This is a genomic window from Borborobacter arsenicus, assembly GCF_003934165.1.
GTDB lineage: Bacteria > Pseudomonadota > Alphaproteobacteria > Rhizobiales > Rhizobiaceae > Pseudaminobacter > Pseudaminobacter arsenicus.
Map to the genome: position 1 here is coordinate 1 of NZ_ML133510.1, position 56,533 is coordinate 56,533.

General features: G+C 63.4%; 52 protein-coding genes and 1 pseudogene. 34 read left to right on the forward strand and 19 right to left on the reverse strand.

Annotated features, from left to right (window positions below; genetic code table 11):
• Positions 1 to 504: 504 nt before the first annotated feature.
• Positions 505 to 2,016: a helicase HerA domain-containing protein gene (locus EET67_RS03635; protein WP_128624866.1), complete on the reverse strand. Its 1,512-nt coding sequence runs from the start codon at positions 2,014 to 2,016 to the stop codon at positions 505 to 507.
• 526 nt (positions 2,017 to 2,542) lie between these two features.
• Between EET67_RS03635 and EET67_RS03640 the strand changes: the two genes are divergently transcribed.
• Positions 2,543 to 3,235, forward strand: a complete 693-nt coding sequence (locus EET67_RS03640; RefSeq protein WP_128624867.1) for a DUF1013 domain-containing protein — start codon at positions 2,543 to 2,545, stop codon at positions 3,233 to 3,235.
• A gap of 145 nt (positions 3,236 to 3,380) precedes the next feature.
• Here EET67_RS03640 and EET67_RS03645 read toward each other — a convergent pair whose 3' ends face one another.
• The gene (locus EET67_RS03645; protein WP_128624868.1) at positions 3,381 to 3,521 is read right to left on the reverse strand and encodes a DUF1127 domain-containing protein; all 141 of its coding nucleotides are present in this window, start codon (positions 3,519 to 3,521) and stop codon (positions 3,381 to 3,383) included.
• Positions 3,522 to 3,902: 381 nt separating this feature from the next.
• Entirely contained in the window at positions 3,903 to 4,883 is a 981-nt protein-coding gene (locus EET67_RS03650) for an NAD(P)H-quinone oxidoreductase (protein ID WP_425359502.1), read from the reverse strand.
• A 139-nt stretch (positions 4,884 to 5,022) separates the two neighbouring features.
• Between EET67_RS03650 and EET67_RS03655 the strand changes: the two genes are divergently transcribed.
• The 3 genes and pseudogenes from EET67_RS03655 (at position 5,023) to EET67_RS03665 (ending at position 7,003) form a co-directional block, all read left to right on the forward strand.
• The gene (locus EET67_RS03655; RefSeq protein ID WP_128624870.1) at positions 5,023 to 5,214 is read left to right on the forward strand and encodes a DUF1192 domain-containing protein; all 192 of its coding nucleotides are present in this window, start codon (positions 5,023 to 5,025) and stop codon (positions 5,212 to 5,214) included.
• Between the two features lie 144 nt (positions 5,215 to 5,358).
• Positions 5,359 to 6,645: pseudogene (locus EET67_RS03660) on the forward strand (MFS transporter); the annotation flags it as partial.
• Positions 6,646 to 6,739: 94 nt separating this feature from the next.
• Positions 6,740 to 7,003: an ArsR/SmtB family transcription factor gene (locus EET67_RS03665; RefSeq protein WP_128624872.1), complete on the forward strand. Its 264-nt coding sequence runs from the start codon at positions 6,740 to 6,742 to the stop codon at positions 7,001 to 7,003.
• Positions 7,004 to 7,213: 210 nt separating this feature from the next.
• On the opposite strand, the gene EET67_RS03670 is transcribed toward EET67_RS03665, so the two are convergent.
• Positions 7,214 to 7,393, reverse strand: coding sequence for a YdcH family protein (locus EET67_RS03670; protein WP_128624873.1), 180 nt, complete (start codon positions 7,391 to 7,393; stop codon positions 7,214 to 7,216).
• A gap of 240 nt (positions 7,394 to 7,633) precedes the next feature.
• Here EET67_RS03670 and EET67_RS03675 point away from each other — a divergent pair, with 240 nt between their 5' ends.
• From EET67_RS03675 to EET67_RS03695, 5 genes are all read left to right on the forward strand, one after another.
• Complete coding sequence (locus EET67_RS03675) at positions 7,634 to 7,837, forward strand: YdcH family protein (protein ID WP_128624874.1); 204 nt, start codon at positions 7,634 to 7,636, stop codon at positions 7,835 to 7,837.
• Positions 7,838 to 7,968: 131 nt separating this feature from the next.
• Entirely contained in the window at positions 7,969 to 8,466 is a 498-nt protein-coding gene (gene purE / locus EET67_RS03680) for a 5-(carboxyamino)imidazole ribonucleotide mutase (RefSeq protein WP_128624875.1), read from the forward strand.
• Complete coding sequence (locus tag EET67_RS03685) at positions 8,463 to 9,542, forward strand: 5-(carboxyamino)imidazole ribonucleotide synthase (RefSeq protein WP_128624876.1); 1,080 nt, start codon at positions 8,463 to 8,465, stop codon at positions 9,540 to 9,542. The genes purE and EET67_RS03685 overlap by 4 nt, the downstream gene beginning before the upstream one ends.
• Positions 9,543 to 9,679: 137 nt before the next feature.
• On the forward strand, positions 9,680 to 9,805 hold the full coding sequence (ykgO, locus tag EET67_RS03690) for a type B 50S ribosomal protein L36 (protein ID WP_128624877.1): 126 nt from the start codon (positions 9,680 to 9,682) through the stop codon (positions 9,803 to 9,805).
• Between the two features lie 60 nt (positions 9,806 to 9,865).
• Positions 9,866 to 10,459 (forward strand): tetratricopeptide repeat protein, encoded by a 594-nt coding sequence (locus tag EET67_RS03695; protein WP_128624878.1) that lies wholly within the window; start codon positions 9,866 to 9,868, stop codon positions 10,457 to 10,459.
• Positions 10,460 to 10,718: 259 nt separating this feature from the next.
• Here the strand turns inward: EET67_RS03695 and pyk are convergent, their stop codons facing one another.
• On the reverse strand, positions 10,719 to 12,152 hold the full coding sequence (gene pyk, locus EET67_RS03700) for a pyruvate kinase (RefSeq protein WP_128624879.1): 1,434 nt from the start codon (positions 12,150 to 12,152) through the stop codon (positions 10,719 to 10,721).
• Positions 12,149 to 12,667, reverse strand: coding sequence for a DUF1036 domain-containing protein (locus EET67_RS03705; RefSeq protein ID WP_245450707.1), 519 nt, complete (start codon positions 12,665 to 12,667; stop codon positions 12,149 to 12,151). The genes pyk and EET67_RS03705 overlap by 4 nt, the downstream gene beginning before the upstream one ends.
• Positions 12,668 to 12,873: 206 nt before the next feature.
• Between EET67_RS03705 and EET67_RS03710 the strand changes: the two genes are divergently transcribed.
• The 3 genes from EET67_RS03710 (at position 12,874) to EET67_RS03720 (ending at position 14,862) form a co-directional block, all read left to right on the forward strand.
• Positions 12,874 to 13,680: an N-formylglutamate amidohydrolase gene (locus tag EET67_RS03710; protein WP_128624880.1), complete on the forward strand. Its 807-nt coding sequence runs from the start codon at positions 12,874 to 12,876 to the stop codon at positions 13,678 to 13,680.
• Between the two features lie 33 nt (positions 13,681 to 13,713).
• Positions 13,714 to 14,022 carry a DUF1244 domain-containing protein gene (locus EET67_RS03715; RefSeq protein WP_128624881.1) on the forward strand — a complete coding sequence of 103 codons (309 nt, stop codon included), beginning with the start codon at positions 13,714 to 13,716 and terminating at the stop codon, positions 14,020 to 14,022.
• Positions 14,023 to 14,157: 135 nt separating this feature from the next.
• Complete coding sequence (locus EET67_RS03720) at positions 14,158 to 14,862, forward strand: Crp/Fnr family transcriptional regulator (protein ID WP_128624882.1); 705 nt, start codon at positions 14,158 to 14,160, stop codon at positions 14,860 to 14,862.
• Between the two features lie 155 nt (positions 14,863 to 15,017).
• On the opposite strand, the gene EET67_RS03725 is transcribed toward EET67_RS03720, so the two are convergent.
• Positions 15,018 to 15,239: a DUF1858 domain-containing protein gene (locus tag EET67_RS03725; protein ID WP_128624883.1), complete on the reverse strand. Its 222-nt coding sequence runs from the start codon at positions 15,237 to 15,239 to the stop codon at positions 15,018 to 15,020.
• 254 nt (positions 15,240 to 15,493) lie between these two features.
• On the reverse strand, positions 15,494 to 17,863 hold the full coding sequence (locus EET67_RS03730; RefSeq protein ID WP_128624884.1) for a trimethylamine N-oxide demethylase: 2,370 nt from the start codon (positions 17,861 to 17,863) through the stop codon (positions 15,494 to 15,496).
• A 226-nt stretch (positions 17,864 to 18,089) separates the two neighbouring features.
• Between EET67_RS03730 and EET67_RS03735 the strand changes: the two genes are divergently transcribed.
• Positions 18,090 to 18,818 (forward strand): FadR/GntR family transcriptional regulator, encoded by a 729-nt coding sequence (locus EET67_RS03735; protein ID WP_128624885.1) that lies wholly within the window; start codon positions 18,090 to 18,092, stop codon positions 18,816 to 18,818.
• On the opposite strand, the gene EET67_RS03740 is transcribed toward EET67_RS03735, so the two are convergent.
• The gene (locus EET67_RS03740) at positions 18,798 to 20,114 is read right to left on the reverse strand and encodes an ABC transporter substrate-binding protein (protein WP_128624886.1); all 1,317 of its coding nucleotides are present in this window, start codon (positions 20,112 to 20,114) and stop codon (positions 18,798 to 18,800) included. The genes EET67_RS03735 and EET67_RS03740 overlap by 21 nt on opposite strands.
• Before the next feature lie 154 nt (positions 20,115 to 20,268).
• On the opposite strand from EET67_RS03740, the gene EET67_RS03745 reads away from it, so the two are divergent.
• From EET67_RS03745 to EET67_RS03775, 7 genes are all read left to right on the forward strand, one after another.
• A complete protein-coding gene (locus EET67_RS03745; protein ID WP_128624887.1) occupies positions 20,269 to 21,636 on the forward strand; it encodes an NAD(P)-binding domain-containing protein in 1,368 nt (455 codons plus the stop codon).
• Positions 21,637 to 21,765: 129 nt separating this feature from the next.
• The gene (locus tag EET67_RS03750) at positions 21,766 to 22,485 is read left to right on the forward strand and encodes an ABC transporter ATP-binding protein (RefSeq protein ID WP_342634648.1); all 720 of its coding nucleotides are present in this window, start codon (positions 21,766 to 21,768) and stop codon (positions 22,483 to 22,485) included.
• A complete protein-coding gene (locus tag EET67_RS03755) occupies positions 22,475 to 23,182 on the forward strand; it encodes an ABC transporter ATP-binding protein (protein WP_128624889.1) in 708 nt (235 codons plus the stop codon). Before EET67_RS03750 ends, EET67_RS03755 begins: the two co-directional genes overlap by 11 nt.
• Positions 23,175 to 23,804 (forward strand): hypothetical protein, encoded by a 630-nt coding sequence (locus EET67_RS03760; RefSeq protein WP_128624890.1) that lies wholly within the window; start codon positions 23,175 to 23,177, stop codon positions 23,802 to 23,804. The genes EET67_RS03755 and EET67_RS03760 overlap by 8 nt, the downstream gene beginning before the upstream one ends.
• A gap of 159 nt (positions 23,805 to 23,963) precedes the next feature.
• Complete coding sequence (locus tag EET67_RS03765; protein ID WP_128624891.1) at positions 23,964 to 25,262, forward strand: ABC transporter substrate-binding protein; 1,299 nt, start codon at positions 23,964 to 23,966, stop codon at positions 25,260 to 25,262.
• Positions 25,263 to 25,317: 55 nt separating this feature from the next.
• Positions 25,318 to 26,184 (forward strand): branched-chain amino acid ABC transporter permease, encoded by an 867-nt coding sequence (locus EET67_RS03770; protein WP_128624892.1) that lies wholly within the window; start codon positions 25,318 to 25,320, stop codon positions 26,182 to 26,184.
• On the forward strand, positions 26,177 to 27,199 hold the full coding sequence (locus EET67_RS03775) for a branched-chain amino acid ABC transporter permease (RefSeq protein ID WP_210211091.1): 1,023 nt from the start codon (positions 26,177 to 26,179) through the stop codon (positions 27,197 to 27,199). Before EET67_RS03770 ends, EET67_RS03775 begins: the two co-directional genes overlap by 8 nt.
• A 6-nt stretch (positions 27,200 to 27,205) precedes the next feature.
• Here the strand turns inward: EET67_RS03775 and EET67_RS03780 are convergent, their stop codons facing one another.
• On the reverse strand, positions 27,206 to 27,940 hold the full coding sequence (locus EET67_RS03780; protein WP_128624894.1) for a FadR/GntR family transcriptional regulator: 735 nt from the start codon (positions 27,938 to 27,940) through the stop codon (positions 27,206 to 27,208).
• Positions 27,941 to 28,080: 140 nt separating this feature from the next.
• On the opposite strand from EET67_RS03780, the gene EET67_RS03785 reads away from it, so the two are divergent.
• The 7 genes from EET67_RS03785 (at position 28,081) to EET67_RS03820 (ending at position 34,821) form a co-directional block, all read left to right on the forward strand.
• A complete protein-coding gene (locus EET67_RS03785) occupies positions 28,081 to 29,076 on the forward strand; it encodes an ABC transporter substrate-binding protein (protein ID WP_128624895.1) in 996 nt (331 codons plus the stop codon).
• Between the two features lie 12 nt (positions 29,077 to 29,088).
• The gene (locus EET67_RS03790) at positions 29,089 to 29,913 is read left to right on the forward strand and encodes an ABC transporter permease (RefSeq protein ID WP_128624896.1); all 825 of its coding nucleotides are present in this window, start codon (positions 29,089 to 29,091) and stop codon (positions 29,911 to 29,913) included.
• Positions 29,914 to 29,948: 35 nt separating this feature from the next.
• Positions 29,949 to 30,719 (forward strand): ABC transporter ATP-binding protein, encoded by a 771-nt coding sequence (locus EET67_RS03795; protein WP_245450711.1) that lies wholly within the window; start codon positions 29,949 to 29,951, stop codon positions 30,717 to 30,719.
• A 137-nt stretch (positions 30,720 to 30,856) separates the two neighbouring features.
• Entirely contained in the window at positions 30,857 to 31,609 is a 753-nt protein-coding gene (locus EET67_RS03805; RefSeq protein ID WP_128624898.1) for an ABC transporter permease, read from the forward strand.
• The gene (locus EET67_RS03810; RefSeq protein ID WP_128624899.1) at positions 31,609 to 32,313 is read left to right on the forward strand and encodes a fumarylacetoacetate hydrolase family protein; all 705 of its coding nucleotides are present in this window, start codon (positions 31,609 to 31,611) and stop codon (positions 32,311 to 32,313) included. Before EET67_RS03805 ends, EET67_RS03810 begins: the two co-directional genes overlap by 1 nt.
• Entirely contained in the window at positions 32,273 to 33,823 is a 1,551-nt protein-coding gene (locus EET67_RS03815) for an acyl--CoA ligase (protein WP_128624900.1), read from the forward strand. The genes EET67_RS03810 and EET67_RS03815 overlap by 41 nt, the downstream gene beginning before the upstream one ends.
• Complete coding sequence (locus EET67_RS03820; RefSeq protein ID WP_128624901.1) at positions 33,823 to 34,821, forward strand: 2-dehydropantoate 2-reductase; 999 nt, start codon at positions 33,823 to 33,825, stop codon at positions 34,819 to 34,821. Before EET67_RS03815 ends, EET67_RS03820 begins: the two co-directional genes overlap by 1 nt.
• A gap of 268 nt (positions 34,822 to 35,089) precedes the next feature.
• Here the strand turns inward: EET67_RS03820 and EET67_RS03825 are convergent, their stop codons facing one another.
• Complete coding sequence (locus tag EET67_RS03825; protein ID WP_128624902.1) at positions 35,090 to 36,448, reverse strand: TadE/TadG family type IV pilus assembly protein; 1,359 nt, start codon at positions 36,446 to 36,448, stop codon at positions 35,090 to 35,092.
• A gap of 269 nt (positions 36,449 to 36,717) precedes the next feature.
• Positions 36,718 to 37,065 carry a thermonuclease family protein gene (locus tag EET67_RS03830; RefSeq protein ID WP_245450715.1) on the reverse strand — a complete coding sequence of 116 codons (348 nt, stop codon included), beginning with the start codon at positions 37,063 to 37,065 and terminating at the stop codon, positions 36,718 to 36,720.
• On the opposite strand from EET67_RS03830, the gene EET67_RS25970 reads away from it, so the two are divergent.
• On the forward strand, positions 37,043 to 37,207 hold the full coding sequence (locus tag EET67_RS25970; protein WP_245450717.1) for a hypothetical protein: 165 nt from the start codon (positions 37,043 to 37,045) through the stop codon (positions 37,205 to 37,207). The two genes, EET67_RS03830 and EET67_RS25970, sit on opposite strands and share 23 nt — an antisense overlap.
• 61 nt (positions 37,208 to 37,268) lie before the next feature.
• Here EET67_RS25970 and EET67_RS03835 read toward each other — a convergent pair whose 3' ends face one another.
• Positions 37,269 to 37,487 (reverse strand): DUF1674 domain-containing protein, encoded by a 219-nt coding sequence (locus EET67_RS03835; RefSeq protein WP_210211092.1) that lies wholly within the window; start codon positions 37,485 to 37,487, stop codon positions 37,269 to 37,271.
• Positions 37,488 to 37,596: 109 nt separating this feature from the next.
• On the opposite strand from EET67_RS03835, the gene htpX reads away from it, so the two are divergent.
• From htpX to purH, 4 genes are all read left to right on the forward strand, one after another.
• Positions 37,597 to 38,613, forward strand: a complete 1,017-nt coding sequence (gene htpX, locus EET67_RS03840; RefSeq protein ID WP_128624903.1) for a zinc metalloprotease HtpX — start codon at positions 37,597 to 37,599, stop codon at positions 38,611 to 38,613.
• The gene (locus EET67_RS03845; protein ID WP_128624904.1) at positions 38,604 to 40,004 is read left to right on the forward strand and encodes an RsmB/NOP family class I SAM-dependent RNA methyltransferase; all 1,401 of its coding nucleotides are present in this window, start codon (positions 38,604 to 38,606) and stop codon (positions 40,002 to 40,004) included. Before htpX ends, EET67_RS03845 begins: the two co-directional genes overlap by 10 nt.
• Positions 40,005 to 40,120: 116 nt before the next feature.
• A complete protein-coding gene (locus tag EET67_RS03850) occupies positions 40,121 to 41,839 on the forward strand; it encodes a heparinase II/III family protein (protein ID WP_170313212.1) in 1,719 nt (572 codons plus the stop codon).
• Positions 41,840 to 41,946: 107 nt separating this feature from the next.
• A complete protein-coding gene (gene purH / locus EET67_RS03855; protein ID WP_128624906.1) occupies positions 41,947 to 43,563 on the forward strand; it encodes a bifunctional phosphoribosylaminoimidazolecarboxamide formyltransferase/IMP cyclohydrolase in 1,617 nt (538 codons plus the stop codon).
• Positions 43,564 to 43,599: 36 nt separating this feature from the next.
• Here the strand turns inward: purH and EET67_RS03860 are convergent, their stop codons facing one another.
• Together EET67_RS03860 and EET67_RS03865 are read right to left on the reverse strand one after the other, a co-directional pair.
• Positions 43,600 to 44,925, reverse strand: coding sequence for an MFS transporter (locus EET67_RS03860; protein ID WP_128625091.1), 1,326 nt, complete (start codon positions 44,923 to 44,925; stop codon positions 43,600 to 43,602).
• A 95-nt stretch (positions 44,926 to 45,020) separates the two neighbouring features.
• Positions 45,021 to 49,811 carry an NAD-glutamate dehydrogenase gene (locus EET67_RS03865; protein ID WP_128624907.1) on the reverse strand — a complete coding sequence of 1,597 codons (4,791 nt, stop codon included), beginning with the start codon at positions 49,809 to 49,811 and terminating at the stop codon, positions 45,021 to 45,023.
• Positions 49,812 to 49,927: 116 nt separating this feature from the next.
• Here EET67_RS03865 and EET67_RS03870 point away from each other — a divergent pair, with 116 nt between their 5' ends.
• Entirely contained in the window at positions 49,928 to 50,494 is a 567-nt protein-coding gene (locus EET67_RS03870; protein WP_128624908.1) for a peroxidase-related enzyme, read from the forward strand.
• Positions 50,495 to 50,543: 49 nt separating this feature from the next.
• On the opposite strand, the gene EET67_RS03875 is transcribed toward EET67_RS03870, so the two are convergent.
• Positions 50,544 to 50,912 carry a DUF488 domain-containing protein gene (locus EET67_RS03875; protein ID WP_128624909.1) on the reverse strand — a complete coding sequence of 123 codons (369 nt, stop codon included), beginning with the start codon at positions 50,910 to 50,912 and terminating at the stop codon, positions 50,544 to 50,546.
• 100 nt (positions 50,913 to 51,012) lie between these two features.
• Here EET67_RS03875 and EET67_RS03880 point away from each other — a divergent pair, with 100 nt between their 5' ends.
• A complete protein-coding gene (locus EET67_RS03880) occupies positions 51,013 to 51,861 on the forward strand; it encodes a LysR family transcriptional regulator (RefSeq protein WP_128624910.1) in 849 nt (282 codons plus the stop codon).
• A 22-nt stretch (positions 51,862 to 51,883) separates the two neighbouring features.
• Here the strand turns inward: EET67_RS03880 and EET67_RS03885 are convergent, their stop codons facing one another.
• The 3 genes from EET67_RS03885 to EET67_RS03895 form a co-directional block, all read right to left on the reverse strand.
• Positions 51,884 to 53,617: an NADPH-dependent assimilatory sulfite reductase hemoprotein subunit gene (locus EET67_RS03885; protein ID WP_128625092.1), complete on the reverse strand. Its 1,734-nt coding sequence runs from the start codon at positions 53,615 to 53,617 to the stop codon at positions 51,884 to 51,886.
• Positions 53,618 to 53,639: 22 nt separating this feature from the next.
• Positions 53,640 to 55,481, reverse strand: coding sequence for an assimilatory sulfite reductase (NADPH) flavoprotein subunit (locus tag EET67_RS03890; RefSeq protein ID WP_342634644.1), 1,842 nt, complete (start codon positions 55,479 to 55,481; stop codon positions 53,640 to 53,642).
• A gap of 64 nt (positions 55,482 to 55,545) precedes the next feature.
• A complete protein-coding gene (locus EET67_RS03895) occupies positions 55,546 to 56,409 on the reverse strand; it encodes a sulfurtransferase (RefSeq protein WP_128624911.1) in 864 nt (287 codons plus the stop codon).
• Positions 56,410 to 56,533 lie beyond the last annotated feature (124 nt).

Here is a 56,533-nt window from a genome sequence, read left to right on the forward strand (position 1 = left end):
CAAGATTGCGCTTCAACAGCCGCAATCCTTCAAAACAGAAGCCTCAACCGCAAACCGACCTGCCAAATGCCGCGTCAGCGGCTTCGTTCAATCCCGTTTATGGGTACGTGACCTAGAGCGTTTCATCCTTTGACAGCCAGGGGGGTAGGACATAGGTCCTATCGGAGATTCGGTCCAAAACAGGCAGGGTTGCTGGAGACGCGGCACTGCGCCTCGAAACGATCGCCTTCCGAAAGCTGCACGACCCCCGCGAAGGTTCCGGCAAACAAGGCGGACATCAGGCACACGACTGCCAAGCGAGCAACCACTGTCATCAACTCCGATCCGGCCCATCGCCGCCACGACGTTCACGGCCTCAAGTCACCCCGATTTACTAAAGCTTTAATCGGATTACGAAAAGTTTAACGGTCGGCATCGGACCGAAACGTGGGAACCGGTTTTCGGATGATTCCGATGCCGGACTGAAGGAATGGTCCGCCCGCATCGCATCAGCACAGACGCGGCCTACTCCGCCGCATCGGACTGGTCGGCGGCGATGTCCGGAAGGTTGGGGTCGCCGGGCGCCGTCTCGCTGCCAAGGTCGGGGAAGGCGACGACGCGGTTGCCGTGAAAATCGGTGCGCACGACGCAAAGCCCCTGTTCTTCGAAATAGGTCAGCAGGCGGCGGGCGCGCCGCGCCGAGTGGCTGCCATAGGCCCGCGCCAGGGCGGCATCGGAAGGGCAGGCGGCGCCGGTGACTGCCGCCTGGGCAACCAGTAGGAACACGCCCTGGAGATCGTCGGGCAGGCTCGCGGAAAGATCCAGCGCCTGCTGCCAGGTCTCGCTTGCCGCGACTGCACCGTCGACGCCGGCGCGAGCCACGGCGAGCTTGCGGCGGAACACCGTCAGCGGCACCGGCTCGCCCGGCACGCGGCGAATACGGCAACGCACCAGAAAGTCCTGGTAGAGGATGGCATCGGAGCGAAAGGAAGCATCCGCATCCTCAAGGATTTCGCCAAGTACACGCTCGATGCCCGCCTCGCGCTCGGCCTCGTCGATGATTGCAAAGATCGGCTCGGCCGGCGCCTCGGCGGTGGGTCTGGGCTGCGAAAGCTGCGCCAATATCTCGGCGGTCGGGGTTGGCGGAGGCGGCGTTGGCGCACGGCGCACCGGCGCGCGCCTTTCTTCCGGGCCGGGGGTGAAGATCAGGTCGCGCGCATCTTCCGGCGCCTCCGGCAGCGGCGTCAGCTTGGGGCTGGTCGAGCGCGGTGCGGTCTCGACCGGCCCGATGGCGACCGGCAGCGGCCGTCGCGCCAGTGCGGGGCCAAGCGCCACGAAATGGCCGCGCGCCAGATCGCGGAACATTTCGGCCTGGCGCCGCTCCATGCCGAGCAGGTCGGCCGCGCGCGCCATGTCGATATCGAGGAAGGTGCGGCCCATCAGGAAGTTGGAGGCCTCGGCGGCGACATTCTTGGCAAGCTTGGCCAGGCGCTGGGTGGCGATGACCCCGGCAAGGCCGCGCTTGCGCCCGCGGCACATCAGATTGGTCATGGCGCCGAGCGAAATCTTGCGCGCCTCGTCGGCAACCTCGCCGCCGACGGCGGGCGCGAAAAGCTGCGCCTCGTCCACCACCACCAGCACCGGATACCAATGGTCGCGCTCGGCATCGAACATGCCGCCAAGGAAGGCCGCCGCGGCTCGCATCTGCTGCTCGACATCGAGCCCTTCAAGATTCAGCACGACCGATACGCGGTGCTGGCGGATGCGGGCGGCAATGCGGGTAAGCTCGGCTTCCGTGCGGGCCGCATCCACCACCACATGGCCGAACTTGTCGGCCAGCGTGACGAAGTCGCCCTCGGGGTCGATGACGCATTGCTGCACCCAGGGCGCACTCTGCTCCAGGAGCCGGCGCAGCAGATGCGACTTTCCTGAGCCGGAATTGCCCTGAACGAGAAGGCGCGTCGCCAAAAGCTCCTCCAGGTCGAGCATCGCCGCCGTGCCATTGGTCGCAGCCCCGATATCGATGCCGACCTTCATGGAACGGGCCTCGACACATGGCGGGGTATTGTGATCGAGCGGAGGATTGACCTGGGAAGATGGATCATTCGTGGTTCAAGCATAAATGGGCTGCGGCACGCTGCGCCCGGCGCGACTCGCCAGCGACCTGCCCAACGGTCTTAGACCATGATGCCGAAAAGTGTGAAACGGTTTTCGGACGGCGTCATGGTCGATCTAATTGATTTTGCCGCATGTGTGCGACACCAGTGATTCCACTTGGCTGCAACATGCTCTAGCGGCTTTCGGCGCAGGAGCAAATCCGACAGCCGGGAGGCGGGCAGATTCCAGTGGACAGGCCTTGTCTGTCGGTTGCCCAGCATCCCTGCTGAAACCTTTGGATCACGTCATGAGGGCTTCGCCGCGGCGCGGTGAGGAAAGGCAATTTCTCGAAGTTTTCTTGCCGGGCGCTGCAAATAACGTTATATACGCCACGATTTCCCATTCTGGTGGCTCTAAAACCACCGCCCGCGTAAAGGGACGCGGGCGAACGAGAGGACTTTATTCCATGGCCAACACGCTTCTCATGCCCAAGGCGACTGCCGTCTGGCTGGTCGATAACACCGCCCTTTCCTTCGACCAGATCGCGCAGTTCTGCGGGCTTCATCCGCTCGAGGTCAAGGCGATCGCCGATGGCGAATCGGCTCAGGGCATCAAGGGCATGGACCCGATCATCACCGGCCAGCTCAGCCGCGAGGAAATCGCGCGCGGCGAGAGGGACACCAATCACCGGCTGAAACTGTCCGAGCCGAAGGTGCGGGTGCCCGAATCCAAGCGCAAGGGTCCACGCTATACGCCTTTGTCGAAGCGGCAGGACCGCCCCAACGCAATTCTGTGGCTGGTGCGCAGCCATCCCGAATTGAAGGACGCGCAGATTTCGCGCCTGGTCGGCACCACCAAGGCCACCATCGAGCAGATCCGCAACCGCACCCATTGGAACTCGGCCAATCTGGTGCCGATGGACCCGGTGACGCTTGGCTTGTGCTCGCAGATCGACCTCGACATCGAGGTGCAGCGCGCCTCGGCCGGCAGACCGGCAGCCGTGCCCGCCGGCGACACGCTGCTGCCTGCTTCCATGACCGAGCGCCTGTCGCCCGACGAGAAGCCGGAGCGCGAGGAGGACGAAGAGCTGGACGCCAATGCGGTGTTCGCCAAGCTGTCCTCGCTGAAGGGCAGGAACACCGACGAGGATGAGGAATAGAGCCGCTCACGGCTCCCGGCGGGCTTGCGTAAGCTCGCGCGACCTTGCGCATCCCTGAAAAAGACAAACCCGCCAGACGAGGTCTGACGGGTTCGGAACCGGAGACGGGCATTTCCGTCTCGTGCGGCTCTGGCTTTACAAGGACTTAAAGCGCGCCGCGAGCGACCCTGGCGATGTCGGCGCGGTTGATGCCGAGATCGTTCAGTTCACGGTTGCTGAGGCGGTTGAGTTCGCGCACCGTCTCGCTGTAACGGCGCCAGTTGCGGAAAGCTTGGATCGGGTTCATTTCGGTTACTCCCTCATTCGTGTTCGGTGAGCTTCAGATAGGCTGCCTCCGACACGGTTTGAACCGACGCTTTTGCATAGCTTCAGTGCAATTGTTGCAATGCACAATTTTCTGCCTGGTAACCTCTCGGTAACTCTGTGCGTGGATAGTGGGGCTTTCCGTTCCGGTGACCGAGCAGCCGATCCGCTCAGGGCATTATCCCCAAGGCCGGCGACGGTTTTCTCAGGAAGATCAGGCATCGACAAGGAATAGTGCTGGATGATGCTTCAACGAGACAGTCATCTTGCGGTGTCTCGGTGTCCGCGTGACAACACCCCGGCAGCATGATTGTGCGATGCACAATATTTGTATCAGATGGTCGGCGGGGTCAATCCGCAGCTGCTAGCCGACGTCGAGCACGATCTTGCCGATATGCTCGCCCTCTTCCATGCGCTCATGGGCGCGCCAGGCTTCCTTGAGGGGGAAGATCATGTCCATGACCGGTGCGATGCGCCGCGCCGCCAGCAGCGGCCAGACCTTCGCTTCCAGCCCGGCGGCGATCTGCGCCTTCACCTCGACCGGCCGTGGCCGCAGCGTCGAGCCGGTATGGGTCAGCCGCTTGACCATCAGCTTGGAAAAATCCGCGCTCGCCACCGCGCCACCCTGCGTGGCGATCTGGACGATGCGGCCCTCGATGGCGGCGGCCGTGTAGTTGCGGCCGACATAATCGCCGCCGACCATGTCGAGAATGACATTGGCCCCGCGCCCGTCGGTCGCTTCCTTGACCACGGCCACGAAATCCTCGCTGCGATAGTTGATGGCGCGGTCGGCGCCGAGCTTCAGGCAGGCCGCGCATTTTTCCGCGCTGCCGGCGGTGGCGATCACATAGGCGCCGAAAGCCGAGGCAAGCTGGATCGCAGTCGTGCCGATACCCGACGAGCCGCCATGTACCAGAAGTGTTTCGCCGCCCTTCAGGCTGCCGCGCTCGAACACATTGTGCCAGACAGTGAAGAAGGTCTCGGGCAGGGCCGCTGCCTCGCTGAAGGTGAAGCCGGCCGGCAGCGGCAGCGCGTTGGTTTCATGCACCCTGGCATATTCGGCATAGCCGCCGCCCGGCGTCAGCGCACAGACCCGGTCGCCGATCGCCCAGCGCTGCACGCCTTCGCCCAGTGCTGCCACTTCGCCGGCCACTTCCAGCCCCGGCAGGTCGGAAGCGCCCGGCGGCGGCGGATAGGCGCCCTTGCGCTGCAGCACATCCGGCCGGTTGACGCCGGCGGCGTGCACGCGGATCAGGATTTCGCCCGTCTCGGGCTTGGGCAGGTCGCGGCGCTCGGGCTTCAGCACCAGCGGGCCGCCGGGCGTGGAAATCGCCACCGCCGTCATCTTCTCGGGAAGTCGATCTCCATCCGCCATTGTGGTTCCTTTCTCTGTGCAGGCCCGACCGCGCCCGGCATTTGCATCATCGCCGCCATTCTATGTAGTCTGCCCGGCGACGCAAACCGGCAAGCAGGGAGATGCTGCCATGGCGATCTTCGACGACGAACCGAAAAAGCCGATGCCGGCGCATGTAATAGGCCAGGACCTTTCGCTGCTTTCGCAAAGCGAGCTTTCCGAGCGAATCACGCTTCTTCGGGCCGAGATAACCCGGCTGGAGGCCGAATTGAAGGCAAAGGACGCAACCAAATCGGCTGCCGAAGCGATGTTCCGGCGCTGATCGGCGCAGCGCTGTCGCCATTGTGCCGTTGAAAAGCCGGAAAGCCGATATTTTCAATTCCCAGCGCTGGAATTCACGAATCGATTCTGTTCGCAAAAGCGCCAGAATGAAAGTCCGGAGCGGCATGTCCGCTCCCATCAATCGCCGGATGGATGCATGCTCGCTGCCTACAGACCGATCCTCTCCCTTCTGCGCGGCACCGCCTTCCTGCTGGCGGCCTCCGGCCTGCACGGCCTTCTCCTGCCCCTGCGCGGCCAGGCGGAAGGCTTCTCCACCGCCGCACTCGGCCTGATGGGCACGGCCTGGGCGGGCGGTTTCGTCGCCGGCTGTTTCTTTGCCCCGCGCCTGGTGCGCCGCGCCGGCCATGTGCGCGCCTTCGGCACATTCGCGGCACTCGGCGCCATCATCGCGCTGCTCACCGGCCTGATGATCGGCGAACTGATCTGGATTCTGTTGCGGGCCTTCACCGGCTTCATCATGGCCGGCGCCTTCATGGTCATCGAAAGCTGGCTCAACGAAAAAGCCACCAACGAAAACCGCGGCACCGTGTTCGGCCTCTATATGATGGTCACCTATGCCTCGATCATGACCGGGCAGATGATCGTGGCCTTCGGCGACATCAATTCGGCATCGCTGTTCATGGTCACTGCTATATTCTTCTGCCTGTCGCTCATCCCCACTGCTGTCTCGACCGCTTCCCATCCGCAGCCATTGCAGGACGTCTCGCTCGACCTGAAGGGGCTTTACGCCAATTCGCCCGTCGCCTGCGTCGGCTGCCTGCTGATCGGCGTCGCCAACGGCGCCTGGGGCACGCTGGGCGCGGTCTATGGCGCGCGCATCGGCATTTCCACCGCCGAGATCGCGCTGATGATGAGCCTGGTCGTCATTGCCGGCGCGGCCATGCAGATGCCGGCCGGCCGTATCTCCGACAAGACCGACCGCCGCTTCGTGCTCGCCGCCGCCTCCGGCATATCGGCCCTGGTCGGCGTGAACATCTTCTTCGCCTCCCCGCGCATCGGCGCGCTGGTCATCGCCATGACCGCCTGCTACGGCGCGCTTGCCTATACGCTCTATTCGCTCGCCGTCGCCCACGCCAACGACCACGCCCGCCCCGAGGATTTCGTCAAGGTTTCGGGCGGGCTGCTGATGCTCTATGGCTTCGGCACCATGATCGGGCCGGTCATCGGTGCGGGGCTGATGGGCTCGATGCGTCCCGAAAGTCTGTTCCTGGCGACCGCGCTCGCCCATCTCTCGCTTGCCGGCTACACGCTCCTGCGCATCCGGCGGCGCGCCCCGGTGCCGGTCGAGGAGCGCGAGGCCTTCAAGACCCTGCCATCCGAACGTGGCGTCACGCCAGAAGCGGTGCGGCTCGACCCGCGCACCCCCGCCGAGCAGGAGCCGCGAGCGGCTGACGAAGCACCGGATGGTTGAGATCGGCGCAGAACAGCCGCACAACTGAGGCGGTATCCAAACGGGGAGATAAAGCGACGCCTGTTTCCAGAACGATGCGTGGGGCCAAGGGGCGATGATCGTTCCGGATGCCTTCACGGCCATTGCCGATCCGAACCGGCGCCATCTGCTGGAGGAACTTCGCCGCGGCCCCAGGACCGTGAGCGAACTTGCTGCGGGATTGCCGATCTCGCGCCCGGCGGTTTCCCAGCATTTGAAGGTCCTGTTGGATACGGGCCTGGTCAGCGCCCGCGCCCAGGGCACAAGGCGCGTCTATGCCATCGACAATGACGGCTTCTTTAAGCTCAATCTATGGCTGGATCAGTTCTGGAGCGGCTAGCAAGGAGTGAGTAACCAGCCCTCAGAGGGGGCTCTTCCTACTCTTCAGCCCATGGCGGCCTGGTCAAATCATACGCTACAGCAACCCTGCCGGTGACGCGATGTTGCCATCCCGGCCGTGAAATTGCAGGCCACCAATCCCACTTCCGGCGACAGGGCCTGCCGCCGGTCGGAAATGTCGGAAGGGTTTAGCGTTACCGTATAAGTTTTGTCAGTGTGTCGTTGGCGACGCCTTCAATTTTTCGATTTCGTCCTTGATTGCCAGCTTGCGCCGCTTGAGATCGACGATTTCAAGGTCATCGATCGACGGATGGCTCAAGGCGATATCGATCTGACGCTCGATGTCGCCGTGCTTCCGCTGCAGCTCTTCAAGATGGTTGGCAAGAGACATGATTGGCGCTCCTGTTTTTTTCAGGGTTCCTCGATCGCACCATCACGGGCGGTTCCACCGCAGGGCCCGCACTATGACGGTACGATGACACTCTGCCACCAGATCATTTGCATGTCGAATAAGTCTTGGTAGCATTTCCTGACAGTCTGAAATGTGCTATGGGCTTGCCGTCGGAGGAAATTGCGCTTCCGGCCCCGCCGGTGGGCGCCCATGCGCCGGAAATTTCTGCAGACGGTAGACATGTCAGACCAGGAACAGAGCGAGATTCGTCTAGAGTTTGCAAAACTGAAACAGGAACACGCCGATTTCGACGCTGCCATTGCGGCGATGATCGCGACTTCCTGCGACCCGCTCCAGATCCAGCGCATGAAGAAGAAGAAGCTGATGCTGAAGGATCGGCTGGCCAAGCTCGAAGACCGGATGATTCCGGATATCATCGCCTGAATGGCCGCGCTGCCAGCAACGATCGACATTCCCTCTCTTTCAGGCCGCGCCCTTGCGGCCAAAGCCCGGTTCGGATAATCGGCAACGGATCATCACTCACCCTGTCCGCCGAACCATCCGGAGGCGAATACTTGGCCAAGCAAAGCGCCGACGTCGCAATAATAATGGGCAGCCAGTCCGACTGGGCAACCATGCATCACGCCGCGGATACGCTTAAAGCGCTCGGCATCCGGCATGAAAGCCGCATCGTCTCAGCCCATCGCACGCCGCAGCGCCTCTATGATTTCGCCACCGGGGCCAAGGCCGAGGGCTTCAAGGTCATCATCGCCGGGGCTGGCGGCGCGGCCCATCTTCCCGGCATGACGGCGGCGCTGACCCCGCTGCCGGTCTTCGGCGTGCCGGTGGAATCCAAGGCACTGTCGGGCAAGGATTCACTGCTGTCGATCGTGCAGATGCCGGCCGGCATCCCGGTAGGTACGCTCGCCATCGGCAAGGCAGGTGCGGTCAACGCGGCCTTGCTCGCTGCCGCCGTGCTGGCGCTGGGCGACGACGCGCTTGCCGCCCGCCTCGACGCCTGGCGTGCCGAACAGACCGCCGCAGTCGCTGAACAGCCGACGGACACGCCATGACAGCACCACTGCCCATCGGCTCGACCATCGGTATCATCGGCGGCGGCCAGCTTGGGCGCATGCTGGCGATTGCCGCCGCGCGCCTTGGCTACCGCACCATGATCCTGGAACCACAGGCCGATTGCCCCGCCGCCCAGCTCGCCAATCGCCAGATCGTCGCCGCCTATGACGACCCTGCCGCGCTTCATGAGCTTGCCGAGGCAAGCGACGTCGTCACCTATGAATTCGAGAATGTGCCGGTGTCGGCCGCCGGGATGCTTGCCACGACCGTTCCGGTCTATCCGCCGGCGCGTGCGCTGGAAGTCTCGCAGGACCGGCTGACCGAAAAGACCTTCCTCAACGGGATCGGCATCGCCACCGCAGGCTTTCGCGCCATCGACGGCGACGCCGACATCGCCAGCGCCCTGCAGGACCTGGGCGGTGCCGGCATATTGAAGACCCGCCGCATGGGCTATGACGGCAAGGGCCAGCGCGTGTTGCGCGGCGCTGCCGAAATCGCCGATGCTTCCTTTTCAGCCATGGGCAACGTCCCGCTGATCCTGGAAGGTTTCGTCTCCTTCGACCGCGAGATTTCCATCATTGCCGCGCGTGGCCGCGACGGCGCGCTGAGCGCCTATGATCCTGCCGAAAACATCCACCGCGACGGCATATTGCACACATCCACCGTGCCTGCCGCCATTTCCCGCCAGACCGCCGACGCCGCCAGGGACACAGCCTTCGCCATTTTGCAGGCGCTGGATTATGTCGGCGTTATCGGCGTGGAGTTCTTCGTCCTTGCCGATGGCGGGCTCCTGGTCAATGAAATCGCCCCGCGCGTCCACAATTCCGGCCACTGGACCGAGGCCGCCTGCACCGTCTCGCAATTCGAGCAGCATATCCGCGCCGTGGCCGGCTTGCCGCTCGGCCGCGCCGCCCGCCATTCGGACTGTGTCATGGAAAACCTGATCGGCGACGATGTGCTGCGCGCCGGCGCCCTGCTTGCCGAGCCGGAACTGATGCTCCACCTCTATGGCAAGGCCGAGGCGCGACCCGGCCGCAAGATGGGTCATTTCACGCGCCTGACGGGCGAAAGCTGAATCACTGCCACAACATGGCCAGGTGCGGTTGACAGGGCGTGGCCACCTCGTTTATGAGCCAGACACAAATTCTGACGCGCTTTCGGGCGCGTCTTTCAGTTCGGCCCTGCGACGGGCCCAGTCGACGGATCGAACAGATGAAGATCAAGAACTCGCTCAAGGCTCTTAAGGCCCGCCACCGTGACAACCAGCTGGTCCGCCGCAAGGGCCGAGTCTACCTGATCAACAAGTCGGCGCCGCGCTTCAAGGCACGCCAGGGCTGATCCCGGCCATCACACGAATTTCAATTTGACGTTCCGCGGACGGAGGATAGATTCTTCCGTATGCGGAGCGTTTGTGCATATCTCATCGGTCTGGCCATCGCAGCGGTGCCTGCCGTGCCGGCGCTGGCGCAAACGGCCCCTGACGCCAAGCAGGCAACCGCTCCGGCCAAGGCCGAAAGCCGGCTGGACTCCCTGTTCGGCAAATTGAAGCGCGAGCGCAATGAAAGGGCGGCCGAGCGCCTCGCCTCGCAAATCCAGGGCGAGTGGAACAAATCCGGCAGCGCTTCCATCGACCTGATGATGCAATGGTCGCAGAATGCCATGGAAGCGCAGAAATTTGATGTCGCGCTCGATTTCCTCGACCAGGTGATCACTCTGGCTCCGACCTATGCCGAGGGCTGGAACCGCCGCGCGACGGTGCATTTCATGATGCACAGCTTCCGCAAGTCGATGGCCGACATCGACCAGACGCTGCGGCTGGAGCCGCGCCATTTCGGGGCGCTGGCCGGCATGGCGCAGATCATGACGGCAAAGGGCAACAAGGAGCTTGCGCTGGAGGCCTGGCAGCGCGTGCTCACCATCTACCCGATGATGCGCAACGCGCAGGACCAGGTCGGCACGCTTTCGGAAGAACTCGCCGGCGAGGCGATCTGACCGTCTTCGCCCTCACGGCATACATCACCCGTGAAATGCTGTGCTGCGCAGCAAGTCGCATATACGGGATGCCTTCCCATTACCTTCGGCCTCACGGAATGGGTCCCGGCTCGCGGTCGCATTCGCTCCCTTGGCCGGGATGACGGCGCGCACCTCTGTGCGTCATCCCACCGTGGGCGCACAAACTCTCCGCGTCATCCCCGCGACTTCCAGGTTTGGATGGCAGTGGAAACGGCCGGCTGTCAGGTCGGCGAGTGCCCTACGCCCCACTGCCTTCGGCGCCGACATAGGCGATGCGCAGCATGTTGGTTGCCCCGGGGGTACGCAGAGGCACGCCGGCGGTGATGATCACCCGGTCGCCGGGCTTGGCGAAGCTTTCGGCAAAGGCGATGCGGCAGGCGCGGTTGACCATGTCGTCGAGATCGGACGCATCGGCGGTGACCACGCAATGCGTGCCCCATACCAGCGACAGCCGCCGCGCCGTCTGCACCACCGGCGACAGCGCGATGATCGGCACTTGCGGCCGCTCGCGCGCCGCGCGCAGGCCCGTCGTGCCCGAAGCGGTATAGGTGATGATCGCCGACAGTTTCAGCGTCTCGGCAATCTGGCGCGAGGCAAGCGAGATCGCGTCGGCGCCGGTTGCCTCCGGTTCGGAACGCTGGGCGTTGATGATGCCGGGATAGGTCGGGTCCTGCTCGACGCGCTCGGCGATGCGGTTCATCGTCGCCACCGCCTCGACCGGATATTCGCCGGCAGCCGATTCGGCCGAGAGCATGATGGCGTCCGCGCCTTCGAACACGGCTGTCGCCACGTCCGAAACTTCCGCGCGGGTGGGCACCGGTGCCGAAATCATCGATTCCAGCATCTGTGTCGCCACCACCACCGGCTTGCCCGCCTTGCGTGCCGCGCGCGTGATCTGCTTCTGGATGCCGGGCACCGCCTCAAGCGGCATTTCCACTCCGAGATCGCCGCGCGCCACCATCAGCGCGTCCGACAATTCGATGATCTCGGCCAGCCGCGTCACCGCCTGCGGCTTTTCGATCTTCGACAGCAGATAGGCGCGTCCGCGTGCGATCTTGCGCGCCTCGGCCAGGTCTTCCGGGCGCTGGATGAAGGACAGCGCGATCCAGTCGACACCGGCTGCCAGCACCGCGTCGAGATCGGCCCGGTCCTTTTCAGTCATCGCGCCGACCGGCAGTTCGGTGTCGGGCAGGCTGACCCCCTTGCGATCCGATATCCTGTTGCCCGCGACCACTATGCAGGTGATCGCCTTGCCGTCTGTTGCGGTCGCCTTCAGTTCCAGCCTGCCGTCATCGATCAGCAGGCGATGACCGGGTTGCACCGAGGCAAGGATTTCAGGATGGGGCATGTGAACGCGGCTGGCATCGCCCGGCGCCGGATTGTCATCGAGCGTGAAGCTCTGCCCGACTTCCAGCATCACCTTGCCTTCGGCAAACCTGCCGACCCGCAGCTTCGGCCCCTGCAGGTCCGCCAATATGCCGATCGGCCTTCCGACCTCCTTTTCCACGGCGCGGATGCGGTGGACGAGCTGGCGCATCAGCGCCGGGTCGGCATGGCTCATATTGATGCGGAAGACGTCGGCTCCGGCCTCGAAGAGCCTTTTGATCATCGCTTCGGAGGAGGAAGCGGGGCCAAGAGTTGCGAGGATCTTTACCTTGCGGCTGCGTCTCATTGAGAATTCGTTCCCGTGACGGCAGCGGTGCCGTCTGTTGCGGGCTCGTCGGTCAGTTGGACCATCCAGCTTGCCTGTTCGCCCGTGTCATATTCCTGAAAACCTGCGCGCTGGAACCCGCGGGCGACACAATCGGTCACGCCGGCGATCTTGAACTCTTTTTCGGCCACGCACATGTTGATCGGCCCATCCCAGCGCCCGCCGCGCTCGGCATCCTCGGCATAGAGATAATAGAAGCGCGACGACAGCGGACCCTCGATCAGCGTCTTGCAGGTCGAGCCTTCGATATGCCACCAGCCTTCGGTGATCCAGCCCGCCTTGGCCCGGTAGCCGATGCCGACGCCGACCAAGTTCTGCGTTGCATTGCAAACGCGGAAATCGGCACGCGCATCGCTCGTGCCCATGAGGCAAGCAAGCGGAAGAGCGAGGAAAAGCAGCCACGCGGCTTGTGCGGAGCGAGTGCGCGCTGCGCCGGCCGGGCCCATCCTCGAATCCCTCTGTTGTGGCTTTTTCATTGTTCGACGTCCCTTTTCGGCAAAGTCTCGCTGCATGTCAACGCGCCCCGGACCCTCAATCCAATCGATTTAGATGCATCATAGCGCCGCATGTCGACCGAAGTTCGATGTTGGAGAAAACAGTGACCAAACAACGGCATTGCACTTGGCGCCCCTTCATGGAATGACGGGCGACCTCGCCACGGCAAACGGGATGTTTGCACTCCATGATCCGATCAGCAGTTTTTGCCCCCTTCGAGCTTATCGACGGCGACCGCAAACGCGGCATCGTTTTGCTGGCAGATCATGCCAAGCGTGATTTGCCCGATGAATACGGCGATCTGGGCCTGCCCGCCAGTGAATTCCAGCGCCATATCGCCTATGACATCGGCGTCGAGCAGGTGACGCGCAAGCTTGCCGCCCTCACCGGCGCGCCGGCCGTGCTCGCCAATTTCTCGCGCCTGCTGATCGACCCCAATCGCGGTGAGGACGACCCCACACTGATTCGCCAGCTTTATGACGGCACGATCGTTCCCGGCAATTATCCGATGACGCCGCAGGAGCGCGAAAAGCGGCTCGACCGCTTCTACCGTCCCTATCAGGATGCGGTGGGGGCGCTGGTTGCCTCGGTGGCGCGGCTAAGCGGCCGCGCGCCCTTCCTGTTTTCCGTCCACTCCTTCACGCCGAACATGCAAGGCCACGCAAGGCCGTGGCATGTGGGCCTGCTCTGGGACCGCGACGACCGCGCCGCCCGCCCGATCATCGAGCTTCTGTCACGTGACGAAACACTCGTGGTCGGCGACAACGAGCCCTATGACGGCGCGCTGCGCGGCGACACAATGTTCAGCCACGGGACTGCCAACGGCTATGCCCATGCGCTGGTCGAGATTCGCCAGGACCTGATTGCCGACGACGCCACCGCCGATGCGTGGGCCGAGCGGCTCGCCGGAATCGTTGACGCCGTCAACGCCCGGTCCGATATACATGAGGTCAGACATTTCGGCTCGCGCAGCGGGCCGGTCCAGGCCGGATAGAATTCCCCCAATCCCGATCCGCAAGGAGGTTCCATGACCGAACTCAGCGAAAACCAGAAACGCGATTTCGAGGCCGCGGCTTTCCGCCGGCTGGTGGCGCATCTGCGCGAGCGCAGCGACGTCCAGAATATCGACCTGATGAATCTCGCCGGCTTCTGCCGCAACTGCCTGTCCAACTGGTATCGCGACGCGGCCGGCGAGGCCGGTCTCGACCTCAGCAAGGACGAATCGCGCGAGATCATCTACGGCATGCCCTATGCCGAATGGCAGGCGCTGCATCAGACCGAAGCCTCAGATGCAAAGAAAGCTGAGTTCGAGGCACGCCGTCCGCGCGATCACTGACCCCCATTTCAAAGGCGCGCAACGGCCCGGCCGGCAGCGACTTGCCGAGCCTTGCCCGCCTATGACATTGTGCGCCCATCCCGGGTTCAGGATCGGTCATTCCAGTGGCTGGATCTTCTCAAAAAGGGTCTGAATTTGAGCCGCCTCGACCGCTCGTTGATTGCCGATCTGCCCCCGTTCGAGGGCATGGCCCCTGCCGATCTCGATCGCATCCTGCAACATGCGCGCTCACTGCTTGTAGCCAGGGAAGAGGCCATCTTCGAACAGGAGCAGGAAGCACATTCCTTCTTCCTGCTGCTCGACGGCCATGTCCGCGTGGTCAAGACGACGCCGCAGGGCCAGCAGGTCATCGTGCGCTATATCAGCCCCGGCGAATTGATGGGCATCGCCCATGCGCTCGGCCGCAAGACCTATCCGGCCTCCGCCATTGCGGCCGCCGATTGCGTCGTGCTTGCCTGGCCGGGCGCGCTGTGGCCGGATTTCGCCGCCAATTTCCCTAGCTTCGGCGCCAACACCTACAAGACCGTCGGCACGCGGCTTCAGGATGCGCATGCGCAGGTCATCGAGATGGCCACCGAGCAGGTAGAGCAGCGTGTCGCCCGCGCCCTGCTCAGGCTAGTCAAGCAGACCGGCAAGAAGACCGAGGACGGCCTGCTTATCGATTTCCCGATCTCGCGCCAGGACATTGCCGAGATGACCGGCACGACGCTGCATACGGTCAGCCGGCTGCTTACCGCCTGGGAGGAGCGGGGGCTGGTCCGCAGCGGTCGCCAGAAGGTTGCGGTTGTCGAGCCGCACAAGCTTTTCCTGCTCGCGGAAGGGCGCTTGCCCAAAGCATGATCCTGAAAAGTTGCAGGCTTTTCGGACAAGATCATGCTTCATCAAAGTCATGATCCTGAAAAGTTGCAGACTTTTCAGACAAGATCATGCTTCATCAAAGTCATGATCCTGAAAAGTTGCAGGCTTTTCGGACAAGATCATGCTCTGGGAGGTCATTATCCCGAATGCTGAACCTGCTTTATTCCTACCGCGCGCAGATCCCGAAGGAGCCCGGCTTCCGGGATGTCATGTTCGCGCGCCGCATCGGCGACGGTGTGAAAAGCGGCGATCGGGCAACCCACGCACAGCATGCCATGGCCAAGGATGACGCCGATGGTGGCCGGCCATTCGCGCATGACCTGGTCCATGCTCATGTTCTTGTCGACTGTGCTGGCCATCCTCGCCGCTCCCGCGTGGAAAGCCGCCACGATAGGCAAATTGCCGCAGCCCCGTCTTTGTGCTGCGGCAAACAGGCGCAAATCCAAGCGCCGTCACGCGCAAACACCATCAACTACAGAGGAGGACGTTAATCCTTCGAGCTCATGAGGCGCCCGAGGGCGACGCCTATGATGCGGCGACGGCTGCTCCATCTGGTTGTTTTTGCGCAGCCAAGTGGTTCCACTTGGCTGCAAAATGCTCGACCCGATTTCGCCTACGACCTCGGCTTGGTCTTTTGGGGATCGTAATGAGCGAAGGGGACGACGGTTGCGGGCAGGCGCTTCTGGTGGCCGTCGAGCTTGCCGATCTCGACCTGGGTGCCGATTGCCGCATGGGCGACGTCGAGGCGCGCGAGCGCGATTGACTTGCCCAGCAGCGGCGAGCGCATGGCCGAGGTGATCTCGCCGATCTGGGCGCGCCCGACATGGACGCAATCGCCATGGCCGACCTCGACATTGGCGTCGATGTCGAGCCCGACCAGCTTGCGGGTCGGGTGGTCCTTGCGCCTTATCAGCGCCTCGCGGCCGATGAAGTCGTCGGTCTTGGTCTTGAGCGGCACGGTAAAGCCGATGCCGGCCTCGAACGGGTCTGTCTGGTCGGAGAAGTCGTAGCCGGCAAAAACCAGCCCCGCCTCGATGCGCACCATGTCGAGTGCCTGCAAGCCCATGGGAGTCAGCCCATGCGGCTGACCTGCTTCCCACACCGCGTCGAACACGGTCTCGGCATGGCGCGGATGGCAGAAGATCTCATAGCCGAGTTCGCCGGTATAGCCGGTGCGCGAGACCACGATCGGCACGCCCTGGTCGTTGCCGATGCGGGCAACGGTGAGGCGGAACCAGTCGAGCTCCTCGAAGGTTGGCTGGTGCGGCGCGGTCCAGACGATCTCTTTCAGGATATCGCGGCTCTTCGGCCCCTGCACGGCGATGTTGTGCATCTGGTCGGTGGAGGCGCGTACCAGCACCTTCAGCCCCAGCTTCTCAGCCGTTTCGCGCAGCCAGATGCCCGAATAGTCGTCGCCGCCGATCCAGCGGAAATTGTCCTTGCCGAGCCGCAGAAGCGTGCCGTCGTCGATCATGCCGCCATGCTCGTAGCACATGGCAGTGTAGACGACCTGGCCGACCGCCAGCTTCTTGACGTCGCGGGTCAGCGTATATTGCAGCAGCGCCTCGGCATCGGGGCCGGTGACCTCGAATTTCCTGAGCGGCGACAGGTCCATCACCACCGCCTTCTCGCGGCAGGCCCAGTATTCCTCCAGCGGTCCGGCCTTGGAGAAGCAGTTGGCCAGCCAGTAGCCGCGATATTCGACGAAGTTGCGGGTGTGCTTGGCAAAGCTCGAATGGAAAGCGGTTTCTCGGGTCATCTTGGGCTCGGCATCCGGAGTGGCGCGCGTGGCAATGGCGCGGGAGAATTTGTTGGCACTCGCATAGGTGCGCACGTGAATGTCGGTCGGGTTCCAGCCATTGGCCGGGCTGGTGTCGTCGGGGCAGGCCGACGAGACGCAGACGATGTCAGTCAGCGCGCGCAGCATCACATAGTCGCCCGGTCGCGACCATGGCTCGTCCGAAAACATCACGCCGTGGGAATCGATGCCTGTATTGAAGAAGAAGTTGATCGCCATCCAGCCGCCGCGCGGTGCAACTCCCCGATCAGCCAATGCGCCGTTGAAATTCTCGGTGCAGTTGACATGGCCGGGATAGCCGATGTCGTCGTAATATTTGGCATAGCAGGCGAGCGCGAAGGCGTCGTGGCGCCCGCAGGTGTCCTGTACCACCTCAACCAGTGGCTCCATGTCCTGGTCGTAATATTTGGCATGCAGGCCGGGCATCGGATAGGCATGGCCCATCAGCGAGCGGGTGGCTGTAACGTCGAGCGGGTGGTCCTTGCCCTGGTCGAGCTTGCGCGCCGAAAAGCACTGGAAGTCGGTGCACTGGCGGCCATCGACGTCGATGATCTGGATGAAGTCGCCCTTCTTGACGAAATAGGACTGGGCGGTAGCCGACTTGACGCGCAGGTCCAGCACCGGGTCGGCGAGCGGCTCGGGCAGGTCCGCACCCTTGCCGCGCGGCCGGATGCGCGCACGCTGCACCAGCACCAGCACCGGCGTTGCGGTGTCGTGGCCGTCGACGGCCATCGGCCCGCCGGGAGCGGCCACGATCAGGCTGCCGTCGCGGGTGACGGTGAAGGTCTCCTGGGTGCCGGCCGGGGTGGTGGCGCCAAACAGGCGCACCGCCTGGGGCTCGGAAAGATCGATCTTGCGCCGGGCAAGGCCGGCGCGGAAGGCCGCCAGGCTCTCATTGTCCTGCAACAAAAGCGCCTTCAGGCCGGCGGCGTTGGAATTGGCGCTGGCGCCCACTATGCCGGCATCGGTCTTGCCGGAAGCGTCTGCGGCGATAAGCTCGCAGGCCTGGCCGCCCTCCAGGTCGCGCAGCGTGACCTGGTCGCCCGCCTCGACGCCGATGAAGATAGCGCCCGCGCCGGCGACCTCGTAGCGCTCCAGCCCCTCCGGCAGGGTCAGCCCCGGCCGCAGCACCACGCTCGCCCGCGGCGGGCCCGCAGAAACCGTGGGATAGATCGACTGCGACATCATTCGCCTCCGAGTGTTTCCTGCATGTAAAATTTTTTCAACGGGAAGAATACGCAGCCTGCCCCCTTTTGGCAAGACGGGAGCAGGATTGCGGTACTTAAGCAGGAGCGTCAATTCCGAAAGCGTGGGATGGGGCGATATGTGGCGATTGTTATGAAGATTGTGCTGCGGTAGAACTCGTCTGGCGCCTGTTTCCACAGGACGGGACTGATAGCAGAGTTATGAAATGAAGGCTGAAATCGACCAGATAACATCGCAAATCATCACCACCCACTCGGTGGGGGCGACGGTGCAGATTGTTCTGGATCGGCTGTTTGCGAAAATAAAATCAGAGGAATATCCGCCGGATACACGCCTCCCGTCGGAACGAGCCCTGGCTTCGGAGATGGGGGTGGCCCGAAATACCGTGCGTGAGGCGCTGGATGTATTGGAAACCCGCAACGTCATCAAAAGGCGGCCCGGCAGCGGCAGTTTCGTGACCTATCGCTCGGAAGATGCGCTCGGGCGGGGCGACAACTCGGTTGCGTTGGAAACCAGCCCGTTGGACCACCTTGTGGTGCGCGGCATACTTGAACCTGAGATGGTGCGCCTCGCCGTCATCAACATGACCCCGCGTGAAGTGCGGGAGCTGGAACAACTCATGTCGAAGATCGAGGGCGTGCATACCGATGTCGCCGCCTTCGTGAAATGCGAAGAGGAAATTTATCGCAAGATTGCGGAAGGCACGCGCAACCCCCTGCTGGCATCCTGTTACGAACTGGCGATCGAGGCCTGCAGATTGAGCTTTCGCACCGCGCTGCTTCGCCGGCACCTGACCCCGAAGCGTATCCTTGAATATCAACAGCGTTACAACACGCTGTTCAATGCGATCGCCTCTCGTGATGTCGAGCGGGCCGTCGAGTTCATCAAGCTGCACCTGATCGAGGAGCAGAAATTACTTCTGCAGGAAGATTGATTCCGGCGTCCGCGTTTTCAGGGCGGCTCTATTGCCGCTCGAGCGCAGGCGTTGCTCCCAAAGCTGCCCCAAATTCGACATTTCCTGTTTGAGAAGGTCCCCATGGCGCTGCAGCCAGCGGGGGATCGAGCCGAAAGCAGCAATTTTCGCCTTGCCGTTCTTCAGCGTTACCACCGGCCAGTCTCCGACCAGCGCGTTGTCGATCCCGAACATGCTTTCGCCCCACCAATGGGCCGGACCGAAGGCGTGGGTGACATGTCCAAGCTGTTTCATTGCCGCCAATACGGATAAGGAGTTGACGCTGTTGCATTTTTCAACCGCAGCATGCCAGATGTCCAGAATTGCGACATATTCCCAACTCACCGCAGTCCAGGTGCCGGGGAAGCGGCGGTTGTACTCGTCGAAGAAGCCTTTCGGCCGGTTGAAGAAAAACGTCTTTTCCGTCAGTTTTTCATCGTCGAAGTCCGGGAACTGGAACACGAAATCTTCCATGAAGTCGACGGACGTCCTGGCGACCAGCTGGTCGTAATAATCCAGCGTGCAGGATATGATCTGGCCCTTGAAGCCCTTCGCATAGGCATACTCGGTCATGGCGTGGACCATTGGCGTATAGCTGGTGCACCAGCATAGGATATCGGCGCCCGAATCCAGCATCGGCTGCACGATCCCGGCTGCAGCGGTCGTGCCGGGATCATACTGAATTTCCTTGGTAATACCGATATTCGCGGCCTTGAATGCCGCGCGATAAGTCGCAAGCGAAGGAAGACCCAACTCATCCGACTGGCTGCAAATTGCAACGCTCCCAAGCTCTGGTTTGGTCTGGGCCAGCCATTCCACCCCGGTCACGTTGTAGATCGGATGCAGTTCGCTGGGGGCGATCAGGTAAGGTGTATCCGGCGACAGGTCGCTGGGCAGCAAGGTGGAAGTCAGGAGTTTGCGACGGGTCAGGTAATCGCGTATCTGCGCAATCGTGTCTCCACCCAGCATCATCAGCAGCTTGATGTCATGCTGTTCCACCAGATGGCGCGCACCTTTTCTGGCCTTCTCGGCATCGTAGCCGCAATCAAATTCCACGATCTTGATCGGATAGCGTCGTCCGTTGATCAACAGCCCGCCGGTTTTGTTCAGCCAGTCCTCCCAGATGCGGCAGCCATGCAATCCGGGCAGGCCCCATGATTCCACCTGGCCGCTAAGCGGAGCCAGGAATCCGATATTCACCGCATTCGGCATGCCGACAGACAGCCGGGGCAGAGCGCTTGAGACCGCGAGTTGATGGGCAAAGCTGGAATTTTGCATGTCGGTAACTATCACCAAAAGCTACAAAATTTCATCCTCCCTGCGGGAATCTTTTCTTCCCCGCAGGAAATCGGTTGACAGATTGGTATAATCAAAGGCACCATTCCTTGAACCAAAAGAACCAATACCAGAATTTCTCCTGGAGGGGTACCGCATGGACAAAAGGGTAGCAGTCATCGGTGCTGGGCCTTCTGGCCTTGCCCAGCTTCGGGCTTTTCAATCAGCCGCCAGCAAGGGCGCGGACATCCCGGAAATCGTCTGCTTCGAAAAGCAGGCCAATTGGGGTGGCCTGTGGAACTACACTTGGCGAACCGGTCTGGACCAGTATGGCGAACCGGTCCATGGCTCGATGTACCGTTATCTGTGGTCGAACGGTCCGAAGGAAGGCCTGGAATTCGCCGACTATTCCTTCGAGGAGCATTTCGGCAAGCAGATCGCTTCCTATCCGCCGCGCGCGGTTCTCTTCGACTATATTGAAGGCCGGGTGAACAAGGCCGGCGTGCGCGACTGGATCCGCTTCGAGACCGTCGTGCGCCTGGTCACTTGGGACGAGAAGACCAGGAAATTCACGGTCACCGTGCAGGACCTGCCCAACGACCATTGCTATTCCGAGGAATTCGACAATGTGATCGTCGCCTCGGGCCATTTCTCGACCCCGAACGTTCCCGAATTCCCCGGCTTCGACCGCTTCAATGGCCGCATCCTCCATGCCCATGACTTCCGCGACGCACGCGAATTCATCGGCAAGGACATCCTGATCGTCGGCACCAGCTATTCGGCCGAGGACATCGGCTCGCAATGCTGGAAATACGGCGCCAAGTCGATCACCAACTGCTATCGTACCGCACCCATGGGCTTCGACTGGCCGGAAAACTGGGAAGAAAGGCCGCTGCTGGAGAGGGTCGACATCAACACCGCGACCTTCAAGGACGGTTCGACCAAGCGGATCGACGCAATCATCCTGTGCACCGGCTACAAGCACCACTTCCCCTTCCTGACCGACGATCTGCGCCTCAGGACCGCCAACCGCCTGGCCACTGCCGATCTCTACAAGGGCGTGGCCTATGTCCACAATCCGGCGCTGTTCTACGTGGGCATGCAGGATCAGTGGTTCACCTTCAACATGTTCGACGCCCAGGCCTGGTGGGCGCGTGACGTGATCCTCGGCCGGATCAAGATACCCGCCGACAAGAAGGAACTGGTTGCCGATGTCGAGGCGCGCGTTGCCGGCGAGGATGCCGGCCAGGACAGCTACGACGCGATCCGCTATCAGGGCGACTACGTCAAGGAACTGATCGCCGAGACCGACTATCCAAGCTTCGACGTCGACGGTGCCAATGAAGCCTTTTTCCAGTGGAAGAAGCACAAGCAGAAAGGCATCATGGAGTTTCGCAACCACTCCTATCGTTCGGTCATCACCGGCACGATGGCGCCGCCGCATCATACGCCGTGGAAGGACGCGCTCGACGATTCGCTGGAATCCTATCTCGGCATAGAGGAGACACCAGCCGCAGCGGAATAAAACCGGTTGCCGGCGAACGGGAATACCCGCGCCGGCCAGTTTTTCACGACAGTAGCCACGGGAGGGTGAACACTGTCTGACGCACCTATTCTGGAAGTCCGCAACGTAACCAGAAAATTTGGCGGCCTCATCGCCGTCAATAATCTGTCATTTTCGGTGCGGCGCAACAGCATCCACGGCCTGATCGGCCCCAACGGGGCCGGCAAGACCACAACTTTCAGCCTGATCAGCGGCTACTATAAGCCGACCAGCGGCCAGATCCTTTACGACGGACAGGACGTGTCCGGCATGAGGACCAGCCATCTGGCGCGCCGCGGGCTGATCCGCACTTTCCAGGGCACGACGCTGTTCCAGGAGTTCAGCGTACTCGACAATGTCCGGGTCGGCTGCCATCGCAGCGCCGGCGCGAGCTTCATTGCCCGCATCACCGGCGGCGACGCGCCGGTGGAGCGCGCCGCCGAGAAGAAGGCGCGCGAAATCCTCGAATTGTTCGACCTTGCCGCACTGGCCGACGAGCCGACATCGAGCCTGCCGCATGGCCACCAGCGGGCACTCGGCATGGCGGTTGCGCTGGCCGCCGACCCGGCCGTGATCCTGCTCGACGAGCCGTTCACCGGTATGAATCCGGAGGAGACGCGGCGGATGATGGAGCATGTGCGCCGTATCCGCGACGAGCATGACATGACCATCATGCTGGTCGAGCACGACATGCAGGCGGTGATGGGGCTGTGCGAGCGCATCACGGTGATGAATTTCGGCCAACTCCTCATGGAAGGCACGCCGCAGGAAATCGCCAACGATCCGCGTGTCATCGAGGCCTATCTGGGGCGTGACGACGATGCTGCTTGATGTCCGCGACGTTCATGTCCACTACCACAAGGTGGCAGCCCTGAAGGGTGTCAGCCTGCAGGTTCCATCCGGCGGCATCGTCACCATCATCGGCGCCAACGGAGCTGGAAAAAGCACGACGCTGCGCAGCATTTCCGGCTTGGTGCGGCCGTCTTCGGGCGAAATCCATTTCGAAGGCGAGCGGATCGACCACCTGCCGGCCGAGCAGATCGTGGCGCGCGGCATTGCCCATGTACCGGAAGGGCGCCGCGTGTTTCCCGACCTCAGCGTCGAGGAAAATCTGCGCATCGGCGCCTTCCTGCGCTCCGACAAGGCGCAGATCGAACGCGACATCGAACGCATCTTCCAGCGGTTCCCGCGGCTGAAGGAGCGGCGCACGCAGTGGGCGCGCACGCTTTCGGGCGGCGAGCAGCAGATGGTGGCGATCGGCCGGGCGCTGATGTCGGGGCCGAAACTGCTTTTGCTCGACGAGCCGTCGATGGGCCTGTCGCCGGTGATGGTGCAGGAGATTTCGCGCATCGTGGCCGACATCGTCGAGACCGGCGTGCCGGTGGTGCTGGTGGAGCAGAATGCCGGCTTGGCGCTGCGGCTGGCGTCCTACGCCTATGTGCTGGAGATCGGCAGCGTTGCGGTGGAAGGGCCGGCGGCGGAACTCAAGACCAACGACCATGTCCGGAGGGCTTATCTCGGTGCCTGAAAACTGGAGCTTCCAGGACCTGATTGCCGCCGGCTGGAGCGAGGCGGACCTGGAGTGGGAACGGCTGACGGTGCAGGCACTTTCCGATCTTGCGACGGGCAGGGCAGGCGACGCCTTCGACGGCTTCGGCCGGGCGCTACGGCTGGCGCGCACCGACCTTGCCAAGGACGATCCGCGGCTGGCGACCAGCCTCAGCAATCATGCCGCGGCAATGGCGGCGGCAGGCGAGGGCGCCATGACCGGCCAGATCCGCGCTTCGGCCGCGCAGGCCTGGGCGTCGTGCCAGGGCTGGGTCGTCCGCATGACGGCGCCGCGTACCGCACGCTCCTCGATGTTTCATCTGCGCATGGAGCGGCTTCATCGCCCGGCCTATGAGGAGCGCTGGCGTGAGAAGGGGCGCGAGCTGCTTGTGGAGGTGCAGGGCCGGATAGGCGGGTGCGAGGCGCTTGTCCTGATCGATCCGGAGGAGGCTCACCGGCGCGTGGAGCGCTGGCAGCGTGAACGGCCGGTGACGCTGAGCGATCCGAGGAAACTGCTTGGTGCGGTCATCCTGCTGGCGGCGAAGGCCGAGGACCCCGATCAGCGTGACGGCAATGGAGAATTGGTGGCGGCCACGAACTGACGGAGGATCGACGTGGAGAGGCGGCTTCCGGCCGCCTCGTTCGCCTGAGGGAAGACGGATGTGGCGTGGAGGCGGCACATCCGAAGAAGAGAAGGACAGGCAATCAGAACCGGCCCCGGGAGGACCGTAAATTCGGGGCCACATAGCGGAGGAACTGCAATGAAATCTGCGTCCAATATCTCGCTTAACAGACGAATGCTGCTTGCCGGTGCCGCCAGCACCGCATTGTTGCCGGTGGTGGGGCTGCCGCGCGTCAGCTTCGCGCAGGAAGATGTGGTGAAGATCGGCTTCCTGGCGCCTTTGACCGGTCCGGTCGCGGCCTGGGGCAAGCCCGGCCTCGATGGCTGCAAGATCTGGGCCGACTGGGCCAATGAGGCCGGCGGCATCGAGATTGACGGCAAGCCGCACCGGATCGAACTGGCCTCCTATGATGACGAGGATGATGCCGGCAAGGCGCGCGCCGGCGCTACCCAGCTCATCCGCGAGAACGACGTCAAGTTCATCATGATGCTGGGCGGCAATTCCTGGCCGGGTGTGGAAGAGATTGCGGCGCGGCAGGGCATGTTGTTTTCCACGCTGCTGCCGAGCGACCTGACGCCGGATACCGAGACGCTTATCGCGCCTTGCGAAGTCCATCCGATCTACAACGTGACCGGCGTCGACTGGCTCGCGGCCAACCGGCCGGAACTCAAGACGGCGGTGATCTGCGCGCAGGACGACGCACTCGGCAAGCCGTCTGTGGCGACCTATCTGGCCGCCTTCGAGGCCGCCGGCATCGAGATGGCAAGCCCGCCGCTGTTCTTTGACCCGGCCACCACCGACTTCGCGCCGGTGATGACGCAGTTGCTGGCCAAGAATCCCGATATTCTGTGCCTCGACACCTGCTATGCCGACTACGTGCAGCCCTTGTGCGAGCAGGCTTTCCAGCAGGGCTATAAAGGCCAGATCATCTCCTGCACGCTGGACTTCTACCAGCGCATCGTCGAGCGTACCTCGAAGGAATTCATGGAAGGCGTGATCTTCCAGTTCCCGGATTTCGACGACAAGGCGCTCAACGATCCGCGCATCAATTTCAAGAAGCCGAACGAATTCTACGCCGAATATATCAAGCGCTACGGCGCGACCGAGTGGTCGGCAGTGTCGTGGGAATATGCGTCGATCATGGATCTGTGGGCGGATGCCGCCCAGCGCGCGGGCAGTGTCGAGCCGGAGGATGTCCTGGCGGCCATGAAGGACGGTGGCAAGGGCAAGCATGCCTTCGGCGAAGCGCGCTGGTGGGGCAAGGACCTGTTCGGCCTCGACAATGCGCTGGTCGGCGACTGGCCGGTGGTCGTCATTCGCGACGGCAAGGCGACCATCGCCGAGTTCCGCTCGATCCCCGACTGGTGGGACAAGAACAGCGAATTGCTGGTCAAGCATATGAAGGAACTGGGCCAGATGTGGGACCAGCGCATCTAAGCGCGGTTGGCCAACGGCCCGGCACAATAGAGATCAACAACCCGAAGGACGGAGCATGTCGGATTTCCTCCTGCAGACCGTTTTCAACGCTTCCTATGCCGCAAGCTATATGGCGCTGATTGCCGTCGGGCTGGTGCTTATCTTTGGCGTCATGGGCGTGATCAATTTCGCCCATGGCGAGCTTTATATGGCCGGTGCCTATGCGGTGGTGTTCTTCTATGCCGGGCTCGGCCTGCCGTTCCTGGCGGCGGTGGCGCTAGGCCTGGTCTTTGTCGGTTGCCTCGGCATGCTGATGGAACTGGTGCTGTTTCGACCGCTCAGGACCAATCCGCTCGGCGGATTGATCGCCTCCATCGGATTCCTGCTCATGCTGCAGACGATCGCGGTGCTCGGCTTCGGCCTGCGCAACCAGAATGTGCCGCCGGTCTCGCAAGGGCGCATCACCATCGGCGGCGCGTTCCTGACCTATGAACGGCTCTATGTGATCGTGGCGACGGTGGTGCTGCTCACCGCACTGTGGCTGTTCTTGCGCCGCAGCAAGTTCGGCTGGGCGTTGCGGGCCTGCGCGCAGGACCGCGAGGCGGCAGCGCTGCAGGGCATCTCCATCAACCAGACTGCGCGCTATGCCATGTTCATCGGTGCCGGTCTTGCCGGTGTTGCCGGCGCGATGACGGCGCCGCTGGTGGCGCCTTCGCCCTTCATGGGGCACACGGTGATCGTGACCGCCTTCATCATCATCATCGTCGGCGGCATCGGCAGCCTGGAGGGGGCGGTGGTGGCGGCCATCCTCTATGCCTTCGTCCATACATTCGTGACCACCTTCTATGACGGCGTGATTGCCAACATCGTCGGCCTGCTCCTGATGCTTGCCGTGCTGGTGGTCAAGCCGCATGGCCTGTTTGGAGTGCGCGAACGTGCCTGAGAAAAACACGATAGGCGCAGCCGGCCTTTTCGGCATCCTGATCCTGGCAGCGGTGCTGCTCGCCGTCCCGCATCTGGTCAGCTTCTCCCAGCAGGAGCTGCTGGTCTTCCTCACCATCAACGTGCTTCTGGTGGTCAGCTACCGGCTGCTGACACTGACCGGCGAATGGTCGCTCGCCCATGTCGTGATGATGGGGGTAGGCTCCTATGGCAGCGCTCTCTACGCCAAGAATTTCGGCTTTCCGGTGCCGATCGCCATGCTGGCGGGCGCGGCGACGGCCGGGCTGATCGCCGCCCTGCTCAGCTTTCCGCTGTTTCGCATGAAGGGGTTCTACTTCCTGATCGGCTCGTTTGCCGCCGGCGAGGTGATAAGGCTGATCTGGAAGCGGTTCACCGATCCGTTCGGCGGACCCAAGGGCATCAAGCGGATTCCTGGCTTTCCGGAGGTCGATCTCGGCTTCATCCAGATCGATTTCTACCAGCCGGAGAACTACTATTATCTCGTTCTGGCGGTGGTGCTGGTGTCGCTGTGGGTGCTCTACCGCATCGAGAGGTCGCGCCTCGGGCTGACCTTCCATGCCATCCACTGGCAGGACAAGCTGTCGGAATCGGTCGGCATCGACACCTTCCGCCATCGCATGCTGGCCTTCGTCATCGCGTCATTCTTTGCCGGGCTCGCCGGGGCGCTCTATGCCCACTATCTCAGCACGGTCAACCCGAACCAGTTCGACGTCGACACCATGGTCTATGTGCTGATCTGGACGATCGTTGGCGGCACGACCCGCTGGTATGGGCCGATCCTGGGCGTCATAGCGCTGACCATCATCGACGAGGTCATCCTGCGGGCGATCGGGGCAGACCAGATCCGGCCGCTGCTTTATGGCGCGATCCTGATCGCGGCTATCTTGTTCCTGCCCAACGGGCTCGAAAGCCTGGTCATCAAGGCGAAGGACGCATTGCGTCGCCGCGAGGGCGTGGCCGTGGAAAAGGTGGCTGTGCGCAAAGGCGCTGGGTAAAGGCGGCTATTCGGCCGCCTCGTGCAGGGGAATGAGGCGGCGCCCGACCTGCTGCAGATGCAGCCGCATGGCGGTCGAGGCACCGGCAAGGTCGCGGTCGGCAATGGCGTCCACGATCCGCTCATGATCGGCGAAGCTGTGATGATCGGCGGGGGGCCGGGCGCCCTCAGAGCGCAGCCGGCCCCAGACCACGGTACGGCGCACCGCGTTCAGCACGTCGAATAGGCCAAGCAGCACATTGTTGCGGCTGGCCTGGGCGATTTGGCGATGCAGCAGATTGTCGATGTTCTCATATTGACGCCAGGTCGCGGCCTCGCGTGTCTGCACCAGTGACTGGCGCATGGCGGCGATGTCGGCCAGCGTGGCATGCAATGCGGCCTCGCGCGCGATTTCCGGCTCGATGATAAGCCGTGCGCGCATGACATCGGCTGGGTTGGTCTGCCGGGCAATTTCGGAAATGCCGATGGTTTCCTCGATCGGCCCGCTGCCGACGAAGGTACCCTTGCCGACATGGCGCCAGATATGACCGTCCTTCTCCAGCACGTCGAGCGCTTTGCGCAGATCGCCGCGTGAAACGCCGAGGCTCTCGCACAGCTCGCGCTCGGGCGGAAGCCGGCCATCTTCGGGCAGGTCGAGTTGCGCCAGATAGGCCTGGAGTTGCACCAGAGCCGCCTGGCCGCCATTTCCAATCCTGTCCTTTGGTTCAACCAATTCGATACGCTCCTGTCCGAATCTGCTCATAATGCCATTGCCGGAACCGGTCAACCGCTTGGTACAGAAGGGAAACGGCGATCAACATTTTCGATTGACTCTGAAAACTTCCTGACCAATTCTACCATAATATCGAACCAATCAGGAAATTGGTTATGGGAGGGTTGACGATGACGGGGTTCTCCAGACGCACACTACTCGCTAGTTTTCTTGCTGCGGCCATGGGCGGCGCGATGGCGGTTCCGGCTGCCAGCGCCGGTGAAATGAAGATCGCCTTCGGTGATCTTCCGGGTATCGAATCGATCCAGACACTGGCGGCGATCGAGCGCGCCAAGGAACGGGGCGTCGGGGTCGAGCTGATCATCCTCAATGACGAGGATCTGGCAGCGCAGGCGATTGTCGGCGGACAGGCCGATGTCGGCATCGGCGCGCCCTATACGCTGATCCAGAAGGCCGGGGTGCCGATCCGCATCTTTGCGCAAATCTCCACGCAGCGCTTCTTCCCGGTCGTCAATGCCGAGGCCTACAAGGGCTGGAAGGATCTCGACGGCCAGGAGATCGCGGTGCAGGCGCGCGGCTCGGGCACGGAAGCGGTGATGATGCTGATGGCCAAGAATAACGGCATCAGCTACGGCAAGGTCAGCTATGTGCCCGGCTCGGAGGTGCGCCGCAACGCGCTGCTTCAGGGCACGATCAAGGCCTCGATCGTCGATGCCGCCAACCGCCGTGCACTGGAAGCGGAAGCGCCGGGCAAGTTCATCGTGTTGCCTGTCGAGAATGTCAGTGCCACCGACGAGGCGCTGTTCGCCACGGCCGATTATCTCAAGAATAATGCCGCCGATGTCGACATATTGGTCGAAGAACTGATGAAAACGGCGCGAGAAATCACCGAAAACCCTCAAGTTGCGGTGGAATTTCGCAACAAATATAAACTTTTGCCCGATCTTGGCGCCGAAGCTGACGCAGAAATCGCCGAATATTACAAGGAAACGGCTGAAGCCGGCGCGCTGGCGGTGAATGGCGGCGGCGCGGAAGCTGCTGCCGACGACTTCGCCTTCTTCACTGCCGCCGGCCAGATCGAGGGCGATCCGGCATCGCTCAAGATCGAGGATTTCTGGGACGTCAGCGTCATCGACCGCGCGCTGTCCACGCTGGGCAAGAAATAGGCGGCGGGCCCGATGGCGGCGCAAATGCAAGCGGGCGGGGCAGTCAGCTTCGCCGCGCCATCGCGGAGTTCGCAGGCGGTGCGGCTGATCGAGCGGCCGATCGTCCTGCGGCTCCTTTCGATCGCGCTGTTTGCCGCAATCTGGCAGATAGCGGGGCTCATTCCGGTGAGCTTTGCCTTCCCGACATTTTCCGACACGATGATCGCATTCGTCACCATGATGGCCGATGGCAGCCTGCCCACGGCTTATGTATCGACACTGCAGCCGCTGATCCTCGGCGTGATCCTCTCGACATTCGTCGGGGTCGGTATCGGCACGCTATGCGGGTTGTGGCGGCCGGGAGAGTGGCTGCTCATCCCCGTCTTCATCGTGCTGCAGGCGGCACCTGTCGCGGCCTTCATTCCGCTGGTCACCTTCATCTACGGCATCGGCATGACGGCCAAGACGCTCGCCGTCATCATCCTTGCCCTGCCGGTGATCGTGCTCAACACCTACAAGGCGGTGCGCAACGTCAATGAATCGCTGCTGGTCATGAGCCGTTCCTTCATGGGCACGCGCTGGCAGGAGGTGATCAAGATCGTCCTGCCCGATGCCAGCCCGGTGATCTTTGCGGGATTGCGGCTGGGCGTTGCCGCCGGCTTCGTCGGCGTGGTGCTGGCCGAATTGCTGATCACGCCGACCGGCATTGGCGACCTCATCACATTTGCGCGCTCGCGTGCCGACTATGCCGGAATGTATGCCACCATCGCCTCGGTCATCGCGCTTTCGACGGTGACGCTGGTGGCGCTGCAATGGATCGAAGTCCGTGTCTTCAGGCCGGAAAAAAGAGGAGACTGAAGATGCGTGCAGCCGTCGTTCGAAATGAAACTGTCATGACCGAACCCGCGGTCGACGCAATCGTGGAGGTGCGCGGCATCTCCAAGACCTATGGCAGCGTGGAAGCGCTGCGCGAGATTGACCTCGACTTTCCACGCGGCAAGCTGACCAGCCTGCTGGGACCGAGCGGCTGCGGCAAGACCACGCTTTTGAAGATCATTGCCGGGCTGATCGAGGCCGATGGCGGCACGGTCGCTGTCAATGGCAAGAAGGTCAGCGCGCCGGGGCCGGAACGCGCCTTCGTGTTCCAGGATTTTGCCCTGCTGCCCTGGGCGACGGTTCTGCGCAATGTCGCCTTCGGGCTGGAACTGCGCGGCACGGCGAAGGAAGAGCGCGAGACGACGGCGCGCCGCTATATCAAGGATGTCGGGCTGGCCGGCTTCGAGGACAAATATCCGCATGAACTGTCGGGCGGCATGCGCCAGCGTGTCGGGCTGGCGCGGGCGCTGTGCGTGGATGCCGACGTGCTTCTGCTCGACGAGCCGTTTTCGGCCGTGGACGAGCAGAACCGGCGCAAGTTCCAGGAAGACCTGATCCGGCTGCGCACCAACCAGAACAAGACCTTCATCTTCGTCACCCATTCGATCGAGGAGGCGGTCTATATCTCGGATCGCATCGTGCTCCTGTCGCCGCGCCCGGGGCGGGTGTCGCGCATCATCGAGCCGCAGATCGACCGCTCGGGCGACCCCGACCGCATCCACCGCGACCGGCACTATCTCGATACGGTCGAGGAGATTTGGCAGGGGCTGAAGCAATATGTGGAGTAGGACGCGATGACCCTGTTTGGCTACCGCGTGCCGATGATGGCCTCGCTGCTGGTCTGGTGCGTGCTGTGGGAGATCGTGGGGCGGCTCGANTCGAGGAGATTTGGCAGGGGCTGAAGCAATATGTGGAGTAGGACGCGATGACCCTGTTTGGCTACCGCGTGCCGATGATGGCCTCGCTGCTGGTCTGGTGCGTGCTGTGGGAGATCGTGGGGCGGCTCGAACTGATGTTCATCCTGCCGCCCTTCAGCGATGTGCTGGTGGCGGCTGTGGACCTGGTGCAGCTTCCGTCCTGGCAGAGTGCGACGGTGACGACGCTGCGGGCTTTCCTGATCGGCATGTTTCTGGCCATCGTGGTCGGCATCCCGCTCGGCATGCTGATGGGCCGGGTCAAGATCGCCGACGACCTGCTCGGCATGTGGGTCAACATCTTCTCCAGCGCGCCGCTCTCGGCCATCGTGCCGGTGCTGATGATCCTGTTCGGCTTCGGCGAGAACACGATCATCGCCGCTGTGTTCCTTTTCGCCATCTGGATCATCGTGCTCGATACGCGCGCCGGCGTGCGCCATATCTCGCCCTCGCTGATCGAGATGGCGCGTTCCTATGGCGCCTCGCAACCGGCGCTCTATGGCAAGATCATCGTCTGGGCGGCCTTGCCCGAAATCCTCGCCGGTATAAGGCTGGGGCTCATCAGGGGCGTCAAGGGCGTGGTCATTGGCCAGTTGCTGGTGGCGATCGTCGGCTATGGCGCGCTGTTCGAGACGTTTTCGCGCAATTTCCGCATGCCCCAGTTCTGGGCGCTGACCATCATTCTGTTCGCCTTCGCGCTCGTGGTCTCGGCACTGATCGAGCGGGCCGAGGCGAAAGTCGAATTCTATGCAGGAGTAAGATAATGAATATCCAGGATGCGGCCTCCAACTATGTGATCAAACCGCCCGCGATCGCCGCGCTGCCGGTTGCCGGTTCGGACCGGCAGTTTCCGGTCCACCGGGTCTATTGCGTCGGCCGCAACTATGCCGCGCATGCGGTGGAGATGGGACACGACCCCGACAAGGAACCGCCCTTCTTCTTCCAGAAGAATCCCGACAATCTCGATACCAGCGGACAGTTCCCCTATCCGCCGGCCTCCAATGATGTGCATCATGAGATCGAGATGCTGGTGGCGCTGAAAGGCGGCGGCAGGGACATCCCGTTGGAGAAAGCGCTCGACTGCGTCTACGGCTATGGCGTTGCCCTCGACATGACAAGGCGCGACCTGCAGGGCAAGGCCAAGGAGATGGGCCGGCCGTGGGAAGTGGGCAAGGCCTTCGAGGCATCCGCGCCCTGCGGTGCGCTGGTGCCGGCCGAAAAGATCGGCCATCCGAACCAGGGTGCCGTCTGGCTCGACGTCAATGGCGAACGCAAGCAGACCGGCGATCTCAACCAGATGATCTGGAAGGTGCCGGAGATGATCAGCTATCTGTCCGGCCTGTTCACGCTGATGCCGGGCGATGTCATCCTGTCGGGAACGCCTTCAGGCGTCGGCGCGGTCAATCGCGGCGACGTGCTGCGCGGCCATGTCGAAGGGATCGGCGAGATCGAGGTCCGTGTTGTCTGAGCAGGGATCGATCATCGAGCGGCTGGTGCGCGGACAGCACGACGCCCCCGCGATTCTTGCGCCGGAACGAAGCGCGCTGACGCATGGCGGCCTGCGCCGATTGATGGCGGATGCTGCCGGCCAGTTGCATGCGCGCGGGATAGGGCGGGGCGATCGCGTCGCCATCGTGCTGCCCAACGGGCCGGAAATGGCGACGGCTTTCCTGAGCGTTGCCGCCGCCGCCACCACCGCGCCGCTCAACCCCGCCTATCGTGCCGAGGAACTCGACTTCTACCTGACCGATATCGGCGCCAAGGCGATCCTTGTCGCGGAAGACGAAACCGGCCCGGCCGTCAGCGTTGCCGAGCGGCTCGGGATCGGCGTGCTGCGGCTGGTGGCGCTGCATGACGCGCCGGCGGGCAGCTTCCGGATAGAAAGCGAGGCGGGGGTGCCGGCGGCATCCGATCTGGCGCAGGTGGAGGATGCAGCGCTTTTGCTGCACACATCGGGCACCACATCGCGGCCCAAGCTGGTGCCGCTGCGCCACGCCAATCTGGCGGCGTCGGCCGCCCATATCGGCGCGACGCTGAAGCTTGGCGAGGCGGATCGCTGCCTCAACATCATGCCGCTTTTCCATATTCACGGGCTGGTCGCGGCGGTGCTGTCCTCGCTTGCCGCCGGCGCCAGCGTGTTCTGCACGCCGGGCTTCAATGCACTGAAATTCTTCCAATGGCTGAGCGAGGCGCGGCCGAGCTGGTACACGGCGGTGCCGACCATGCACCAGGCGATACTGGCAAGGGCGGCGCGCAATGGCGAAACGGTGACGGAAGCGCAATTGCGCTTCATCCGCTCCTCATCCGCCTCGTTGCCGGCGCAGGTGATGGCGGAACTGGAGGCGACCTTCCGCTGCCCGGTGATCGAGGCCTACGGCATGACCGAGGCGGCGCACCAGATGGCTTCGAACCAGTTGCCGCCGGGCAAGCGCAAGCCGGGCAGCGTCGGCCCGGCAGCCGGACCGGAGATTGCCGTGATGGCGGCGGACGGACGGCTGCTCGGACCGGGCGAGACCGGCGAGGTGGTGATCCGCGGCCCCAACGTCACCGCCGGCTACGAGAAAAACCCCGATGCCAATCTTGCCGCCTTCGCCCATGGCTGGTTTCATACCGGCGACCAGGGCGTGCTCGATGACGACCGCTATCTGCGCGTAACCGGCCGGCTCAAGGAGATCATCAATCGCGGCGGCGAGAAAATCTCGCCTCTGGAAGTGGACGAGGTGCTGATGGATCATCCCGCTGTCGCACAAGTGGTCACCTTCGCTATGCCGCATGACAAGCTTGGCGAGGAGGTGGCGGCGGCGATCGTGCTGCGCGAAGGCAGCGTGGCCGGCGAAAGCGAAATCCGCGATTTCGCTTCCGGCCGTCTCGCCGATTTCAAGGTGCCGCGCCGTATCGTGATCCTCGAGGAAATCCCGAAAGGCGCTACCGGCAAGCTGCAGCGGATCGGCCTTGCGGCCAAGCTCGGGCTTGGCTGATGCGTATAGCAGTATTCGGTGCGGGGGCGATCGGCGGCTATCTGGCGGCAAAGCTTGCCGGTGCCGGCCGGGTCGAGCTGTCGATCGTGGCGCGTGGCGCACATCTTGAAGCCATCCGCAAGGATGGGCTGCGGCTCATCGAGGATGGGCAGGAGAGCGCTCATCCGGTGAGGGCTGCAGCCGACGCAGGCGAATTGGGCGTGCAGGACTATGTCGTGCTGGCGCTGAAGGCGCATTCGCTAGGGCGCGCGCTTGACCAGATCACGCCGCTGCTCGGGGCCCAGACTGCCGTGGTGACCATGCAGAACGGCGTGCCCTGGTGGTATTTCTACAAGTCCGGCGAGGCATTGGAGGGGACCCGGATCGCCGCCGTCGATCCGGATGGAGCGATCTGGGATCGGCTCGACCCCGAGCGGGTGATCGGATCGGTGGTCTATCCGGCGGTCGAGGTCGATGCGCCGGGCTTGATCCGCCATGTCGATGGCAGGCGCTTTTCGCTGGGCGAGCCATCCGGCGACAAGAGCGAAAGGGTCAGGCTTTTGGCCGAGGAACTGATCGCGGCCGGGCTGCAGGCGCCGGTGCGCGACGACATACGCGCCGAGATATGGGTCAAGCTCTGGGGCAATCTCTGCTTCAATCCGATCTCGGCGCTGACCGGCAGCACGCTGGAGGCCATCGTCGCCGACGAGGCAACACGAACGCTGGCGCGCAACATGATGTTGGAGGCGCAGGCGATCGGCGAGAAACTCGGCGTGCGCTTTCCGGTCGATGTCGATCGGCGCATCAGGGGTGCCGGCGCGGTCGGTGCCCACAAGACCTCGATGCTGCAGGACCTGGAGCGGGGGCGGCCGATGGAAGTCGATGCGCTGGTGACGGCGGTGCAGGAGCTTGGCCGTCTTGCCGGGCAGGAGACGCCGACCATCGATGCGGTGCTGGCGCTGGTGCGCCGCTTAGCAATCGAGCGTGGCTGCTATCCGGGGCAGGCGTCCGCAAATTGAGATCGGCCCTTGCATGTGCCGCCGCAACCCTCCACATTGGAGGCCGTGTTCAACCAATCGAAAGGAGGTGATCCGATGTCGAGTGATTTCGTTTTCCAGAGCGTGGGCTCCGCGGATTGCCTTTTGGGGGAGCAGCCTCTCCTGTGAAGGCATGATGCGCGGGAAGTGACCTAGCAGTCACTGATAACGGCCGCGCACTGGACGAAAGCCACGGAAGGCCGCTGTTTTCATGAACAGCGGCCTTTTGTGTTTCAAGCCGTTGCCTTGATTACCGGGTCAGCGCCAGGCCTTCGATATTGCTGACGATGGTATCGAAGGCAGCCTTGAGCTGCTCGCCTGTGGCGGCTTCGTAATAATGCTTGAATGAAGACGTGTCCGGCGTGGCGCAGCTCCTCATCACGTCCTTGGCATCGTCTTCTCGCAGGTCGAAGCCGATGGTGAAGACCTCGATGCCGTCCTTGCGCATGGCTTCGCACAGCGCCTTGGCATGCGGCATGGAACGGAGCTTGGCTGCGGTGCCATAGACCTGATCGACATTCGCGGCGTCGGCATAGCCGAGATTGAATTCGCCGTCGGTCATCAGGATGGCGTATTTGCCGACCTTTTTCGGATCTTTCGCCGCCGGCGCCGCCGCTGCGCCGACGACATCGGCCCACTGGCGGGACAGCATGTACCAGCTCCATTGAATGCCGATATGGCCTGCGGTGCCGCCCTCGGCGACAAAGCCTCCGATGGTGTCGGTCAGCCTGGCTGCGTCGGCCGTCAGCGGAACCATCACGGATTTCTGCGAACAGGTCGGCGTCCTGTATTTTTCCGCATAGGCGCCGAGCAGCAGGTCACGATTGACCATGGAGGCCGACGGACCCTCATTGCTGTAGCGATAGTCGCCCTTGCGCTCGGTGGCGCAATTGTCGGGGCGTGCGGCGGAGACGAGCTTGGGGTCGTTGCTGGAAGGCGCCTGTGTCCGCTCGCTTTTTTTGGTCTCAACGAAAACAGCCTTTTCGGCGACAGCCTTGCCGACATTGACCGAGTTCGCATAGGGCACGAGCGCAACGCGCACGCGCGGATTGTTCGGATCGAGATTCTTTTCCAGGAGCCTGCCGACGGCGCTGGCGGCGGCGGTCTTCAGGTCCTTGATCTTGTCCCCTGCCATAGATCCGGTGATGTCCAGCATCATCGCCACTTCGATCTTGCGGTCCGAATAGAGGGCAGCCGAGTCGATGCTGACACGTGGGTCTTTGTCCGTGAAGATCGGAAAGGCAAGTGCCACATTGGCAGAGGCGGTGGCGCTCACCGTTCTGGTGAGGGGATCGACATCCAGGGTGTCGAGCACGAAGCCATCCTGCACGGAAAACTTCGAATCGCTGTTGGCACGAAGGAATGCCTCGACCACGGTGCGGGCATCTTCCACCTTGATGGCGCCGATGGTGAGGTCGCGCGCGGTCGAGGTGACGGCTGCGTCGAGCGCGTTCTGCAGGCTCGACTTGACCTGATAGGACTGCGCGACATTGACGCCGAAGCCGACGGCAAGCATCAGCGCTGACGCACACACTGCGGTCAGAATGGCGAAGTTGCCGCTTTTGTCTGCTGCAAATCGCGAGATTGCGCGAGTCCCGAAATGCTTCATGCCTGTCTCCATCCGCCTTCGCCCGTGGGCCAACTGACAGCGGTGGTGCAGGAATCCTGCCGGACTACGGCCTGGCAGGGTGTGAAGGCCCTTGTGTCTCATCAACCTGTTGTTTTCATTGTCCTTTCGTCACAAGCTTGGTTAAGCGACGGTAAATGTTCCTTGTCGGCGCGATGGCCGTTAAGACCTGGTTTACCACACGCCGGGGCTCCCGGCCGCTCGGTCTCCGGGACGTCCTGAAACGGGACAACGCCGTGTGCCATAACGGTTCAGCCGCACCAACCCTGCCGTTTGCCGCCCGAATAGGGACGGACGAATTGCCGGTCGAGCAGGGTCGTGCCGACCGCCTCGCCGGCCTCGGTTTCGACATCGGCGAGCACACGGCCGTAATATTTGGCGCCGCCTATGTTGGAAATCGAGACGGTGGCCTCACCGATCATGCCCGAAAGCGCTGCCTGCGCCCGCAAGGCGGCGGCACGTTCGCCGCGGCAGCGGCTCTTCATTTCCGGCGCGTCGATGCCGCGAATGCGGATATTGATCCTGATCGACTGGCCCGGCCAGATATGGGCATCGGCCAGGAACGTATCGCCGTCGATGACCTGGACGACGCTGGCCATGACCGGTCCCTTGAAAGGTTTGCGCGACCTGGCTTCGGCGGATGGAGCGATGACAAGCGCCGCCGCCAAGAGCGTCGCCAGTCCTGTTGCAATACAGACTCCGTTCAACATCATGGATAAGGTATTTATTCCTATCTCATGATGTTTGCAACCGGCGGTTCGCGCCTTGTCGGCTCAACCATTGAGGTTTTGGCGGATCTTACTCAGAAATCGGCGGTGAGGCCCTTGATCTCCCAGTCGCCATAGCGCACTGGCTCGAGCCCGCCGCGACCGCTGATTTCGCGAGGGACGGCAGCCTCCAGCTCCAGATAGGCCTTGCGGCGCGCCTCGGCTTCCTGCAACGCGCGCTGGGCTGCGGCGGACAGGGGTTTGCGAAGCTCCGGCTGCTCCTGTCCGGCTTGTTCGAATTTGCTTTCGGCCATGTGGTCTCCTGCGCGCAACTGATTGAAACCGGGCGGGTTGTTACCCATCATATAGCGAAACCTGCCGTGCGGATCGAGCCCTCGCTTCGCCGGCCTGATGGAGTGGACGATGAACACCATTCGCACCGCGATGCTGCTGGCGGCCATGACGGCGCTGTTCATGGGCGTCGGCTATCTGATCGGCGGCTCGGGCGGCATGATGATCGCGTTTCTGATCGCTGCCGGCATGAATCTGTTCAGCTACTGGAACGCCGACAAGATGGTGCTGCGGATGCATCATGCAGTCGAGGTGGATGAGCGCAACGCGCCCGAATATTACGGGATCGTGCGCGACCTTGCCGCGCGCGCCGGCCTGCCGATGCCGAAGGTCTATCTGATCGACAACCCGCAACCCAATGCGTTCGCGACCGGGCGCAACCCGCAGAATGCGGCGGTCGCGGCCACCACCGGCCTGCTCGACCGGCTGTCCTATGAGGAGGTCGCCGCGGTGATGGCGCATGAACTGGCGCATGTGCAGAACCGCGACACGCTGACCATGACGATCACCGCTACGCTTGCCGGTGCGATCTCCATGCTCGGCAATTTCGCCTTCTTCTTCGGCGGCAACCGCGACAACAACAATCCGCTTGGCATCGTCGGCGTGCTGGTGGCGATGATCGTCGCGCCTTTCGCAGCCATGCTGGTGCAGATGGCGATCAGCCGCACGCGCGAATATTCCGCCGACCGGCGCGGCGCCGAAATCTGCGGCAATCCGCTCTGGCTGGCCGCTGCCCTTGACAAGATCGCGCGAAGCGCCGAACGCATCCATAACCCCGACGCGGAGCGCAACCCGGCGACCGCGCATCTCTTCATCATCAATCCACTTTCCGGCGAGCGCATGGACAATCTGTTTTCGACGCATCCGAACACCGAAAATCGCATCGCCGCGTTGCAGGATATGGCGCGGCAGGGCGTCGGTGGCGGTGGAGGCGGGCAGGGCATGTCTGCGCCGCATGAGCCGCAACAGCCCCAAGCCGGCGGCCCTTGGGAAAATGCGGCGAGGCCCGAAGCCGAGGCCAAGCCGGCAAAGCCTCGTCCCGGCCCGTGGGGCCGCAACCCGACCGGGCCGAAGGGCCCATGGTCGTGACGGTGAACCAGCGACCGCAACGCGCAAGCAGACCGAAAAGAGAGACGGCTGCTCCTGACACGGCCGGGCCTGACGTGCCCGGCCTTGCCGCGCGCAAGGCTGCCGCAAAGCTGCTCGCAGCGGTCGTCGATGCCCGGACCTCGCTCGACGGCCTGGCCGACCATGTCCACGGCCATCCGCAGTTCCTGGCGCTCGACATGCGCGACCGGGCGTTGGTGCGCGCCATTTTGGTGACAGCGCTGCGCTATCGGCGCAGCATCGACGCTTTGATTTCAGCGCGGCTGGAAAGGCCGCTGCCGGCCAATGCGACGGCGCTGGCGCATCTATTGCATGTGGCAGCCGCCCAGATCCTTTTCCTCGACATTCCCGACAGTGCGGCAGTCGACGTCGCCGTCACCCATGCCAAGGCCGATCCGCGCACGGCGCGGTTTTCCGGTCTGGTCAATGGGGTTCTGCGTGCCCTTTCGCGCCGCAAGGAAGCGGCGCTGCCGGTGGTGCTGGCGCGCACGCAGGATGCGCCCGACTGGTTTTGCGAACGGCTGGTCTCGGCCTATGGCGAGGCGGTCGCAGGGCGCGTTCTCGATGCGCACAGGCTGGAGGCGCCGGTCGATTTCTCGGTGAAATCCGATCCGGAGGGCTGGGCGCAGAGGCTTGGCGGCATCGTGCTGCCGACCGGTTCGGTGCGGGTCGAGCGCCTCGGAGCCAATGTGCCGGACCTGCCGGGCTATCAGGAAGGAGCATGGTGGGTGCAGGACGCGGCGGCGAGCCTGCCGGCACGGCTGCTTGGCGATGTCGCTGGGCTGCATGTCGCCGATCTGTGCGCCGCGCCCGGCGGCAAGACCGCGCAACTGGCGCTGGCCGGGGCGCGGGTGACCGCGCTCGACAGTTCGAAGAACAGGCTGGCGCGGCTGCAAGAAAATCTCGACCGGCTCGGACTGCGGGCCGAAGCCATCCATGCCGACATCTTCAAGTTCGAGCCGGCCGCGCTGTTCGACGCGGTGCTACTCGACTCCCCCTGTTCCTCGACCGGCACGGTGCGCCGCCATCCCGACGTGCCATGGACGAAATCGGCGGCGGACATAGAGACGCTGGCCAATCTGCAGCGCCGCATGCTGCAGCACGCCGTGACTCTGGTGAAGCCTGGCGGGCGCATCGTCTTTTCCAACTGCTCGCTCGATCCGCTTGAGGGCGAAGTGCTGCATGAGGCTTTCCTGGCGGCCACAACCGATGTGATCGATGACCCGGTGCAGCCGGGCGAGATCGTCGCTGCCGATGCTTTCCTGACGCCGCGCGGCACGCTTCGTACCACGCCGGCCGACATGGATATGGGTCGGCCCGAAATTTCGGGACTGGACGGTTTCTTTGCCGCCCGGATGCGGCGGGCAAACTGAAAGCGGCCGATTTTCCGGTCAAGGCCGCCCTGCGAAAATCCGCCTTCGCATAGAGTCTTGAATCATATAAGCTTATTGGCGGCGGGCTTTGTTTTTTTGGAGGGTATTTCGTGTCGATGGCCGCGGGCAACACCGCGCGTCTCTGGACGCTCGTCGCCAAGGAGATCTGGCGCAAGACCCGGCGCCGCCTGCGCGCGGGACCAGTGTACAGATGGCGCTATACCGGCCGCACGCCCGAACGGGTGCTGATCGCGCCGCCTGATCTGAGGCTCGCCGACCAGCAGATTGCACTGGAAATCTATTATGGCCGCTATCCGCTTTCCGGCCATGTCGTGGAGACCGGTGGCCAATCGCCGTTCCAGATCGAGGTCGCCAATCGCGGCTGGCAGCGCTCGCTGCACGGGTTTCGCTGGCTGCGCCATATGCGCGCCGCCGGCACCGACCTTGCCGCAGCCAATGCCCGCGCGCTGGTCTCGGACTGGATCACCACCAATGGCGGTCGCATCGCCGGTGTCGCCTGGGAGCCGGCAATCACCGCCAGGCGCATCATCGCCTGGCTGCAGCATTCTTCCGTGGTGCTGCAGGGCGCGGAGTTTCCCTTCTACCGCGCCTATCTGAAATCGTTGGCGCTGCAGATCCGCTACCTGCGCTCCATGGCGCATGAAATGCCGGATGGCGAAGACCGGCTGCGCACGCGCATCGCGCTTGCCTTTGCGGCGCTATCGCTGCCGGCCGCGCCTTCCGCGTTGCGCAGCGCCAGCCGCCACCTTGCCGAGGAACTCGACCGGCAGATATTGCCGGATGGCGGCCATATCTCACGCAACCCGATGGTGGTGCTGGAACTTCTGGCCGACCTCCTGCCCCTGCGCCAGACCTACACCAACCAGGCCGAGACGCCGCCCGAGGCGCTGATCGGCGCGGTCGAGCGCATGCTGCCGGCACTGCGCTTCTTTCGTCATCAGGATGGCAGCATCGCCCGCTTCAACGGCATGGGGGTGACCATCCACGACCGTATCGCGGCAATCATGCGCCATGACGATACGGTCGGCGCGCCGCTGCTGCATGCGCCGCATTCGGGCTATGAGCGGCTGTCGATGGGCGACACCACGGTGATCGCCGATACCGGTGCCGCACCACCAACCGACGTCTCCGACAAGGCGCATGCCGGATGCCTGTCCTTCGAAATGTCCAGCGGGCGGCAGCATTATATTGTCAATGCCGGCGTCGATGCCTATGGCGCGGAGGAGTTTCGCCCGCTCGCCCGGGCCACGGCGGCTCATTCCACCGCCTGTCTCAACGATACATCTTCGGCCCGCTTCACCCATTCGGCCCGCGTCAACGGATTGCTGGGCTCGCCGCTATTGGGTGGCCCCCGCCATGTTCCCTGCGAGCGAACCGACGAAAAGGGCGTGCAGGGTTTCGTTGCCAGTCACGACGGCTATGTCGCGCGCTTCGGCATCTATCATGAGCGGGAATTGTCGCTTTCGGCAGAGGGTGCCATTCTGAGCGGCCTGGACCGTTTCGTCCGTTCCGGTGGCGCACGGCCGCTGGACAATGGCCAGGATCTGGTGACGATCCGCTTCCACGTGCATCCCGACATCGAGCTTTTCCGCAACGATAGCGGCCGGATGGTGCTTGCCTCGCAAGAAGCCGACGCGTGGGTGATGGACTGCGAGGAGGTCAGGCCGGAAATCGAGGAATCGATCTTCTTCGCCGGCCTAGGCGGTCCTCGCCGCAGCCGCCAGATCGTCCTGTCCTTCAAAGCCTCGCAAACGCCCGTGGTCCATTGGGAGTTCAAGCGCATGCCGCGAAACGGGCAAGCGTATGGGAACTGACGATTAAGTCGGTCCGTCACTCGAGACTGTAGACCTACGGCCTTTGATTTCCCAATGCGCTGTGATAGGCCGCACGCACCCTCTCGACATCATGAAGGACAAGCAGGATGGCCGTCCCCGCCAAGAAGATTCCCGCTCCCGACCTCGTTTCCGTGCGCCGCGCACTGCTGTCGGTTTCCGACAAGACCGGGCTAATCGAATTTGCGCAGGCGCTTGCCGGGGCAGGGGTGGAACTGGTCTCGACTGGGGGAACCGCCAAGGCGATTGCCGCGGCCGGCATTGCGGTGCGCGACGTGTCGGAACTGACCGGCTTTCCTGAAATCATGGACGGCCGCGTCAAGACGCTGCATCCTTCCGTGCATGGCGCGCTACTTGGCGTGCGCGACGATCCGGAACATGCGCAGGCGATGCGCGAGCACAATATCGCACCGATCGACCTGCTCGTGGTCAATCTCTATCCGTTCGAGGAGGTGCGCCGCTCCGGCGCGGACTATGCGTCGATCGTGGAAAATATCGACATTGGCGGCCCGGCCATGGTGCGAGCGTCCGCCAAGAACCACGCCTATGTCGCGGTGGTGACCGATCCGGAAGACTATGCCGCCGTGCTCAATGCGCTGGAGATGAACACCGGCAGCCTGTCTCTGGAATTCCGCCAGAAGCTCGCCGCCAAGGCGTTTGCGCGCACCGCCGCCTATGATGCGGCGATCTCGGGCTGGTTTGCCGAAGCGCTCGACATTGAACAGCCGGCCTGGCGCGCCTTTGGCGGCAGGCTCGAAAGCGTCATGCGCTATGGCGAGAACCCGCATCAGACGGCGGGCTTCTACGTCACCGGCGAGGAGCGGCCGGGTGTCGCCACCGCGCGACAATTGCAGGGCAAGCTGCTTTCCTACAACAATATCAATGATACCGATGCTGCCTTCGAACTGGTCGGCGAGTTCGACCCGGCGCAAGGAGCGGCGGTCGCCATCATCAAGCATGCCAATCCCTGCGGCGTGGCCGAAGCTGCGGATCTGCGCCAAGCCTATCTGAAGGCGCTGGCCTGCGATCCCGTCTCGGCCTTTGGCGGCATCGTCGCCGTCAACCGGCTGCTCGATGCCGAGGCGGCGGAGGAAATCGTCAAGACCTTCACCGAGGTCATCATCGCGCCGGAAGCTTCGGAAGAGGCGCAGGCGATCATCGCGGCCAAGAAGAATCTGCGCCTGCTGGTGACCGGCGGCCTGCCGGACCCGCGCAAATCCGGGCTTCTGGTCAAGTCGGTGGCCGGCGGCCTTTTGGTGCAGGGCCGCGACAACGCTGTCGTCGGCGATCTGGAACTGAAGGTGGTGACCAAGCGGGCGCCGTCGGCGCAGGAGATGGCGGATCTGAAATTCGCCTTCCGGGTTGCAAAGCACGTCAAATCCAATGCCATCGTCTATGCCAAGGATCTTGCCACGGTCGGCGTCGGCGCGGGCCAGATGAGCCGTGTGGATTCGGCCCGTATCGCGGCGCGCAAGGCGCAGGATGCCGCCGAGGCCGCGGGGCTAGCGGAGCCGCTGACCAAGGGGTCGGTCGTGGCGTCGGATGCGTTCTTCCCCTTCGCCGACGGGCTTTTGTCGGCGGTCGAGGCCGGCGCCACCGCCGTCATCCAGCCGGGCGGATCGATGCGCGACGAGGATGTGATCGCCGCAGCCGACGAGCATGGCATCGCCATGGTGTTCACCGGGGTGCGGCATTTCCGGCACTGACCGATCGTACCCTCCCCCCAAGGGGGAGGGTAAAGATCAGCGCCGCGCCTTGTCGGCCGGATAGGGCGTCGGCCACAGGATCGCCATGCCGCCCAGCAGGAAAAGCAGGATGGTGGCCATGCCGAGGCGCATCGAGCCCGAGGCAGCGGTGACGGTGGCGACTACGAACGGCGCTGCAAAGCTGGTGACGCGCCCAGCCAGCGCATAGATGCCGAAATAGCGGCCGGCCTCGTCGGCCGAGACGCTTCGGGCGAGGTACGAACGCGATGAGGCCTGCACCGGCCCGAAGGCAATGCCGATCAGCAGGCCGAAAATTATATAGGCCTTTTCGGCCGGTGTGCCGAACAGCCCGCCCGAATCCGCGCCCGGCAGTGGGAACAGGCCGAACAGCGTGAAGCCGGGTCCGGTCGAGACGATGCCGAAAGTGGCCACGCACAGCAGCACCAGCGAGATCATCACCACGGATTTGGAGCCGAGGCCGGTGTCGAGCCGGCTGGCGACGAGGCAGCCGAAGATCGCCACGACATTGAGGATGATGCCGAAGACGCCGATTTCGGTGATCGACCAACCGAACATGGCCGCAGCAAACACGCCGCCGAGGCCGAGCAGCGCGTTGACGCCATCCTGATAGACCATGCGCGCAATGAGGAAACGCAAGATGCCGCTGCGTCTTCTCACCTCCCCGAAGCTGGACTTCAGCTCGGCCAGGCCTTGGCGAACCGCCGGCAGGAGTCGCATGCCCTTGCCGCTGTCGGGGGTGAACAGGAACATCGGCAGGATGAAGACCAGATACCACAGTGCCGAGAGCGGCCCGGTCGCACGGGCGTCCTCGCCGAGCCTGGGATCGAGCCCGAACAACGGCTCCGTGCCGATGATCGTCCGCCCCGTCTCGGGCGAGCCGGCCATGAGCGCCACCACAAAGATCAGCACGATCATGCCGCCGAGATAACCGAGGCCCCAGGCGATGTTGGAGATCCGGCCGATCTGCGCTTTCGACACCAGTCGGGGCATCATGGAATCGTTGAAGACGACGGAGAATTCGGCGGCGACCGAAGCCAGCGAGAACAGAAGGATGACCGGTAGCAGCGGTGAACCCGGAGCCGCAAACCACAGCGCACTGAGGCAGGCGATCTTGATGACCGCGAAGAAGGCGATCCACGGTTTGCGCGGGCCGGTCTGGTCGGCGATGGAGCCGAGCACCGGCGACAGGAGCGCGATGGCAAAGCCGGCGATGGCCAGCCCATAGCCCCAGGCGGCCTGGCCCATGGCGGGGTCGGTTGCCATGCGCGACACGACATAGGGGCCGAAGATGAAGGTGGTGACCACGGTGAAGAAGGGCTGGGCTGCCCAGTCGAAGAACATCCAGCCCCAGATGCCGGCGCGCGAGGCCGTGCCGGGCGATCCGGAGGGGACCGCCGCTTCGGCAGGAGGCGCGGCGGTCTTTTGCGGGTCCGGTCTCAAACCGAGAGATCGCTCATCAGGCCGGCGGCGACCGACAGGCGCGACACGGTGATGTCGCCGCCCTCGGTCAGCCCCTGCAGGCGCTCGCGGATGCGCGCAATGCGTTCGCCGCCGGCTTCCAGCCAGGCAGCCACCGGATCGGCGGATTTGGCAAAGCCGGTCAGCGCCGATATGGCAATGCCCCGGCGTGCCGCATCGATCACGTCGGTGGCGCGAGATAGCGCCAGCCCGTCATAGTAATCCGACGGCATGATCGCGCGGGCGGCCTCTTCTATCCGCGCGATGCGGAAGGCGTCGCTGACGGCGAAGAAGGCGCGGGCGGCGAGGGTGATTTCAGCCCCCGCGGTCTTGGCGACCAACGCAATGTCGGGAATGAGTTCGGCCACGTCGGTCAGGGCAAGCCGCGTGGCAAGGCCCTCCGGCGCGCCGGCGGCAAGGAAGCTCTGCCGCCGCTCTTCAAGTGCGGCCTTGTTGAAGGCGGGCAGCAGGGAGCCCAGCTTCGGCTCCAGCGCCTTGCGGGCTTCGACCAGTTCGGCGATCCGCTCATCGACCGCGCCGCCACCGGTATCGTTGCGCAGGAACCAGCCGCTGGTGACGAAGATCAGCCGGCCGACCGCCTGATAGAGATCAAGCTGCACCTGCCCGTCCACGCGGTTGTCCAGCGCATCGATGTCGCGGTAAAGCGCAGGCAGGTCGAAACCGGCCCGCACCACCACGAATGCCCTGACCACATCGGAGGCGGTGCGCCCGGTCGCCTCCTGCAGGCGGTTGACGAAGGACGGCCCGCCGCGATTGACCACCTCATTGGCCGTCACGCGCGCGATGATCTCGCGCCGCAGCCGATGGCCGGCGATTTCGGCGGCGTATTTCTTCGCCATCTTTTCGGGGAAGTAGCTGCTGAGGTCATGCGCGAAATGCGGATCGTCGAGCAGGCTGCTGGTGACGATGTCGGAAAACAGCACGATCTTGGCATAAGCAAGCAGCACGCCGAGCTCGGCCCGGGTCAGCGGCTCGCCGCGCGCCTCGCGTTCGGCGAATGCGGTTGCGGAGGGCAGCGTCTCGACCGCGCGGTCGAGCAGGCCGCGCGCCTCAAGCGCTGCGATGAAGCGGGCCTGATGGGCGAGGTCGGCCAGGCCGCGCTTGCGCTGCAGCGAAAGCGCCAGCGTCTGCTGATAATTATTGGCAAGAACCAGTGCGGCGACCTCGTCGGTCATGTCCGCCAAGAGCCTGTTGCGGTTCGGATGGGTGAGCGTTGCCTTGCGCATGGCCGAGGCCAGCGCAATCTTGATATTGACCTCGACGTCTGACGAGTTGACGCCGCCCGAATTGTCGATGGCGTCGGAGTTGATGGCGCCGCCGGCTAGGCCGAATTCGATACGCGCGCGCTGGGTGACGCCGAGATTGGCGCCTTCGCCGACGACCCTGACGCGCAAGTCGGCGGCGTTGACGCGGATGGAATCGTTGGCGCGGTCGCCGACCTCCGGATTGGCCTCGCCGCTTGCCTTCACATAGGTGCCGATGCCGCCGAACCAGAGCAGGTCGACGGGCGCCGTCAGCACCGCACGCATGATCTCGGCGGGCGAGGCAACGGTCTTGTCGAGGCCGATCGCGGCGGCCGCCGCTGCCGGAAGGGTCACCGATTTCTGGCTGCGCGACACGATCAGGCCACTGGGCGAAAGCTTCGACTTGTCGTAGTCCTGCCAGCTCGAACGCGGCAACTCGAACAGCCGCTTGCGCTCGGCAAAGGAGCCGGCAGCGTCCGGATCAGGGTCGATGAAGATGTCGCGATGGTCGAAGGCGGCAATCAGTTTGGTTGCCGGCGAAAGCAGCATGCCGTTGCCGAAAACGTCGCCCGACATGTCGCCGACGCCGACCACCGTGAAAGGCTCGGTCTGGATGTCGCGGTTCATCTCGCGAAAATGCCGCTTGACCGCCTCCCAGCCGCCCCTTGCGGTGATGCCCATCTTCTTATGGTCGTAACCGGCCGAGCCGCCGCTGGCGAAGGCATCGTCGAGCCAGAAATCATGCGCCTGGCTGATGGCGTTGGCGGTGTCGGAAAAGGTTGCGGTGCCCTTGTCGGCGGCGACGACGAAATAGGGATCGTCGTTGTCGTGGCGGACCACATGCTCCGGCGTGACGACGCGATCACCATCGAGATTGTCGGTGACCGAAAGCAGGCTGGAGACGAAATTGACATAGGCCTTCTTGCCGGCCTCGAACACTGCCTCGCGGCTGCCGCCAACAGGCGGGCGTTTGGGGAAGAAGCCGCCCTTTGCACCGACCGGCACTATGACGGCGTTCTTGACCTGCTGCGCCTTGACCAGCCCGAGCACTTCGGTGCGGTAGTCCTGAGCGCGATCCGACCAGCGCAAGCCGCCGCGCGCCACCGGGCCGAAGCGCAGATGCACGCCTTCGACCTCCGAGCCATAGACGAAAATCTCCCGCCATGGCCGTGGCTCCGGCAGGCCGGTGATGCTGCGTGAATCGAGTTTGATGGCGAGCGACTGGCCCTTCTTTTCCGTTTCGGGAACGAAATGATTGGTGCGCAGCGAGGAGTCGATGAGGTTGAGGTAGCGGCGGATGATGGTGTCGTCGTCGATATTGGGCACCGCCTCGAGCGCATCCTTGATTGCCGCCTTAAGATGCTTGCTGGTGACCTCTCCTTGTGCCTGCGCGGCAGGATCGAAGCGGGCAACGAAGAGATCGAACAGAGCATGCGCGATCTGCGGATAGCGATTGAGGGCAGCGGCGATGAAATCCTGGCTTTGCGGAATGCCAGCCTGCTGCAGATAGCGCCCATAGGCGCGCAATATGCCGATGGAAGAAGAGGGCAGGGCGGCCGTCTGCGCCAGCGCATTGTAGCCGTCATTGTCGGCATCGCCATGCCAGACGGACAGGAACACCTCCTCGAACAAGGCGCCGCCATCGGCAAGGTCGATCGCCCGGCCAAAGGCGCTTTCAAGCTCCATGTCGTGGATGAAGACCGGATTGCCGTCGGCGTCGCTGACCTCGAAGGTGCGCTCGCTGATCACCCTAAAGCCCATATGTTCCAGGATCGGCACGCGCCGCGACAGGGCGACCGGTGTGCCGTGATGGTAGATTTTAAGTGACGCCTGTTCGGTGGTCTGGGCGACATCGCGATAATAGTCGACGGAGATGGGATGCTGGGCATCGATGCCGGCAATCTCGCGGGCATCGACAAGGGCGACGGATGGCGAAAAGCTGCCGCGATAGCTTTCGGGAAAACGCGAGGCTATTGCGGCGAGGCCGGCATCGATCCCGGAGGCGGATGCAGCCTCTGCCAGCGCATCCTCCCAGGTGCGGACAATGTCGCGGAGCGCGGCCTCGATCGCCTTCTGCTCGACCTTCGGTGTCTTGCCGCCGGAACGGCCGATGATGAAGTGGACGCGCGCCAGGCCGCCTTCGGGGAAGGCCGGATAATAGGCGGAAAGGCGACCGTCGAATACCGTCTTCAGATAGTCGCCGATGCGTTCGCGCACGACGCTGTCGTAGCGGTCGCGCGGCACGAAAACCAGCACCGAGACGAAGCGGTCGAACTGGTCGACGCGCACGAGCGCACGCACGCGCGGCCGCTCGATGAGGCCGAGAATGGCTTCGGCATGCTTGCGCAGGGTCGGTGTGGCGATCTGGAACAGCTCGTCGCGCGGATAGGATTCCAGCACGCTGATCAGTGCTTTGCCGGAATGGTCGGCAGGATCGAAGCCGGATTTGGCGACGACCGTATTCACCTTGGACCGCAGATAAGGGATCTTGGCGACCGAGCGCGTATAGGCGGTGGAGGTGAACAGGCCGACGATGCGCAATTCGCCCAGCAGCGCGCCCTTGGCGTCATAGGTCTTGACGCCGACATAGTCGAGATAGGCGCGCCGGTGCACCAGCGACTTGGCGTTGGCCTTGGTGACGATGAGCGGATCGGGGCCATGAAGGAAGGCCCGGATTTCGGGCGTGGTGCGGTTGTCGGGCTCGGCCTCGCGGCGCAGCACCAGCACACTGGAATCGGCCAGTATGCCAAGGCCGGGTTTGTCGACGCGGTTGAGCGTGCCGCTTTTCTCGCCGCCCGAATAGCGGAATTCGCGCATGCCGAGGAAGGTGAAATTGTCGTCGCGCAGCCATTCCAGGAAGGCGATGGCTTCGGCCACCGCATCCTTTTGCAGCGGCAGCGGCGCGTAACGGTATTCCGAAATGGCCTGATCGAGGCGCGCCAGCATCGGTTTCCATTCGGTGACGGCGGCGCGGACCTGGCCGACGACGCGCTGCAGCCTTTCCTTCAGGCCCCGGGCCTGATCATCTGTCAGCGATCTGATGTGGACATGGATGACGCTGACCCGGTTCGCCCCGTGATCGATTTTGACAGAGCCGCCCTCGCCGAGGATTTCTTCGACCCCGTTCCTGCCGTGGCGCACCGCAAGGACGGGATGGGTGACGAAGCTTGCCTCGCCGGCCGTTTCGGTGATCTCGCCGAGGACCGAATCGAACAGGAACGGCATGTTGTCGTTGACGACGGTGACGACGGTGAGCGGGCGGCCGTCAAAGCTCACACCGGCGTTACGATCGATGGCGATGACGCTCTCGCCCTTGCGATGCCCGGCGAGCGCCTGTTCGGCCAATTCGGCCGCCTTGGCCAGCGAGGCGGGATCATAGGCATTGACGTCTTCATCCGGCGCCCGTGCAAGCAGATAGTCAGCCAGCCGCGGCGGTTTTTCGCCAAGCTTCGGCGAGGAGAATGATTTCCCTGCCGCTGATTTTGCTTTCAGATTGGATGGCATGACGATCAAATCTCCCCCGTCACATGCTTTTATGGCTATCGTAGCAGATGCATCGTGTTTCGCGACACGACATCGAAGGCAAAATGCGAACTTTGCATGAAAGGGAAATGACGCTCATGAACGACAGAATTACGGCGCTCGACCTGCCGCCGGCGGAAAATCTCAGCGAGCCGACGAAGGCCTATTTCGCCAAATGCCAGGAGAAGCTGGGGCTGATCCCGAATGTACTCCTGTCCTATGCGTTCGACGAGAAAAAGCTGCGCGCCTTCACCGACATGTATAACGACCTGATGCTGGGCGATTCCGGCCTGAGCAAGCTGGAGCGCGAGATGATCGCGGTCGCGGTGTCCAGCATCAACCACTGCTATTATTGCCTGACGGCGCATGGCGCGGCGGTGCGCCAGCTCTCCGGCGATCCGGCGCTGGGCGAGATGATGGTGATGAATTTCCGCGCCGCCGAACTGACGCCGAGGCAACGGGCGATGCTCGAATTCGCCGTCAAGATGACGGAAGAACCGGCCAAGATGGTGGAGGAGGACCGCGAGGCGCTGCGCAAGGCAGGCTTCAGCGACCGCGACATCTGGGACATTGCCTCCACCGCCGCCTTCTTCAACATGTCGAACCGGCTGGCATCGGCCATCGACATGCGCCCGAATGCCGAATATCACGCCATGGCGCGCTGAGAACCGGTTCCATTTTTCGCTGATGCGAATCTTCGGTCGGGATCATGTTCTACCGGTCGAGCAGCAGGTCGCGCAGCACGATCGCGTTGTTGAGGGTTTCGTCCTTTGCCGAATAGACCAGCGTGACGGGACCTTTGCGTGCCCGTTCGCGCAGGTCCTCGACAAGATCCTGATGCGCCTTCAACTCCTCGGCATAGCGGCGGCGGAACTCGTCCTGGCGGGAAGCATCGTGGTTGTACCATTTGCGCAACTCGTTGCTGGGCGAAATCTCCTTCATCCAGAGTTCGAGTTTGGCGTCGTCCTTGCTGATGCCGCGTGGCCACAGGCGATCGACCAGAATGCGCTCGCCGTCCTGCGGGGAGGGCGGTTCATAGGCCCGTTTCACCTTGATATTGTCGGCCGGGATGTTCCTGCTCATCGCGCCTCGTCTCCGCTGCCGATAATAGGGTCGAAACGGATGGTGCGGTCAAACGAAATTAGCAGCGTATTGAGTGCATTTTTTATGCTAGGCAACGCATATGGATACCGAACTCGCCAGGACATTCTTGGAAATCGTATCGGCCGGCAGCTTCATCCGGGCGGCCGAGCGCCTGAACGTCGCCCAGACCACGGTCAGTTCGCGTATCCGCATATTGGAGGAGCGCATCGGGCGGCCGCTTTTCGTGCGCAACAAGACCGGGGCCTCGCTGACGCCGGCCGGCGAACAGTTCCTTCGCTATGCGCCGACCTTCCTGCTGCTGTGGGAGCGGGCGCGCCACCAGGTGGCGGTGCCGGCCGGTCATAGCACGGTGCTGGCGGTGGGCGGAGAGCTCAGCCTGTGGCAGCCGCTGCTGCTCGACTGGGTGGTGTGGATGCGCCGCTCGATGGCCGATGTGGCGCTGCGGGTGCAGGTGGATTTGCGGCGCGACCTGATCAGCCAGGTGGCGGAGGGGCTGGTGGACATCGCCATCGTCTATGCGCCGCAGCACAGGCCCGGCCTCAAGATCGACCTGATCATGGAAGAGAAGCTGGTGCTTGTCAGCAGCAGTCCCAATCCGGGTCCGGTCGGCGGCGCAGACTATGTCTATGTCGATTGGGGCCCGGATTTTGCGCTTCACCATGCGCGGACCTTCCCGGATGCCAGCAATCCCGGCCTTTCGGTGGCGCTCGGGCCGCTGGCGCTGGACTATATCCTTGCCAATGGCGGCTCCGGCTATTTCCGGATGCGCGTGGTGCAGAAATATCTGGAGACCGGGCGGCTGCATCTCGTGGCCGGAATGCCGCAATTCTCCTATCCGATCTATGCTGTTCACTCGACAGGGCTCGACGAAGCGCTGCTCAACGCAGCACTTGCCGGTTTGCACGCGGTGTCGGAAGGCGAGGCCTGATGGCCTCGCTTCTCGTTGAAGGTCAGTCGTTGAAATAACGGCCTTCTGTGACCTCGGCGACATAGCCGGCGCGGATGGCGAAATCGCCGAAGCGCTCGCCTGTCTCACGGTCCTTGGCGTAATGGGCGAACAGCTTCTCGAATTCGGCGAGGATGACCGGCTCGCCGACATTTTCCAGATAGAGCTTGTTCAGCCGCTGGCCGTGGAAGCCGCCGCCGAGATAGACATTGTACTTGCCGGGCGCGCGCCCGGTGAAGGCGATCTCGGCGATATAGGGCCGCGAGCAGCCATTGGGACAGCCGCTCATGCGCAGGGTTATCGGCTCCTTCTCCAGCCCGTTCTTCTCCAGGATCGGTTCCAGCTTGGTGATCAGCGTGGGCAGGTAGCGTTCGCTCTCGGCCATCGCCAATCCGCAGGTCGGCAGGGCCACGCAGGCCATGGAATTGAGCCGCAGCGTGGAGGCGCCATTGGCGCCGGCGAGGCCATACTGATCCAGAAGATCGGCAATACGCCGCCTGTCCGCCGGCTCGATGTCGGAGATGACCAGGCTCTGGTTGGGGGTCACCCGGAAGGTGCCCTTATGGACTTTGGCGATCTCGCGGATGCCTTCCATCAGCCGGTATTCGCCTTGATCGCGCACGCGGCCGTTCTCGATGAACAGGGTGAAGTGATGGCGGCCGTCGGTGCCGGTCTGCCAGCCCAGCACATCGCCATTGGTGTCGAAGCGGTAGTCGCGCGCCGGCGCCAGGTCGAAGCCGAGGCGGCGTTCGATCTCGGCCTTGATCCAGTCCAGGCCCTTGTCGTCGATGGTGTATTTGAAGCGGGCATGGGCGCGCACGACCCGGTCGCCATAATCGCGCTGGACGCTGATGATGGCTTCGGCAGCTTCGAGCACCCTGTCCTTCGGGATAAAGCCGATCACGCTGGCAAGCCGCGGATAGGTTTCAGGCGCGTTATCGGTGCGGCCCATGCCGCCACCGATGGCGACGTTGAAGCCTTCAAGCTCGCCATCCGCGCCGGCAATGGCGATGAAGCCGAGATCCTGCGAATAGACGTCGATATCGTTTACCGGCGGGATGACGAAGCCGATCTTGAACTTGCGCGGCAGATAGGTGGGGCCGTAGAGCGGCTCCTCCTCGCCGGAAGTGGCGACCTTCTCCTCGTCCAGCCAGATTTCGTGATAGGCGCGGCTGCGGGGAATGACATGGTCGCTGGTCTGCTTGGCGAGCGCGTGAAGCTCGGCATGCAGGCTGGACAGGCTCGGATTGACCGAGGACATGACGCCGCGCGAATCGTCGCCGCAGGCTGCGATGGTGTCGAGCAACACCTCGTTCATGTTCTTTATGGCCCGCTTCAGGTTCCACTTCAGCACGCCATGGAACTGGAAGGTCTGGCGCGTGGTCAGACGCAGGCTGTTGTCGCCATAGAAGCGGCCGATCTCGTCGAGCTTCAGCCATTGCTCGGGCGTGCAGACGCCGCCGGGCAGCCGCACGCGGATCATGAACTGATAGGCGGGCTCCAGCTTCTGGCGGCGGCGCTCCTCGCGCAGGTCGCGGTCGTCCTGCTGGTAGATGCCGTGGAACTTCATCAGCTTGATGTCGGTGCCGGGCACGGCTGCCGTCGTCGGCACGACGAGCCCCTCGGCGATGGTGCCGCGCAGGTAGCGGCTTTCCTTCTTCATCGTCTCGTCGGGGCCGAGCCGGTCGAGCGGTTGCGAAAGGTCGTGGCTGCGATCTACCGGCAGCGTGGTGTCGATGGTGCTGGTCACGTGTCTAATCTCAATAAACGTCGCGCTGGTAGCGACCGTCGCGCTGCAGGTTGCGGATATAGGCGTCGGCTTCTTCGGCACCGACCTTGCCCTGTTGGGCCACGATGTCGATCAGTGCGCGATGGACATCGGGGGCAAGCCCCTCGGCGTCGCCGCAGACATAGACATGCGCGCCATTCTCCAGCCAGTCATAGAGGTCGCGGCCCTGCTCGCGCATGCGATGATGGACATATGTCTTTTCGGCCTGATCACGCGAGAAGGCGAGATCGAGGCGCGACAGTCTTCCCTCGTCGAGATGGCGCTGCCACTCGACCTGATAGAGGAAATCGGTGCGGAAATTGCGCTCGCCGAAGAACAGCCAAGTCGGGGAGGTTGCGTCATTGGCCTCGCGATCCTGGAGGAAGGCGCGGTAGGGCGCAACGCCGGTGCCGGCACCGATCATGATGACAGGCCGGTCCGGGTCTTCCGGCAGGCGGAAATGCGGGTTCTCCTGAATATAGACGGGGATGGTAGCGTCTTCTTCCGTGAGGGTGGCAAGATGGGTCGAGGCGACACCGCCGCGCTGCGTGCCGTTGAGATCGTAGCGCAGGGTCGACACGGTCAGATGGACCTCGTCCTCGGCGAGGCTCGAACTGGAGGCAATGGAATAGAGGCGTGGCTGCAGCGTGCGCAGACCGGCAGCGAAATCGGCCGCGGTCAGGCCCTTGACCGGAAATGCCTCGAGAACATCGACAATGTGGTTGCGACCCATATAGGAGGTCAGCTCGCCGCGCTTACCCTCGCCAAGCAGGCCGGCAAGCTCCGAGGCGCCCGACAGCTTTGCCCAGTGCTCGATGAAGCGCGGCGTCAGCGCCGTGATCTCGAAATGCGACGAGAGCGCGTCTGCGAGTGTGGCCGGCTGCGCCTTGATCTCGATGGCGTCGGGAGGGTTGAGGCCGGCGGCAGCCAGCAGCCGATCGATCAGGCGGCCGTCATTGCGCGGAACGATGCCCAGCGCGTCGCCTGGTCGATAGGAGAGGCCCGAGCCTTCCAGCGACAATTCGATATGACGCGTCTCCTTGCTTGAGCCGCGGCCGGTGATGACGATGTTTTCGATCACCGGTGCAAGGAACGGGCGGCGCTTGTCGTAGCCGCCGGCAACCGGGGGCACATGAGCGAACTGCGCTGCCGCGACCGAAGAAGTGGCGGTAGCCTTGGCGGCAAGACCGGCAAGAGTCTCTTCCACCCATGCGGCGGCCGGGTCCTCATAGTCGACGTCGCAGTCGATCCGCTCTGCCAGGCGCTCGGCACCCAGTTCCAGGAAACGCTCGTCAATACGCCTGGCAGCGCCGCAGAAATGCTCATAGGTGGAATCGCCAAGGCCGAGTACGGCAAAGCGGATGCCAGCAAGCTTCGGCGCCTTGCGGCCGAACAGGAATTCAAAGAATTCGGCGGCCGGCTCCGGGGCGTCGCCCTCGCCATGGGTGCTGACGACGACAAGCAGGTCCTGCTCGTCCTTCAACTGGCGGGTCTTGTAGCCGGCCATATCGGCGACCGTGGCCTTAATGCCCTTGGCCTCGGCCTGGGTCTTGACCCGGCGGGCGAGGTCGGCGCTGTTGCCGGTCTCGCTGCCATAGAGGATCGTCAGGCTGCGGGCCGCACTGCCGGTGACGGTCGCGAGATCCGGCACGCCGGCGATTGCCGCGCTCGGCAGGATACTGGTGCTGCTGCGCAGCGCATGGCCGACGCCGGCAAAATAGCCGCTGGCCCAGAGCGCCTGTTCAGGCGAAAGGCTGTGGGCGAGCGACTGCAATTGCTCCCACTGCGTATTCGAAACGGGAAACCCTGGGGCGGGCGCGACGGTCATGTTCATCGAGGCATTTTCCGTGTTCGGGGGGCGAATGTGCCGGCCGCAAGGCGGCCGGCAAACGGTACGGTTACTTGCCGAGCCAGACGGTTCCGGACTTGTTCTCCACTGGCACGCCGACGGCATTGCCGTATTCGGTCCAGGAGCCGTCATAGTTGCGGACCTCGTAGCCGAGGATGCGCTTCAGCGCGAACCAGCTATGGCTGGAGCGCTCGCCGATGCGGCAATAGGTGATGATGGGCTTGGAACCATCGACGTCCTTGGCGGCATAGATCTCGCGGATCTTGTCGATCGGCAGAAACGTGCCGTCCTCATTGACGATGGTTGCCCATGGCACATTCTCGGCGCCCGGGATATGGCCGGCACGGATGGACAGTTCCTTGACGCCCTCTGGCGCGAAGATCTTGCCGAGATATTCGTCGGGCGAACGGATATCAACCAGCTTGCCGTCGATCCTGCCCTCAACGACGTCGAGCACATTGACGAGACGGGCGCGCAGGGCATTGTTGCGCTCCGGCAGTTCGATCGAGGAAGCGGCGAAGGAAGGGACCTTGTCGGTGAGCGGCAATTTGCGCGCTTCCCAGAGCTTGCGGCCGCCGTCGAGCAGCTTCACGCGCTCGCCAAAGCCGTAGACGTCCAGCACCCAGGCGCCCCAGGCGGCAAACCAGTTGTTGTGATCGCCATAGATGATGACGGTCGTCTTATCGGTGACGCCGGCCTTGCGCAGCGTCTGCTGCAGTTTCTCGCGCGGGGCGATATCGCGATTGATTGTATCGACCAGATCGACATGCCAGTCGAGATTGACGGCGCCGGGGATATGGCCGCCGGCAAAGACGCCGGGGTCGACGCTGACCTCGAAAACCCGGACATCCGGATTTTCGAGATTGGCGGCGAGCCAATCCGCAGTAACGAGAGGGCCTGAGGGATGCGACATTGCCTGATTTCCTTTCTCGGAGATGACTGCGCGCATCCTAGAGATTTTTGGCCCGGGCCGATGGAAATGGCGTCACAAATTGCCGGTGCAAACCGGAATAAATTCGGGGTGAATCAAGGCGGGG

Coding starts and splice junctions, on each gene's coding strand:
- EET67_RS03635 (WP_128624866.1), bottom strand. CDS start 2,016: ATGAAGGTCGGCATCGATATCGGGGCTGCGACCAATGGCACGGCGGCG.
- EET67_RS03640 (WP_128624867.1), top strand. CDS start 2,543: ATGGCCAACACGCTTCTCATGCCCAAGGCGACTGCCGTCTGGCTGGTC.
- EET67_RS03645 (WP_128624868.1), bottom strand. CDS start 3,521: ATGAACCCGATCCAAGCTTTCCGCAACTGGCGCCGTTACAGCGAGACG.
- EET67_RS03650 (WP_425359502.1), bottom strand. CDS start 4,883: ATGACGGCGGTGGCGATTTCCACGCCCGGCGGCCCGCTGGTGCTGAAG.
- EET67_RS03655 (WP_128624870.1), top strand. CDS start 5,023: ATGGCGATCTTCGACGACGAACCGAAAAAGCCGATGCCGGCGCATGTA.
- EET67_RS03665 (WP_128624872.1), top strand. CDS start 6,740: ATGATCGTTCCGGATGCCTTCACGGCCATTGCCGATCCGAACCGGCGC.
- EET67_RS03670 (WP_128624873.1), bottom strand. CDS start 7,393: ATGTCTCTTGCCAACCATCTTGAAGAGCTGCAGCGGAAGCACGGCGAC.
- EET67_RS03675 (WP_128624874.1), top strand. CDS start 7,634: ATGTCAGACCAGGAACAGAGCGAGATTCGTCTAGAGTTTGCAAAACTG.
- EET67_RS03685 (WP_128624876.1), top strand. CDS start 8,463: ATGACAGCACCACTGCCCATCGGCTCGACCATCGGTATCATCGGCGGC.
- ykgO (WP_128624877.1), top strand. CDS start 9,680: ATGAAGATCAAGAACTCGCTCAAGGCTCTTAAGGCCCGCCACCGTGAC.
- EET67_RS03695 (WP_128624878.1), top strand. CDS start 9,866: ATGCGGAGCGTTTGTGCATATCTCATCGGTCTGGCCATCGCAGCGGTG.
- pyk (WP_128624879.1), bottom strand. CDS start 12,152: ATGAGACGCAGCCGCAAGGTAAAGATCCTCGCAACTCTTGGCCCCGCT.
- EET67_RS03705 (WP_245450707.1), bottom strand. CDS start 12,667: ATGAAAAAGCCACAACAGAGGGATTCGAGGATGGGCCCGGCCGGCGCA.
- EET67_RS03710 (WP_128624880.1), top strand. CDS start 12,874: ATGATCCGATCAGCAGTTTTTGCCCCCTTCGAGCTTATCGACGGCGAC.
- EET67_RS03715 (WP_128624881.1), top strand. CDS start 13,714: ATGACCGAACTCAGCGAAAACCAGAAACGCGATTTCGAGGCCGCGGCT.
- EET67_RS03725 (WP_128624883.1), bottom strand. CDS start 15,239: ATGGCCAGCACAGTCGACAAGAACATGAGCATGGACCAGGTCATGCGC.
- EET67_RS03730 (WP_128624884.1), bottom strand. CDS start 17,863: ATGTCGCAGTCGATCTATCCCACGGTTTCTGCGGGCCCGCCGCGGGCG.
- EET67_RS03735 (WP_128624885.1), top strand. CDS start 18,090: ATGAAGGCTGAAATCGACCAGATAACATCGCAAATCATCACCACCCAC.
- EET67_RS03740 (WP_128624886.1), bottom strand. CDS start 20,114: ATGCAAAATTCCAGCTTTGCCCATCAACTCGCGGTCTCAAGCGCTCTG.
- EET67_RS03745 (WP_128624887.1), top strand. CDS start 20,269: ATGGACAAAAGGGTAGCAGTCATCGGTGCTGGGCCTTCTGGCCTTGCC.
- EET67_RS03755 (WP_128624889.1), top strand. CDS start 22,475: ATGCTGCTTGATGTCCGCGACGTTCATGTCCACTACCACAAGGTGGCA.
- EET67_RS03765 (WP_128624891.1), top strand. CDS start 23,964: ATGAAATCTGCGTCCAATATCTCGCTTAACAGACGAATGCTGCTTGCC.
- EET67_RS03770 (WP_128624892.1), top strand. CDS start 25,318: ATGTCGGATTTCCTCCTGCAGACCGTTTTCAACGCTTCCTATGCCGCA.
- EET67_RS03780 (WP_128624894.1), bottom strand. CDS start 27,940: ATGAGCAGATTCGGACAGGAGCGTATCGAATTGGTTGAACCAAAGGAC.
- EET67_RS03785 (WP_128624895.1), top strand. CDS start 28,081: ATGACGGGGTTCTCCAGACGCACACTACTCGCTAGTTTTCTTGCTGCG.
- EET67_RS03790 (WP_128624896.1), top strand. CDS start 29,089: ATGGCGGCGCAAATGCAAGCGGGCGGGGCAGTCAGCTTCGCCGCGCCA.
- EET67_RS03795 (WP_245450711.1), top strand. CDS start 29,949: ATGACCGAACCCGCGGTCGACGCAATCGTGGAGGTGCGCGGCATCTCC.
- EET67_RS03805 (WP_128624898.1), top strand. CDS start 30,857: ATGACCCTGTTTGGCTACCGCGTGCCGATGATGGCCTCGCTGCTGGTC.
- EET67_RS03810 (WP_128624899.1), top strand. CDS start 31,609: ATGAATATCCAGGATGCGGCCTCCAACTATGTGATCAAACCGCCCGCG.
- EET67_RS03815 (WP_128624900.1), top strand. CDS start 32,273: ATGTCGAAGGGATCGGCGAGATCGAGGTCCGTGTTGTCTGAGCAGGGA.
- EET67_RS03820 (WP_128624901.1), top strand. CDS start 33,823: ATGCGTATAGCAGTATTCGGTGCGGGGGCGATCGGCGGCTATCTGGCG.
- EET67_RS03825 (WP_128624902.1), bottom strand. CDS start 36,448: ATGAAGCATTTCGGGACTCGCGCAATCTCGCGATTTGCAGCAGACAAA.
- EET67_RS25970 (WP_245450717.1), top strand. CDS start 37,043: ATGACCTGGACGACGCTGGCCATGACCGGTCCCTTGAAAGGTTTGCGC.
- EET67_RS03830 (WP_245450715.1), bottom strand. CDS start 37,065: ATGGCCAGCGTCGTCCAGGTCATCGACGGCGATACGTTCCTGGCCGAT.
- EET67_RS03835 (WP_210211092.1), bottom strand. CDS start 37,487: ATGGCCGAAAGCAAATTCGAACAAGCCGGACAGGAGCAGCCGGAGCTT.
- htpX (WP_128624903.1), top strand. CDS start 37,597: ATGAACACCATTCGCACCGCGATGCTGCTGGCGGCCATGACGGCGCTG.
- EET67_RS03845 (WP_128624904.1), top strand. CDS start 38,604: ATGGTCGTGACGGTGAACCAGCGACCGCAACGCGCAAGCAGACCGAAA.
- EET67_RS03850 (WP_170313212.1), top strand. CDS start 40,121: ATGGCCGCGGGCAACACCGCGCGTCTCTGGACGCTCGTCGCCAAGGAG.
- purH (WP_128624906.1), top strand. CDS start 41,947: ATGGCCGTCCCCGCCAAGAAGATTCCCGCTCCCGACCTCGTTTCCGTG.
- EET67_RS03860 (WP_128625091.1), bottom strand. CDS start 44,925: ATGTTCTTCGACTGGGCAGCCCAGCCCTTCTTCACCGTGGTCACCACC.
- EET67_RS03865 (WP_128624907.1), bottom strand. CDS start 49,811: ATGCCATCCAATCTGAAAGCAAAATCAGCGGCAGGGAAATCATTCTCC.
- EET67_RS03870 (WP_128624908.1), top strand. CDS start 49,928: ATGAACGACAGAATTACGGCGCTCGACCTGCCGCCGGCGGAAAATCTC.
- EET67_RS03875 (WP_128624909.1), bottom strand. CDS start 50,912: ATGAGCAGGAACATCCCGGCCGACAATATCAAGGTGAAACGGGCCTAT.
- EET67_RS03880 (WP_128624910.1), top strand. CDS start 51,013: ATGGATACCGAACTCGCCAGGACATTCTTGGAAATCGTATCGGCCGGC.
- EET67_RS03890 (WP_342634644.1), bottom strand. CDS start 55,481: ATGAACATGACCGTCGCGCCCGCCCCAGGGTTTCCCGTTTCGAATACG.
- EET67_RS03895 (WP_128624911.1), bottom strand. CDS start 56,409: ATGTCGCATCCCTCAGGCCCTCTCGTTACTGCGGATTGGCTCGCCGCC.